This is a genomic window from Zestomonas carbonaria (assembly GCF_904061905.1).
Taxonomy (GTDB): Bacteria; Pseudomonadota; Gammaproteobacteria; order Pseudomonadales; family Pseudomonadaceae; genus Aquipseudomonas; species Aquipseudomonas carbonaria.
This window is the reverse complement of record NZ_CAJFCI010000071.1, coordinates 115,823-170,617: the sequence shown is the minus strand read 5'-3', so window position 1 is coordinate 170,617 and position 54,795 is coordinate 115,823. Positions and strand designations below refer to the sequence as shown.

At 66.7% G+C, this 54,795-nt stretch carries 54 protein-coding genes (2 of these 54 only partly in view); 19 read left to right on the top strand and 35 right to left on the bottom strand.

Annotated elements, in window-relative coordinates; all coding sequences use genetic code 11:
* The 9 genes from PSEWESI4_RS17615 to PSEWESI4_RS17575 all read left to right on the top strand — a co-directional run.
* Window positions 1–27: the 3' end of a CcdB family protein gene (locus PSEWESI4_RS17615; RefSeq protein ID WP_187672519.1), read on the top strand. 285 nt of this gene lie to the left of the window's left edge; 27 of the gene's 312 nt are visible here — the last part of the coding sequence; its start codon lies beyond the left edge, outside the window; the stop codon is at window positions 25–27.
* A 43-nt stretch (window positions 28–70) separates the two neighbouring features.
* Window positions 71–655: an electron transport complex subunit RsxA gene (gene rsxA / locus PSEWESI4_RS17610; protein ID WP_187672518.1), complete on the top strand. Its 585-nt coding sequence runs from the start codon at window positions 71–73 to the stop codon at window positions 653–655.
* On the top strand, window positions 652–1,218 hold the full coding sequence (rsxB, locus tag PSEWESI4_RS17605) for an electron transport complex subunit RsxB (protein ID WP_187672517.1): 567 nt from the start codon (window positions 652–654) through the stop codon (window positions 1,216–1,218). Before rsxA ends, rsxB begins: the two co-directional genes overlap by 4 nt.
* Complete coding sequence (gene rsxC, locus PSEWESI4_RS17600; RefSeq protein ID WP_187672516.1) at window positions 1,215–3,467, top strand: electron transport complex subunit RsxC; 2,253 nt, start codon at window positions 1,215–1,217, stop codon at window positions 3,465–3,467. The genes rsxB and rsxC overlap by 4 nt, the downstream gene beginning before the upstream one ends.
* 397 nt (window positions 3,468–3,864) lie before the next feature.
* Window positions 3,865–4,896 carry an RnfABCDGE type electron transport complex subunit D gene (locus tag PSEWESI4_RS17595; protein WP_187672515.1) on the top strand — a complete coding sequence of 344 codons (1,032 nt, stop codon included), beginning with the start codon at window positions 3,865–3,867 and terminating at the stop codon, window positions 4,894–4,896.
* Window positions 4,893–5,543 carry an electron transport complex subunit RsxG gene (rsxG, locus tag PSEWESI4_RS17590; RefSeq protein WP_187672514.1) on the top strand — a complete coding sequence of 217 codons (651 nt, stop codon included), beginning with the start codon at window positions 4,893–4,895 and terminating at the stop codon, window positions 5,541–5,543. The genes PSEWESI4_RS17595 and rsxG overlap by 4 nt, the downstream gene beginning before the upstream one ends.
* Complete coding sequence (locus tag PSEWESI4_RS17585) at window positions 5,536–6,246, top strand: electron transport complex subunit E (protein WP_187672513.1); 711 nt, start codon at window positions 5,536–5,538, stop codon at window positions 6,244–6,246. The genes rsxG and PSEWESI4_RS17585 overlap by 8 nt, the downstream gene beginning before the upstream one ends.
* Window positions 6,247–6,336: 90 nt before the next feature.
* Complete coding sequence (gene nth / locus PSEWESI4_RS17580; RefSeq protein WP_187672512.1) at window positions 6,337–6,975, top strand: endonuclease III; 639 nt, start codon at window positions 6,337–6,339, stop codon at window positions 6,973–6,975.
* A 111-nt stretch (window positions 6,976–7,086) separates the two neighbouring features.
* Window positions 7,087–7,269 carry a PA3496 family putative envelope integrity protein gene (locus PSEWESI4_RS17575; RefSeq protein ID WP_187672511.1) on the top strand — a complete coding sequence of 61 codons (183 nt, stop codon included), beginning with the start codon at window positions 7,087–7,089 and terminating at the stop codon, window positions 7,267–7,269.
* A gap of 224 nt (window positions 7,270–7,493) precedes the next feature.
* On the opposite strand, the gene PSEWESI4_RS17570 is transcribed toward PSEWESI4_RS17575, so the two are convergent.
* The 21 genes from PSEWESI4_RS17570 to PSEWESI4_RS17470 form a co-directional block, all read right to left on the bottom strand.
* Window positions 7,494–8,486, bottom strand: coding sequence for an MBL fold metallo-hydrolase (locus PSEWESI4_RS17570; protein ID WP_187672510.1), 993 nt, complete (start codon window positions 8,484–8,486; stop codon window positions 7,494–7,496).
* 34 nt (window positions 8,487–8,520) lie between these two features.
* Window positions 8,521–9,450: a SphA family protein gene (locus PSEWESI4_RS17565; RefSeq protein WP_187672509.1), complete on the bottom strand. Its 930-nt coding sequence runs from the start codon at window positions 9,448–9,450 to the stop codon at window positions 8,521–8,523.
* A 137-nt stretch (window positions 9,451–9,587) separates the two neighbouring features.
* On the bottom strand, window positions 9,588–10,709 hold the full coding sequence (locus PSEWESI4_RS17560) for an FAD-dependent monooxygenase (RefSeq protein WP_187672508.1): 1,122 nt from the start codon (window positions 10,707–10,709) through the stop codon (window positions 9,588–9,590).
* Between the two features lie 66 nt (window positions 10,710–10,775).
* Window positions 10,776–11,999, bottom strand: a complete 1,224-nt coding sequence (locus tag PSEWESI4_RS17555; protein ID WP_187672507.1) for a hypothetical protein — start codon at window positions 11,997–11,999, stop codon at window positions 10,776–10,778.
* A gap of 726 nt (window positions 12,000–12,725) precedes the next feature.
* Window positions 12,726–13,682: a PDR/VanB family oxidoreductase gene (locus PSEWESI4_RS17550; RefSeq protein WP_187672506.1), complete on the bottom strand. Its 957-nt coding sequence runs from the start codon at window positions 13,680–13,682 to the stop codon at window positions 12,726–12,728.
* Window positions 13,683–13,739: 57 nt separating this feature from the next.
* Window positions 13,740–14,174 (bottom strand): RidA family protein, encoded by a 435-nt coding sequence (locus PSEWESI4_RS17545; protein WP_187672505.1) that lies wholly within the window; start codon window positions 14,172–14,174, stop codon window positions 13,740–13,742.
* The gene (locus PSEWESI4_RS17540) at window positions 14,171–15,190 is read right to left on the bottom strand and encodes an aromatic ring-hydroxylating oxygenase subunit alpha (RefSeq protein WP_187672504.1); all 1,020 of its coding nucleotides are present in this window, start codon (window positions 15,188–15,190) and stop codon (window positions 14,171–14,173) included. The genes PSEWESI4_RS17545 and PSEWESI4_RS17540 overlap by 4 nt, the downstream gene beginning before the upstream one ends.
* A 22-nt stretch (window positions 15,191–15,212) precedes the next feature.
* Window positions 15,213–15,431: a recombinase-like helix-turn-helix domain-containing protein gene (locus PSEWESI4_RS17535; protein ID WP_187672575.1), complete on the bottom strand. Its 219-nt coding sequence runs from the start codon at window positions 15,429–15,431 to the stop codon at window positions 15,213–15,215.
* A 2-nt stretch (window positions 15,432–15,433) separates the two neighbouring features.
* Window positions 15,434–15,751, bottom strand: coding sequence for a hypothetical protein (locus PSEWESI4_RS17530; protein ID WP_187672503.1), 318 nt, complete (start codon window positions 15,749–15,751; stop codon window positions 15,434–15,436).
* A gap of 7 nt (window positions 15,752–15,758) precedes the next feature.
* A complete protein-coding gene (locus tag PSEWESI4_RS17525; protein WP_187672502.1) occupies window positions 15,759–16,724 on the bottom strand; it encodes a VOC family protein in 966 nt (321 codons plus the stop codon).
* A 13-nt stretch (window positions 16,725–16,737) separates the two neighbouring features.
* The gene (locus PSEWESI4_RS17520; protein ID WP_187672501.1) at window positions 16,738–18,222 is read right to left on the bottom strand and encodes an aldehyde dehydrogenase; all 1,485 of its coding nucleotides are present in this window, start codon (window positions 18,220–18,222) and stop codon (window positions 16,738–16,740) included.
* Window positions 18,223–18,233: 11 nt separating this feature from the next.
* Window positions 18,234–19,037 (bottom strand): aspartate dehydrogenase, encoded by an 804-nt coding sequence (locus PSEWESI4_RS17515; protein WP_187672500.1) that lies wholly within the window; start codon window positions 19,035–19,037, stop codon window positions 18,234–18,236.
* 11 nt (window positions 19,038–19,048) lie between these two features.
* The gene (locus PSEWESI4_RS17510) at window positions 19,049–20,731 is read right to left on the bottom strand and encodes a thiamine pyrophosphate-binding protein (RefSeq protein WP_187672499.1); all 1,683 of its coding nucleotides are present in this window, start codon (window positions 20,729–20,731) and stop codon (window positions 19,049–19,051) included.
* Entirely contained in the window at window positions 20,724–21,521 is a 798-nt protein-coding gene (locus PSEWESI4_RS17505; protein WP_187672498.1) for an SDR family oxidoreductase, read from the bottom strand. Before PSEWESI4_RS17505 ends, PSEWESI4_RS17510 begins: the two co-directional genes overlap by 8 nt.
* Window positions 21,508–22,350 carry an IclR family transcriptional regulator gene (locus PSEWESI4_RS17500; RefSeq protein WP_187672497.1) on the bottom strand — a complete coding sequence of 281 codons (843 nt, stop codon included), beginning with the start codon at window positions 22,348–22,350 and terminating at the stop codon, window positions 21,508–21,510. The genes PSEWESI4_RS17505 and PSEWESI4_RS17500 overlap by 14 nt, the downstream gene beginning before the upstream one ends.
* Complete coding sequence (locus PSEWESI4_RS17495; RefSeq protein ID WP_408004319.1) at window positions 22,343–23,230, bottom strand: alpha/beta fold hydrolase; 888 nt, start codon at window positions 23,228–23,230, stop codon at window positions 22,343–22,345. Before PSEWESI4_RS17495 ends, PSEWESI4_RS17500 begins: the two co-directional genes overlap by 8 nt.
* A gap of 8 nt (window positions 23,231–23,238) precedes the next feature.
* The gene (locus PSEWESI4_RS17490; RefSeq protein WP_187672496.1) at window positions 23,239–23,775 is read right to left on the bottom strand and encodes a cupin domain-containing protein; all 537 of its coding nucleotides are present in this window, start codon (window positions 23,773–23,775) and stop codon (window positions 23,239–23,241) included.
* A 14-nt stretch (window positions 23,776–23,789) separates the two neighbouring features.
* Entirely contained in the window at window positions 23,790–24,551 is a 762-nt protein-coding gene (locus PSEWESI4_RS17485; RefSeq protein ID WP_187672495.1) for an SDR family oxidoreductase, read from the bottom strand.
* Window positions 24,552–24,555: 4 nt separating this feature from the next.
* A complete protein-coding gene (locus PSEWESI4_RS17480) occupies window positions 24,556–25,332 on the bottom strand; it encodes an ABC transporter permease (protein WP_187672494.1) in 777 nt (258 codons plus the stop codon).
* A gap of 9 nt (window positions 25,333–25,341) precedes the next feature.
* Window positions 25,342–26,337: an ABC transporter substrate-binding protein gene (locus tag PSEWESI4_RS17475; protein ID WP_187672493.1), complete on the bottom strand. Its 996-nt coding sequence runs from the start codon at window positions 26,335–26,337 to the stop codon at window positions 25,342–25,344.
* Between the two features lie 44 nt (window positions 26,338–26,381).
* Complete coding sequence (locus tag PSEWESI4_RS17470; protein WP_187672492.1) at window positions 26,382–27,233, bottom strand: ABC transporter ATP-binding protein; 852 nt, start codon at window positions 27,231–27,233, stop codon at window positions 26,382–26,384.
* A 522-nt stretch (window positions 27,234–27,755) separates the two neighbouring features.
* Here PSEWESI4_RS17470 and PSEWESI4_RS17465 point away from each other — a divergent pair.
* Together PSEWESI4_RS17465 and PSEWESI4_RS17460 are read left to right on the top strand one after the other, a co-directional pair.
* Window positions 27,756–29,525, top strand: coding sequence for a PAAR domain-containing protein (locus PSEWESI4_RS17465; RefSeq protein ID WP_187672491.1), 1,770 nt, complete (start codon window positions 27,756–27,758; stop codon window positions 29,523–29,525).
* Window positions 29,518–30,180: a DUF2931 family protein gene (locus PSEWESI4_RS17460; RefSeq protein ID WP_187672490.1), complete on the top strand. Its 663-nt coding sequence runs from the start codon at window positions 29,518–29,520 to the stop codon at window positions 30,178–30,180. The genes PSEWESI4_RS17465 and PSEWESI4_RS17460 overlap by 8 nt, the downstream gene beginning before the upstream one ends.
* Before the next feature lie 166 nt (window positions 30,181–30,346).
* Here PSEWESI4_RS17460 and gloA read toward each other — a convergent pair whose 3' ends face one another.
* The 3 genes from gloA to PSEWESI4_RS17445 form a co-directional block, all read right to left on the bottom strand.
* A complete protein-coding gene (gloA, locus tag PSEWESI4_RS17455; protein WP_187672489.1) occupies window positions 30,347–30,739 on the bottom strand; it encodes a lactoylglutathione lyase in 393 nt (130 codons plus the stop codon).
* Window positions 30,740–30,833: 94 nt separating this feature from the next.
* The gene (locus tag PSEWESI4_RS17450) at window positions 30,834–32,051 is read right to left on the bottom strand and encodes an argininosuccinate synthase (protein WP_187672488.1); all 1,218 of its coding nucleotides are present in this window, start codon (window positions 32,049–32,051) and stop codon (window positions 30,834–30,836) included.
* A 126-nt stretch (window positions 32,052–32,177) separates the two neighbouring features.
* The gene (locus PSEWESI4_RS17445; RefSeq protein WP_187672487.1) at window positions 32,178–33,107 is read right to left on the bottom strand and encodes a flagellar protein MotY; all 930 of its coding nucleotides are present in this window, start codon (window positions 33,105–33,107) and stop codon (window positions 32,178–32,180) included.
* Between the two features lie 673 nt (window positions 33,108–33,780).
* Between PSEWESI4_RS17445 and pyrC the strand changes: the two genes are divergently transcribed.
* The 4 genes from pyrC (at window position 33,781) to bfr (ending at window position 36,536) form a co-directional block, all read left to right on the top strand.
* Entirely contained in the window at window positions 33,781–34,827 is a 1,047-nt protein-coding gene (pyrC, locus tag PSEWESI4_RS17440) for a dihydroorotase (protein WP_187672486.1), read from the top strand.
* Complete coding sequence (gene rnt / locus PSEWESI4_RS17435; RefSeq protein WP_187672485.1) at window positions 34,824–35,498, top strand: ribonuclease T; 675 nt, start codon at window positions 34,824–34,826, stop codon at window positions 35,496–35,498. The genes pyrC and rnt overlap by 4 nt, the downstream gene beginning before the upstream one ends.
* Window positions 35,499–35,640: 142 nt before the next feature.
* Entirely contained in the window at window positions 35,641–35,859 is a 219-nt protein-coding gene (locus PSEWESI4_RS17430) for a bacterioferritin-associated ferredoxin (protein WP_187672484.1), read from the top strand.
* Window positions 35,860–36,065: 206 nt separating this feature from the next.
* The gene (gene bfr / locus PSEWESI4_RS17425; protein ID WP_187672483.1) at window positions 36,066–36,536 is read left to right on the top strand and encodes a bacterioferritin; all 471 of its coding nucleotides are present in this window, start codon (window positions 36,066–36,068) and stop codon (window positions 36,534–36,536) included.
* A gap of 101 nt (window positions 36,537–36,637) precedes the next feature.
* Here the strand turns inward: bfr and grxD are convergent, their stop codons facing one another.
* The 3 genes from grxD to PSEWESI4_RS17410 all read right to left on the bottom strand — a co-directional run bounded on the left by grxD (window position 36,638) and on the right by PSEWESI4_RS17410 (window position 39,798).
* Window positions 36,638–36,964, bottom strand: a complete 327-nt coding sequence (grxD, locus tag PSEWESI4_RS17420; RefSeq protein WP_187672482.1) for a Grx4 family monothiol glutaredoxin — start codon at window positions 36,962–36,964, stop codon at window positions 36,638–36,640.
* Window positions 36,965–37,075: 111 nt separating this feature from the next.
* Window positions 37,076–39,184 carry a molybdopterin oxidoreductase family protein gene (locus tag PSEWESI4_RS17415; RefSeq protein ID WP_187672481.1) on the bottom strand — a complete coding sequence of 703 codons (2,109 nt, stop codon included), beginning with the start codon at window positions 39,182–39,184 and terminating at the stop codon, window positions 37,076–37,078.
* Between the two features lie 179 nt (window positions 39,185–39,363).
* Window positions 39,364–39,798 (bottom strand): hypothetical protein, encoded by a 435-nt coding sequence (locus tag PSEWESI4_RS17410; RefSeq protein WP_187672480.1) that lies wholly within the window; start codon window positions 39,796–39,798, stop codon window positions 39,364–39,366.
* A 297-nt stretch (window positions 39,799–40,095) separates the two neighbouring features.
* Between PSEWESI4_RS17410 and argF the strand changes: the two genes are divergently transcribed.
* On the top strand, window positions 40,096–41,016 hold the full coding sequence (argF, locus tag PSEWESI4_RS17405; protein WP_187672479.1) for an ornithine carbamoyltransferase: 921 nt from the start codon (window positions 40,096–40,098) through the stop codon (window positions 41,014–41,016).
* Window positions 41,013–42,125 (top strand): ABC transporter ATP-binding protein, encoded by a 1,113-nt coding sequence (locus PSEWESI4_RS17400; RefSeq protein WP_187672478.1) that lies wholly within the window; start codon window positions 41,013–41,015, stop codon window positions 42,123–42,125. Before argF ends, PSEWESI4_RS17400 begins: the two co-directional genes overlap by 4 nt.
* A 56-nt stretch (window positions 42,126–42,181) precedes the next feature.
* On the opposite strand, the gene PSEWESI4_RS17395 is transcribed toward PSEWESI4_RS17400, so the two are convergent.
* The 5 genes from PSEWESI4_RS17395 to ybaK form a co-directional block, all read right to left on the bottom strand.
* Window positions 42,182–43,255: a GGDEF domain-containing protein gene (locus PSEWESI4_RS17395; protein ID WP_187672477.1), complete on the bottom strand. Its 1,074-nt coding sequence runs from the start codon at window positions 43,253–43,255 to the stop codon at window positions 42,182–42,184.
* Between the two features lie 276 nt (window positions 43,256–43,531).
* Window positions 43,532–44,314 carry a PhzF family phenazine biosynthesis protein gene (locus PSEWESI4_RS17390; protein ID WP_187672476.1) on the bottom strand — a complete coding sequence of 261 codons (783 nt, stop codon included), beginning with the start codon at window positions 44,312–44,314 and terminating at the stop codon, window positions 43,532–43,534.
* A 92-nt stretch (window positions 44,315–44,406) separates the two neighbouring features.
* On the bottom strand, window positions 44,407–45,177 hold the full coding sequence (locus tag PSEWESI4_RS17385; protein ID WP_187672475.1) for a substrate-binding periplasmic protein: 771 nt from the start codon (window positions 45,175–45,177) through the stop codon (window positions 44,407–44,409).
* Between the two features lie 35 nt (window positions 45,178–45,212).
* The gene (glpK, locus tag PSEWESI4_RS17380) at window positions 45,213–46,700 is read right to left on the bottom strand and encodes a glycerol kinase GlpK (RefSeq protein ID WP_187672474.1); all 1,488 of its coding nucleotides are present in this window, start codon (window positions 46,698–46,700) and stop codon (window positions 45,213–45,215) included.
* Window positions 46,701–46,802: 102 nt separating this feature from the next.
* Complete coding sequence (gene ybaK, locus PSEWESI4_RS17375; RefSeq protein WP_187672473.1) at window positions 46,803–47,273, bottom strand: Cys-tRNA(Pro) deacylase; 471 nt, start codon at window positions 47,271–47,273, stop codon at window positions 46,803–46,805.
* A 97-nt stretch (window positions 47,274–47,370) separates the two neighbouring features.
* Here ybaK and PSEWESI4_RS17370 point away from each other — a divergent pair, with 97 nt between their 5' ends.
* Both PSEWESI4_RS17370 and glpD read left to right on the top strand, forming a co-directional pair.
* Complete coding sequence (locus tag PSEWESI4_RS17370; protein WP_187672472.1) at window positions 47,371–48,129, top strand: DeoR/GlpR family DNA-binding transcription regulator; 759 nt, start codon at window positions 47,371–47,373, stop codon at window positions 48,127–48,129.
* Window positions 48,130–48,314: 185 nt separating this feature from the next.
* A complete protein-coding gene (glpD, locus tag PSEWESI4_RS17365; RefSeq protein ID WP_187672471.1) occupies window positions 48,315–49,856 on the top strand; it encodes a glycerol-3-phosphate dehydrogenase in 1,542 nt (513 codons plus the stop codon).
* A gap of 96 nt (window positions 49,857–49,952) precedes the next feature.
* Here the strand turns inward: glpD and PSEWESI4_RS17360 are convergent, their stop codons facing one another.
* The 3 genes from PSEWESI4_RS17360 to PSEWESI4_RS17350 form a co-directional block, all read right to left on the bottom strand.
* A complete protein-coding gene (locus PSEWESI4_RS17360) occupies window positions 49,953–52,355 on the bottom strand; it encodes a phosphoketolase family protein (RefSeq protein WP_187672470.1) in 2,403 nt (800 codons plus the stop codon).
* 124 nt (window positions 52,356–52,479) lie between these two features.
* Complete coding sequence (locus PSEWESI4_RS17355; protein WP_187672469.1) at window positions 52,480–53,469, bottom strand: alpha/beta fold hydrolase; 990 nt, start codon at window positions 53,467–53,469, stop codon at window positions 52,480–52,482.
* Between the two features lie 114 nt (window positions 53,470–53,583).
* A protein-coding gene (locus PSEWESI4_RS17350; RefSeq protein WP_210768858.1) for an MFS transporter crosses the window boundary here: on the bottom strand, window positions 53,584–54,795 show its 3' portion. It continues 30 nt past the right edge of the window; only the last 1,212 of its 1,242 coding nucleotides appear in the window; the start codon falls outside the window, past its right edge; it ends in the stop codon at window positions 53,584–53,586.

Genomic DNA, 54,795 nt, shown 5'->3' with positions numbered 1-54,795 from the left:
ATCGATCTATTGATCACCGGTATCTGAACATGCTGTTCCCAGCAGCCCTCCAGACGGGGACTTGCCCGCCATGACCGAACTCGCCCTGATCCTGGTCAGCTCGATCCTGGTCAACAACTTCGTGCTGGTGCAGTTCCTCGGCCTGTGCCCGTTCATGGGCGTGTCCAAGCGGATCGAGACGGCCATCGGCCTGTCGCTGGCCACCACCTTCGTGCTCACCCTGGCGGCGATATGCAGCTACCTGTTGCAACGCTACGTGCTCGAACCACTGGACCTGGAGTTCCTGCGCACCATCAGCTTCATCCTGGTGATCGCCGTGGTCGTGCAGTTCACCGAGATGGTGGTCAACAAGACCAGCCCCCTGCTCTACCGCGTGCTCGGTATCTTCCTGCCGCTGATCACCACCAACTGCATCGTCCTCGGCGTCGCCCTGCTCAACGCCAACAAGGCGGAACTCGGCTTCCTCGCCGCCAGCTTCCAGGGCTTCGCCGCCGGGCTCGGCTTCTCCCTGGTGCTGGTGCTGTTCGCCGCGATGCGCGAACGCATCGCCATCGCCGACGTGCCCAAGCCCTTCCAGGGGGCGGCCATCGGCATGATCACCGCCGGCCTGATGTCGCTGGCGTTCATGGGCTTCGCGGGGTTGATCAAGCCATGAGCCTGGTACTCAGCGCGGTCCTCGCCCTGCTGGTGCTGTGCCTGCTGTGCGGGGCGCTGCTCGGCTACGCGGCGGTACGCTTCCGCGTCGAGGGCAACCCGATCGCCGAGCAGGTCAACGCCCTGCTGCCGCAGACCCAGTGCGGACAATGCGGCTATCCCGGCTGCAAGCCGTACTCCGAGGCGATCGCCGCCGGCGACCGGATCAACAAGTGCCCGCCCGGTGGCGAGGCGACCATCCAGGCCCTGGCCGAACTGCTCGACCTGGAGCCGGAGCCGCTGGACGCCGAAGGCGGCGAGAAGCCACCGATGGTCGCCTACATCCGCGAGGCCGAGTGCATCGGCTGCACCAAGTGCATCCAGGCCTGCCCGGTGGACGCCATCGTCGGCGCCGCGCGGCTGATGCACACGGTGATCGCCAGCGAGTGCACCGGCTGCGACCTGTGCGTCGAACCCTGCCCGGTGGACTGCATCGAGATGCGGGTGATCGGCGCCGAGCCGCGTACCTGGAAATGGCAACGGCCCGCGCGGCTGATCGCCAGCGACCGGGAGCAGGCGGCATGACGGCCATGCAGTTGTGGGACTTCCCTGGCGGCATCCATCCGCCGGACAACAAGCGCCAGTCCACCACCCTGCCGATCCAGCGCCCGCCGCTGCCGAAGCGGCTGGTGCTGTCGCTCGAACAGCATATCGGCATGCCGGCCGAACCCCTGGTGCGGGTCGGCGAACGGGTCCTCAAGGGCCAACCGATCGCCGCCGCCACGGGCTTCATCAGCGTGCCGCTGCATGCGCCGACCTCCGGCACGGTCGGCTTCATCGACCCGCGGCCCTACCCCCACGTCTCCGGCCTGCCAGTGCCGGCCATCGTCATCGACAGCGATGGCCGGGACGAGTGGTGCGACCTGCAACCCTGCCCGGACTTCCGCAGCCTGGAGCCGGCCGATCTGCTGGCGCGCATCCGCGCGGCGGGCATCGCCGGACTCGGCGGCGCCGGCTTTCCCACCGAGGTCAAGCTCAGCGCACGGGCGACGGACAAGATCCACACCCTGCTGATCAACGGCGCCGAGTGCGAGCCCTACATCAGCGCCGACGACATGCTGATGCGCGAACAGGCGGCCGAACTGGTCGGCGGCATCGACATCCTCGTCCACCTGCTGCAACCCGAGCAGGTGTTGATCGGCATCGAGGACAACAAGCCCGAAGCCATCGCCGCCGTGCGCGCCGCCCTCGGCGAGCGGCCCTGGCAGTTGCGCGAGTTCCCCACCAAGTACCCGTCCGGTGGCGAGAAGCAGTTGATCCAGATCCTCACCGGCAGCGAAGTACCGAGCGGCGGGCTACCGGCCGACATCGGCATCGTCTGCCAGAACGTCGGCACCGTCGTGGCCGTGTACCGCGCGGTGGTGCTCGGCCAGCCGCTGGTCTCGCGCATCGTCACCCTCACCGGCGCGGCGCTGGAACGGCCGATGAACGTCGAGGCGCTGCTCGGTACGCCGGTCGGCGAACTGCTGGATTTCGCCGGCCTGCACGCGGAACGGCTCGACCGGCTGATCCTCGGCGGGCCGATGATGGGCTTCACCCTGCCCTCCACCGAAGTGCCGCTGATCAAGACCAGCAACTGCCTGCTCGCCGCCACCGCCGAGGAACTGCCGCCACCGCCGCCGGCCATGGCCTGCATCCGCTGTGGCGAGTGCGCCGAGGTCTGCCCGGCCAGCCTGCTGCCGCAGCAGTTGCACTTCTTCGCCCTCGGCCAGGAGCACGAACAGCTCAGGGTCCACCACCTGTTCGACTGCATCGAGTGCGGCGCCTGCGCCTACGTCTGTCCGTCGAGCATCCCGCTGGTGCAGTACTACCGTGCGGCCAAGGCGGAAATCCGCGAGCTGGAGCAGAAGCACCAGAAGGCCGAGCAGGCACGCCTGCGCTTCGAGCAGCGCCAGGAACGCCTGCGCCGTGAAGAGGAACGCCGCGAGGCCGAGCGCAAGGCTCGCCAGGAAAAGGCCGAGCGCGCCCGCGCCCGGAGCGAGGCGGCCCCCGTCGATGCGCTGGCGCGCGTGCAGGCGCAGAAGCCCGGCCTCAGCGACGAGCAGAAGCGCCTGAAGATCGCCGCCAGCATGGCCCAGGTGGCGCTGAAGAAAGCCGAGAAACAACTGGCCCTGCACGCCACGCCGGAATTGCAGACGCAAGTGGACGAGCTGCGCACAGCGGCCGAGGAAGCCCAGCGGGCCTTCGAAGCGGCCCAGGCAGCGGAACCGGCCGACGCGCCGGTGGCTGGCGAGGCGGAACGCAAGCAGGCGAAAATCCGCGCCGCCATGTTGCGCGTGCAATTGAAGAAGCTGGAGGGTGTCGCCGGGGAAACGCCGAGCACCGAACAGCAGGCCGAATTGCAGGCGATGCGCGCCGAGCTGGACGGCCTGCAACCGCTGCTCGACGCGCCCGCCGCACCGGCATCGCCCGACGGCGTGGCGGCGCTGAAACGCGCCAAGATCGACCTGGCGATGAAGCGCGCCGAGTTGAAGAAAGCCGAGCAGGCGGGTGCCGACGAAGCCGAACTGGAACGCCTGCGCAACGCCCTGGCCACCGCCGAACAGGCCCTGCACGCCGCCGAGGACGCCTCCGGCAAGCCCGTGCCGAACCTGGTGCGAATCGACAAACGTCCGGTGGACGAAACCACCCGGGCTCTGAAGACCGAACTAGCCTACGCCCGCGCCGACCTGCGCAAGCTGGAGCGCGACGAGCAGGCCAGCGCCGAGGCATTGCAAGCCGCCCGCGAGCGGCTGATGGAGGCCGAGCGGAAATTGGAGGAGAACAAGGGATAGTTGCAGGAGTGGGCCATGGCCCTGCGCCCGATGGATAGTCCGCCCCTCACCCCAACCCTCTCCCGGAGGGAGAGGGAGAGGGAGCTGGACTGTGCAGGGCGCAACTCCCGCGCCAGATTTCTCCCCTCTCCCTCTGGGAGAGGGGCCGGGGGTGAGGGACGGTGGTCGGACACAGTACAGAACCGACCTCTCCTCCTCGCCCATGAGAGAGTGACGTAGGGTGGGCTGGACGGCATTCCGCTTCAGCCCCCCATGGAAATAACCGGTGGGCTGAAGCCCACCCTACGATTAAGTAGCCCGGATGCAATCCGGGAACGGACACAAGAATCACCCCCGGATTGCATCCGGGCTACGGATGGCGTCCGCCATCCACCGAACGACGACAACCGGAGAGCCCATGGTCCTGCCCCGCCTCACCTCGCCCCACGCCACGGGGAGCAATCGCACCCAGCGCGTCATGCTGCAGGTGCTGCTCGCCACCCTGCCGGGGGTGCTGGCGTTGACCTGGCTGTATGGCTTCGGCACGCTGATCAACCTGTTGTGGGCCGGCGCCGTGGCCCTGGGCTGCGAAGCGGCGGTCCTCGCCGCTCGCCGTCGTCCGGTGCAGTTCTTCCTCAGGGACGGCAGCGCGCTGGTCACCGCCGTGCTGCTGGCCCTGGCCCTGCCGCCCTACGCGCCCTGGTGGCTGACGCTGATTGCCACCGCCTTCGCCATCCTGTTCGGCAAGCACCTCTACGGTGGTCTCGGGCAGAACCCATTCAACCCGGCGATGATCGGCTACGTGGTGGTGCTGGTGTCCTTCCCCGGCGCCATGACCACCTGGCCGCAGCCGAACTTCGTCGGCCCCTGGGACGCCCTGCAACAGATCCTCGGCCTCGCCGTGCTGCCCGATGGCTGGAGCCACGCCACTGCCCTGGACGTCCTGCAGCACAACCACAGCCTGACCTTCGACGAACTGCGCGCCAGTAGCCCGGCCTTCGGCAGCTTCGGCGGCAACGGCCAGGAATGGATCAACCTGGCGTTCCTCGCCGGCGGCTGCTACCTGCTCCAGCAGCGCCTGTTCACCTGGCACGCGCCGGTCGGCATGCTCGCCGCGCTGACCCTGATGAGCCTGGTGTTCTGGGGCGGCAGCGGTTCGGACTCCAACGGCTCGCCGCTGTTCCACCTGCTGACCGGCGCAACCATGCTCGGCGCCTTCTTCATCGTCACCGACCCGGTCAGCGGCGCCACCAGCAACCTCGGCCGGCTGGTCTTCGGCGCCGGGGTCGGCATCCTCGTCTACATCATCCGCGCCTGGGGCGGCTATCCGGACGGCGTGGCCTTCGCCGTGCTGCTGATGAACCTCGCCGCGCCGACCATCGACTACTACACCCGTCCGCGCACCTACGGCCACCGCAAGGCCGAACGCGGCTTCAAGATCGGGGAATGACCGTGCCGACCAACGAGATCACCCGCTCGATGCTGAGGAACGGCCTGCTGCTCGGACTGTTCGCCGTGGTCACCGTCGGCCTGGTCGCCGTGGTCCACCAGGCCACCGCCGAGCGCATCGAGCAGGCCGGGCGCGATGCCCAGTCGCGCACGCTGGGAGAAATCCTCCCGGCCGGCAGCTACGACAACCAGTTGCTCGACAGCACGGTGCAGGCCTTCGACCCGGAACTGCTCGGCAAGCCAACGCCGCAGCCGGCCTACCTCGCCACCCTCGCCGGCCAGCCCAGCGCGGTGATCCTCCAGGCCAGCGCGCCGGACGGCTACAGCGGCGCCATCCACCTGCTGGTCGCCGTCCAGGCCGATGGCCGGCTGGCCGGCGTGCGGGTGGTCAAGCACAATGAGACGCCCGGCCTGGGCGACAAGATCGAACTGGCCAAAAGCGACTGGATACGCACCTTCGAAGGCCGCGCGCTGGGCAACCCGGACGACGCCGGCTGGACGGTGCGCAAGGACGGCGGCCACTTCGACCAGTTCGCCGGCGCCACCATCACGCCGCGCGCGGTGACCAGGGCAGTGCACCGCGCCTTGCAGTATTTCGACAAGCACCGGGACGAGCTGCTGGCAACGAGGAAAGACACCAATGGCTAGTTTCCGCGAGATCGCCGTCAACGGCCTGTGGAAGAACAACCCCGGCCTGGTGCAACTGCTCGGCCTGTGCCCGCTGCTCGGCACCAGCAACTCGATGGTCAACGCCCTCGGCCTGGGCCTCGCCACCATCCTCGTGCTGACCTGCTCCAACGCCGCGGTGGCGCTGATCCGCAACGCCGCGCCGGACAGCGTGCGCCTGCCGATCTTCGTGATGATCATCGCCGCGCTGACCACCTGCATCGAGCTGCTGATGCACGCCTGGACCTACGAGCTGTACCAGATCCTCGGTATCTTCATCCCGCTGATCACCACCAACTGCATCATCCTCGGCCGCGCCGAGGCCTTCGCCGCCAGGAACGGAGTGGTCCGCGCCGGCTTCGACGGGCTGATGATGGGCGCCGGCTTCGCCCTGGTGCTGCTGGCCCTCGGCACCCTGCGCGAACTGCTCGGCACCGGCGCGCTGCTCGGCAACATGCACCTGCTGTTCGGTCCGGTCGCGGCCGGCTGGCAGATCACCGTATTCCCGCACTACCAGGGCTTCCTGCTGGCCATCCTGCCGCCCGGGGCCTTCCTGGTGCTGGGCCTGCTGATCGCCCTGAAGAACCATATCGACGGCATCGTCGCCGCCCGCGCCGAGACCCGGCCGGTCGACGCCACGCCGGTGGCCGACCGCCGCGTGCGGGTAACCGGGGTGATCGAATAGAAAGACCTTGCACCGCACCGCCCTTTGCCACGAACCTTCGCAACCATACCTATTAGCCTGAAGCTCGCCGTCGAGAACCGTAGCTCCCCCATGAACGCCGCCAAACGCCTGGAAATCTTTCGCCGTCTGCACGAGGACAACCCCGAACCGACCACCGAACTGGCCTACGAAACGCCCTTCGAGTTGCTGATCTCGGTGATCCTCTCCGCGCAGGCCACCGACGTCGGCGTCAACAAGGCCACCGCCAAGCTGTACCCGGTGGCCAACACCCCGGAGGCCATCTACGCGCTGGGCGTCGAGGGATTGAGCGAATACATCAAGACCATCGGCCTGTACAACAGCAAGGCGAAGAACGTCATCGAGACCTGCCGCATTCTCATCGAGAAGCACGGCGGCCAGGTGCCGGACAACCGCGAGGATCTCGAGGCGCTGCCAGGGGTCGGCCGCAAGACCGCCAACGTGGTGCTCAACACCGCCTTCCGCCAGCCGACCATGGCGGTGGACACGCACATCTTCCGGGTCAGCAACCGCACTGGCATCGCCCCCGGCAAGAACGTGCTGGAGGTGGAGAAGAAGCTGCTGAAATTCGTACCAAAAGAATTCCTGCTGGACGCCCACCACTGGCTGATCCTGCACGGGCGCTACGTCTGCCAGGCCCGCAAACCGCGCTGCGGTAGCTGTCGGATCGAGGATCTCTGCGAATACAAACAGAAGACCTCCGACGATTGAAAGCTTTTAGGTTTTGTTAAAAACCTGATTGAAAAAATCTTTTTTACCGACTCCGGAATTGCCTATATAAGGTGCGCAAATGGCCCTGGTAGCCTGCCTGGAGTACGAACCATGAGTGGTAAAGACGATATCGAGCTCGAAGACGACTTCACCGCCGAAGACGCCGAAGATACCGCTGAAGCGCCGGTCGTGGAGGTCGCCAAGACCAACCTGACCAAGCGTCGGTTGATCGACAACCTGCTGGAAGAACGCCGCCTCAACAAGCAACTGGCCGAATACGACTTCGACCTGTAAGGCCGCGTATCCAACCGAACGAAAAGCCCCGCGATCGCGGGGCTTTTCGTTGGCGCCTTGCTCAGGTACGGAAGCAGCCGACCATCGATTGCAGGTCGCCGCCCAGGCGCGCCAGTTCCCTGCTGGAAGTCGCGGTCTCCTGGCTGGCCGCCCTGTTGCAGCTTGCCTATCAGTTCGCTGTCCTCGAGCAGCACGCCCAACGCCGGGGCAGAGGCCGGGAACCGCTACTGCAGCACCAGGTTGTCCTCGGCCAGGATGAAATTTCCGCCGTACCTTTCGTTCATGCGAGCCACCATCGCGTCGCGGGGAGTGCCATGGGGCAATACATGGGTTCCGACCAGCAGCCGTGGCTTCACTTCGTCCATCAAGGCGGCGAGCTGGTCCTCGGTCGTATGGGCATCCAGCATATAGTCACGCCAGATCCGTGGAAGTTTCCCGACACCCTCCTCGCTCATGATCTCGCTGATGACGATGTCGCTGCCGGCCAGGCTCTCCCTGAGCGTTGGCGTCAGCCTGTAGGAGTAATCGCCCGTTATGGATATGACCAGGTCAGGTGTCTCGACGCGGTATCCCCAGGTCTTGCCGGCCTCCCAACTGCCGTGCACGACCGGAAAGCTGCTCACCCGCACGTTCTCGTCGGCGAACAGCAGCCCGGGCGCCGAGAACTCGCTGATACGAACCGATATTCCCTCCTGGTTCTTCGTCCTCGGCGCCGCCAGGCGATAGTCGATCCATGTCCTGTTGCCCTGCAGCACCCCCTGCACCAGCGCAGCGGTCCCCTCCGGGCCGTGGACCTGGGCTGGCCTGGCGCGGCCATATATCCAGAAGCGCAGCAGGAACTCCGGCACATCAAGGACATGATCGCTGTCCAGATGGGTCAGGAACAGCTTGTCCATGTATGGCGTCCCCATATAGCCAGCGGGGGTACGGGCCGGGGGGAACACCTTGCCATCGTCATAGTTCGACAGGTTGTTCAAGGCCCCATGGCCCGCATCGAACAGATACACCTCGCCACGCACGATGATGGCGATGGATTGTCCTGCGGTATTGCGTTCGAGTATCGGGGTACCGGTCCCGAGGAAGACGATTTTCGTTTCAGGGCTCTTCCTGTCTCCCAGCAACGCCCTCAGGTCGAGAGTCTTGTAAGGTGGGGCCGGCAGTTCTCCGGAGGATCCCGCCAGCGGTAATCCAAGCCCCAGCATGAGCATCAGCACCATAGCTGCTCTGAACACGTCGCAACCTCCGCATGCCTTAGAAATTCTTGTGGATATTGGCTATCACCCGGGTACCTTGCGCCTTGTTGCGCGCATCGAACTCTTCGTACCAGGCAACGCCAAAACCGAATCGAGCCTGACGATCGAAATAGGAAATGGCAGGGCCGATGGCGGATACCTGTTCCTTCGAACCACTGACTCGCCGTCCGTCGATCCGGTCGCCGGTCGTCTGCTCCAGCCTGTATCCGGCCACCCCGAGGCGGACGCGCTCCGTCACCAGGTAGCCGCTCGAAAGGCTCAGGTTGATGGCCTCGCCGGGCTGGGTCGACCTGGCTCCAGGCAGGGTCGGGCGCTCGTTCCGGTCGCTCCAGACATAGCCGAGGTTGAAGCTGTGGCTCCAGCGGCCGGCAAAATAGGTGCCGGCGAACATGGGGTTCACATAGAGGTGATTCGATCCGAGGTTGACCGGGCTGTCCCTGTCGTACTCACCCGTGGGCAGGGTTACGGCCAGGATCGATTGCAGGGTAAGCCGGCCCGAGTAAAGCGGAATATCGCGCCAGGTCAGCTTGACCGGCCGGATAGTGACGTCGCCCAGCCCCGATCTTCGTCCCTTCCCACGCCCTTCGATGTCTATGTCGGACTGCACCAGCGGCACCCTGATCGTCATCCCGTACTCGCCCCCGAGGAATTCATGGGGCGTATTCAAGGCGTACTGGAATATGGTGGTGTTTATGCTTCCATCCTTTTCCCCTGGGGTTTCCTTGCCGTTTCCATACTTGATGTTTTCGAAGTGATAGTTGTTGTTCTGAATCATGAGGTGCTGCCCGGGAGTCGCAAGCCCCTCCGAGAAGAAGCCACCGCCCAGATTCACCGGCGGTAGTTTGACGGGATCGACGTTTGCCGACAGGGCTTGCTGGGAAAACCCCAGGCACAGGTTGCAGGCAAGCCACGTAAATTCCTTTTTCATCGTTGTTCTCCTTGAGTCTGGCGCTGGCTTCCCCTTGTCCGGGCGTCCCATGAGGGAGGGGCGAACGCTCAAGAGCGTCATCGAAGCCACTGCCGCAACTACGGCCGCCAGCGAGCACCGCTCACTGGCGGTCGCCTTCAGACGCTCCAGGCGTCATAGCCATAGAGCCAGTCGGCACTGCCGCCATCCTTGAGCCATTGGTTGCCGCGCGAGCCGATCTGGATCTCGCTGGTGCGCGCCAGGCGCGCATCCTGGTAATCCAGCAGGGCCTGCGCCATGCTCGAGCGGGTGGCGCCCTCCAGGTGGCGCGCCAGTACGACCGCATCCTCGATGGCCTGGCCGGCGCCCTGGGCCATGAAGGGCATCATCGGATGGCAGGCGTCGCCCAGCAGGGTGATACCGCCCTCGGACCAGAACGGCAGCGGGTCGCGCTCGTAGAGCGCGGTCTTCAGCACCTCGTCGCAGGCGTCCAGCAGGGCACGGGCATCGGGGTGGAAGTCGGTGTAGTGGCTGCGCAGTTCCTCCACGTCGCCAGCGCCGGTCCAGGACTCCTCGTGCCAACTGTCCTGGGCGGTGGTGGCGAAGATGAAGATGTCGCGCCCCTGGTTGAGCGGGAAGGTGACGATCTGGCTAGCGGGATCGGGGCCCCACCATTTGGTGAAGGCCTGGATGTCGGGCACATGGGCCACCCGCTCGACCGGCACCACGGCGCGGAAGGCCACCACTCCGGTGAAGCGCGGGTGCTCGTCGCCGTGCAGCGCGCGGCGTACCACCGAATGGATGCCATCGGCCCCCACCAGCAGGTCGACCTGTTCCCCGCCACCGTCCTTGAACAGGATCTCCACACCATCGCCCCGTTGCCGGACCGACTCGGTGCGGGCAGCGAAGCGCACCTGCTCCGCCGGCAGCGCCCCCACCAGCACCGACAGCAGGTCGGCTCGGTGGATGGTCAATTGCGGGGCGCCGTATTTCCGCTCGGCGGTATCGGCCATCTCCAGGCGCGAGGTTTCCTCGCCGGTGTCCCACATGCGGCTGATACGGTGAGTCGGACGCGCGGCGAACCCGCGTATCTCCGCTCCGACGCCCAGCCCATCCAGGGCTCGAACTGCGTTGGGGGTCAAGTTGATATCTGCGCCAACCCGCATGAGCGCCTTGGCCTGCTCGTAGACCACTACCTGGTGGCCGGCACGATGCAGAGCAATTGCAGTGCAGAGCCCGCCAATCCCGGCGCCAACCACACCAATTTTCAATCCGGACATGAAACCTCCTCGGCTCCTTGCTTGCGATGAACGACCCGCCCCGGCGCGCTCCGGCGCCGGAACGGGTCAGAAGTAGTAACCGATGTTCAGGTTGGTGCGGAAAATCCACTCGTTGCTGCGCGACGAGGTGGCGCTGGTGAAGCCGGTGCCGCTCTCCGCGCCGCCGTAGGGGTTGGCGTTCTTGCCCCAGGTGAAGTCCAGCCAGCCCATGATCGGCATGGCGATGAACTGCACGCCGGCGGTGTACATCTGCGAGTCGTCCCAGCCGCTCTTGTCCTTGAACATGCGGCTGTAGTCGTTGTAGAAGCGCAGCTTCTTGAGCATGCCCATGTTCGGCGTGGCCACGTCGTAGCCGACGTTGAAGGAGGCGACGCTGGCCTTGGCGGCGATCAGGTAGGCCGGGGTCAGGCCGTTGGCGCCCATGAGGATGCTGTCGTCGCTGACGCCGTCCGGGTTTTCCGGGTCGAATTCGTAGCGGATGCCCTGGGTGGTGATCGTCCAGTTGCCGCTGTTGATCACCGCGTGCAGGCCACCGGCCCAGTAGTCGCCGTCGTCCCTGGTGGTGGCGTTGTACAGCTTGGACGCGGCCAGCGAGGCGCCCACCTCGGTCTTCCAGCCGTCGCCGGCGAAGTTGCGCGCCACGCGCAGGTTGACCTGGTCGCGCTTCTCGTTGTCCTGGGCGCCGTGGATGAACGGGATGGCGTTGTCGTCGAGGTCGGCGAAACGGCCGACTTCCGGCGAGTAGCGGATGTCGCTGGGCAGCATGCGCGGGAAATAGCCGGCCTGGATGTGCCAGTCCTGGTCCTTGTAGATGTACTTGGCCCCCGCCCCGGCGCTGACCCCGTAACCGAGGAAGAAAGGAATGTGATAGCTCCAGCCGAACTGCGGATAGGGTTCCAGGCCGAAGGGCTTGAAGGGGGCGCCCAGTTGCAGGCTGGAGGTTTCGTTGAACCTGTAGCCGACGAAGCCACGGTCGATGGAGCGCTTGCCGTCGTCCTGGAACCAGTAGCCGACGTCGGAGAAGAGGTTCTCGTGGGTGGCCTGCACATCCAGGCGGAAGGTGTCGAAGAGGAAGCGGCCGTTGTTCTCGGTGGTTTCCCAGTCCTCGTCACGGTAGTTCATGCGCAGGGCGCCGCCGATATCCAGGGTGCTCTGGCCGTCGTCGCTGCGCAGGCTGATGTGCGGGAAGGGCTTCTTCGGCGCGGCGGCCGGCGCGCTGGAGGCGTTCGCCGCCGTGAAGCCGGCGCAGATAGTCGTCGCAAGGCCGACGAACAGCACGTACTTTTTCATTATCACCTCATCTGCAAGTTAGCGTTTGGCAGAGTTGTATGGACAAGACTTCCCTGTCACCGATATCTCGGCGGGCAACTTTCCACCGGCCTATAACTGTCCTTTCTTCTTGTTTCGGCGATCACCGAAGTTCAGACAAGCAAACTTTCCGTGACGGCTTTCCATTCCGGACAAGGGCGTCCATTCCGCATTTCACGCCACGCCAGGAGCACTCCCCGTGCCAGTCATGGCGTTTCATATACGGCACAGTGTTTTGTGCATGAACCATGCCGCAATAGAAGACCCGGAAGTGAATCCATATAACCCATTAAAAACAATGGTTTATATATGGATCATGGCATTTTGTATCACCCTGGAAACAGGGAGTTCCGGCGGTAACGAAAGTGCACATTGCGTGTGCGTAAAATTCTCACCGTGATACTTCATGGGTCACTTCGGCGTTTTATATATGAAAAGGCAATACGACTCCCCTGTCACACGGTACGCCTTGCAGGTTTTATCCATAAAACATCCAGGGAAGATTCAGCCGCTCACGATTCATATATCCGGGCCGGGCCAATAACTATTGGTCGTCATTTCCGGATGCGCTGGATACAGGCGAAAAAAAGCCGGTGAGGCACCGGCGAGTGTGGTGAGGGGATCAGCGTAGGGTTCGCCATGCGCACCGAAAGATGGGCGGTGCCGGCGTTCCGGTGCGCACAGCGCACCCTACGGGAAAGCTGGTGTTCAGAGGTCCAGCACCAGGCGCGAGCCCTTGCAGCCGGAAACGCAGACCATCATGGTCTTGTTGGCGGCCTTCTCGGCCTTGGTCAGCACACCGTCGCGATGCTCCGGCTCGCCTTCCAGCACGCGGGTCTCGCAGGCGCCGCAGACGCCTTCGCGGCAACTGCAATCCACTTCGATGCCGGACTCCAGCAGGGCGTCGAGCAGCGACTTGCCGCTCGGCACTTCGATGCTCTGGCCACTGCGCGCCAGTTGCACTTCGTAGCTGCCCTGCGGGGCGGCCGGCGCCTGGGGCGCGGCGGCGAAGCGCTCGATGTGCACGTTGGCGTGGCCGAGGCTTTCGCAGTGGTTCTCGAAGGCATCGATCATCGGCGTCGGTCCGCAGCAGTAGAAGTGCGCGCTGGACGGCCGCTCGGCGAGGAAGGCCTTGAGGTCGATGGGACCGCCCTGCTCATCGTCGAAGTGCAGGCGGACGTTGGCGTCGCTGGCGGCCAGTTCCTCGACGAAGGCCGCTTCCTTGCGCGAACGCGCGCAGTACAGCAGCTCCACCGACTTGCCCAGTTCGCGCAGGCGGTTGAGCATGCAGAAGATCGGCGTGATGCCGATGCCGCCGGCCACCAGCACCGTGTGCCCGGCGCTTTCGTCGAGCTGGAACAGGTTGCGCGGCGGGGAGATCGGCAACTGCATGCCGACCCGCAGGTTCTGGTGCACGTAGGCCGAGCCGCCACGGCTGTTGCGGTCGCGCAGGATGCCCACCAGGTAGCGGCCGGAATCCGCCGGCGAGTTGAGCAGCGAATAGCTGCGCACCAGGCCGTTGGGCAGGTGCAGGTCGATGTGCGCGCCCGGGGTGAAGGGGGCGAAGACAGCGTCGCCATGGGGACGCAGTTCCACGCTGATGATGCCTTCCGCCTCGAAGCGCAGGGTGTGGACGAATGCCGTTACCGTGTTGTTGTGGGTCATGCTGTAAACCTCTTCATACCACCGGCCGGCCGCCGCATCCGGCGCGCCGGCATCGCTTCAGGCTTCGTTGCAGGCCGCCAGGTCGATGTCCAGGCGCGCCCAGGCGTCGATTTCCACCACCAGTTCGGGGAACACCAGGCCACTCACCTCGACCAGGGTCGAGGCGGGAAAGGTGCCCTGCCCGGCGAAGAAATCGCGCCGCGCGCGCCCGACTTCATCCTTGTCGGCGATGCGGGTGACGTAGACGTTGAGCTTGTAGATGTTGCCGATATGGCCGCCCGCCGCTTCCAGCAATGCCTTGACCTTGCCCAGCACCACCAGGGTCTGGGCGTAGGCGTCCAGCGGCTCGCCACGCTCGGCGGCCTGGCGTGTGGCCGGGTGCCCGGTCATGCCGGACATCACCAGTTCCTCGCCGACCAGCAGGGCGTTGGACCAGGTGGCCGTCGGCAGGTCGGGCGCGCCGGCGGCGCGGATGCGGCGCACGGCGGTCATAGTTGCCTGGCCTCGATCAGCTCCAGTTGCTCCTTGGCCAGGTTCTTCATGTGCCGGCGCAGGCGCACCAGGCCCAGGTCGTGCTGGTAGAGGTTCTCGCGCTGGTTGGCGTCCGGGTCCATGAATTCGAGGATCTCGCGGTCCTGTTCGAGCACCGCCCAGTGGCGTTCCTCCAGCCGGTTCTTGTACAGGAAGCGCCAGGTGTCGCGCTGCCAGCCGGCGAGCGGGCGGCAGCGCCAGTGGAACACCGCGCAGAGATCGCGGGCGATGGGCGTGTAGCTGCCGACGATGTGGAAGTTGCCGCCCGGGCCGCCGGTCTTCGGATAGGGAATCTCCAGGCGCATCCAGTGCACGCCGGTGTCGGCCCATTCGGTCCAGTCGAAATTGACGCCGCGCTGGCCTTCCTTCTCGAAGATGAAGCCGGTGTCGGTGTCGCGGGTGACGAACCTGGCGTGGCTCTCGCCCTCGGACATGGAGTGCGACTGCTTGTGCAGGTAGGTGCCGTGCATCGGGTCCATGACGTTGTCCAGCACGTAGCGGTAGTCGCCGCGCCACTCGGTGTAGCAGAGGAAGTAGGAGAACTCGTCCGAGGTCAGTTGCTCGGGCAGCTCCAGCGGCGGCGCCTGCTCGACGTTGCTCGCGGAGTTGTACAGCCACACCGCGTCGGCGGCCTCGGTGACGTGGAAGTAGCGGGTCGCCTGGCTGCCTTCCAGCTTGCAACCGGGGCTGCCGGGCACGCGGGTGGTGACGCCGTCGCAGCGCACTTCGACACCGTGGTAGGGGCACTGCAGGCGGTCGCCCAGGTTGACCCCGCGCGACAGCGGCGCGCCACGGTGCGGGCAGTGGTCTTCCAGCGCGTGCAGGGTGCCGTCGGTATCGCGCCACAGCGCCAGCTTGTAGCCCAGGCGGCGCAGGGATACCGGCTTGTCGCTGATGAAGCTGGACGGGCAGATGGGATACCAGAGGTTCTTCAGGCCATTGGCCAGGAGTTGCTCAACAGGATCGACGGTGCTCATTGCGGTTTCCTCTACGGGGAATTCATTCGCCCAGGCGGGCCATCAGGGTCTTGTAGGCGTCCTCGGTCCAGGGCTGGCCGCCCGGGCAGGTCGGGCCGGCCTGGTTGAGATAGCCGAGCAGGCCCGGCAGGTCATGGATGCCGGCGGCGTAGGCGCGCTCGATGGAGTCGCCGAGCAGGTCTTCGAAGGAGTTGGGCTCGCGGGTGCGGGCCTGATGGGGTTCCAGGTAACGGTCTTGCATGGTCATTGGCCTCCATTGCGGACCCGTTCGCGAATGGCCTCGCGAACCGGGACGAAGTCGTAGGTCGGGTAGCATTCGGTGCGGAACACGCCCCAGGCGGAGCGCTCCAGTTCCACGTTGATCTTCGGCAGCAGCGACGGCGGCAGGCGCAGGGTGACGATCTGGCCGAGGCCCATGGCCACGGTCCAGGAAACGATCTCCACGCCTTCGCCGGGAAAGCGCTCCCACCAGTCCATCTGTTTCATATGGCGCTGGATGTCCTCCAGGTTCTTCGACTGGTCGTGCCTGAGCAGCACGGTCAGCAGCATCGTCTCGCTCATGGTCGCCTCAGCGCTTGGGCTTGTCGGTGAGGAACTTGCCTTGCGGCGCCTCGGCGTTCTTCTGCCGCCGGGTGTTGCCGTCCAGGCCGCCGGCGATGGCCCACTCGGCGAACACCGTGGGGCCGGGCTCGAACTCGCGGGCCTGCCATTCGCCGGTCAACTGGTCTTCGTCGGCGTAGTACTCGACCAGCGCGCCGGCCGGGTTGCGGAAGTACCAGAAGTAGGCCGAGGACACCGGGTGGCGGCCCGGGCCGATCTCGGTGTCCCAGCCGCAGCGGGAGATGTGCATGCCGCCGCCGAACACTTCGTGGATGTCGCGCACGGTGAAGGCCACGTGGTTGAGGCCGGCGCGCGGCTGCGGCAGTTGCAGCAGGAACAGGTCGTGGTGGCCGCCCTCCTCCGCGCAACGCAGGAAGGCGCCGCGATCCGGGTAGCGGTCCGAGCAGACGAAGCCGAAGTGTTCGCTGTAGAAGCGCTCGCAGGCGTTGACGTCCTTGACGAAGAACACCACGTGGCCCACTTCGATGGGCTGGGCGCGTTCGTAGATCGGGCTGGCCTGGTTGACCCGGCCCTTGAACTGCCAGGTGTTGGACTGCCCGCATTCGACCTTGATGTCGCGCTTGCGGGTGACCTGCAGGCGCACCGCCAGGCCGTTGGGATCAAGGCAGCCGATGCGTCCGTCGCCCTCGACGAAGCCGGGCTCGTCGGCGATGCGCTCGGCGTAGCGCTTGAGGTCCGCCGCGCTCTCCACGCCCCAGACCACTTCGCGCAGGGTCGAGCCGGGCTCGATGGCCGGCGGCAGGCCGGGCTTGTCCAGCGCGGCGACTATGACCCGGCAGCCGTTGAGGCTTTCGAAGACGATCCGGTCGTCCGCCGCCTCGACCTGCTTCAGGCCCCAGTCGGCGAAGAAGCGCGCGCTGGTCGCCAGGTCTTCCACGCCGTAGGTGATTTCGTCGATACCCAATACGCTCATCGCGTCTTCCTCATCAGTGGCCGCCGGCCCAGGCCAGCGGCTGTTGGTTCAGGCCCCAGTAGAGGCTCTTCTGCTCCATGTACTGGAGAATCCCCAGGCGGCCCTTCTCGCGGCCCAGGCCGCTGTCACGCCAGCCGCCGAAAGGGGTGGAGATGGAGAACTGCTTGTAGGTGTTGATCCACACGGTGCCGGCCTGCACCGCGCGGCCGAGCTTCCAGGCGCGCTGGAAGTCGCGGGTCCAGATGCCGGCGGCGAGCGCGTAGCAACTGTCGTTGGCCTGCTCGACCAGCTCGGCTTCATCCGTGAAGGGCATGGCCACCAGCACCGGGCCGAAGACTTCCTCCTGGCACAGGCGGGCGTCGTTGGAGAGCCCTTCGATGATGGTCGGCGTGTAGAAGTAGCCGCGCTCGAACGCCTCGCCATGGGGACGGATGCCGCCGGTGCGCAGGCGCCCGCCTTCGGCCACGCCCATCGCCACGTAGCGCTCCACCGATTCGCGGTGCGCGGCGCTGATCAGCGGGCCCATCTGGGTGCGCTCGTCGGCCGGGTCGCCGACGCGCAGGGCGCTGGCGCCGGCGGCCAGGCGGTCGAGGAATTCCTCGTAGTGCTGGTGGGCGACGAACAGCCGCGAGCCGGCGATGCAGGATTCGCCGCTGGAGCTGAAGATGCCGTAGAGCACCCCGGCCACCGCGTGGTCGAGGTCGGCGTCGGCCAGCACCATGGTCGGCGACTTGCCGCCCAGCTCCATGGACACCGGCATCATCTTGTCGGCGGCGATGCGCGCGATGTGCTTGCCGGTGCGGGTGCCGCCGGTGAAGGACACGCGCTTGACCAGCGGATGCCGGGTCAGCGCATCGCCGATCAGCGAGCCCTTGCCCGGCAGCACGCTGACCAGCCCGCGCGGCAGTCCGGCTTCCTCGCAGATGCGCGCCAGGGCCAGGGCCGCCAGCGGGGTGATCTCGGCCGGCTTGACCACCACCGCGTTGCCGGCGGCCAGGGCCGGGGCGAGTTTCTGCGCCTCGCTGGCGATCGGCGAGTTCCACGGGGTGATGGCGGCCACCACGCCCATGGGCTCGTAGACGCTCATGCTGACGAAGTCGCCGCGCGACGGGGTGATGGTTTCCTCCAGGGTTTCGCAGGCGGCGGCGAAGAACTGGAAGGTGGCGGCGGCACTGGCCACCAGGTTGCGGGTTTCCGTGATCGGCTTGCCGTTGTCCAGGCGCTGCAATTGCGCCAGCTCCTCACTGCGGGCACGGATCAGCTCGGCGATGCGCTGGAGCACGGCGGCGCGCTCGTGGGGCTTGCGCTGCGCCCAGCCGCTGGAAAGGAAGGCGCGCTGGGCGCCGGCGATGGCTTCCTCGACATCGTCCAGGCTGGCCGCGTGCAACCGGGCGATGGCCTCGCCGCTGGCCGGGTAGAGGCTGGCGTAGAGGTCGCCGCCGCCGAGGCGCCACTCGCCGGCGATGCAGATGGGTTGAATGTGGGTCAGGTCTATCACGGTTCTCGCCTCTAGATCGAAATGGCGTGGGCGTGGTTGCCCAGCGCGCGGACCACGCTGTACACGGTCAGCGCCGAGGTCTTGGGATTGGCCGCCAGCGGCTTGCCGCGCAGGGTCAGCTCGAAGCCGCCGAAGGCGCCGCTGGCTTCCACCTGATGCACGTTCTCGTGGCTGTGCGGGTCGGCGATCAGGCGCACCAGGGTGCGGTCCAGGCCGAGGCCGGCCAGCGACAGGGTGGCGGCGACGTTGGCGTTCTTCGGGTACAGCCGCGCCGCCTCGCGGGCGCTGCCCTCGAAGATCACCGTGGCCTCGCCGAGGTGCTCCAGGTCGCAGACCTGCTCGCCGGGCGTGCCGAGCCAGGCCCGCGCCGGCTTGCGGCCGGTGTAGAGCACCGACTCCAGGCCGCCGACCTTGGCCGCCGACAGCGCGTCGATGCCACCGATGGCGCCGGGCAGCAGCTCGATGCGCGTCCCGCCGAGCTCGGCGGCCGCCTCCAGGCGCTCCACCAGGCCCGGTTCGGACAGCGCGCCCACCGACACCACCAGGCACGGGATGCCGCGCGCCAGCGCCGGCAGCACGTGCTGTTCGATGGCCCGGTGGCCGGCGCATTCCACCAGCAGGTCCGGGCGCGCCTCGGCCGGCAGCGCGGTGAGCACCGCCGGCGCCTTGCGGAAACCGGCCAGGCGCTGGCGCACCAGCTCCTGGGAGGCCTCCGGCACGATCACCGCGTCGACGCAGAGTTGCGGGTCGTTTTCCAGCAGTTCCAGCACGCCGACGCCGATGGCGCCGCTGCCGATCATGGTGATATGCAACATGGCGATCTGCCTCAGACGGTGGCCTTGACGGGTTTGGCGTCGTTTACCGGCGGGCCGGCGAAGATGGTCTTGAAGCTGCCGATGGAGAGCATGTCCACTTCCAGCAGGAAGGGCCCGGACTCGCCCAGCGCGCCATCCAGCACGGCGCTGAAGTCCTTCAGGTCGCTGACCTTGGCGTGGCGCAGGCCGAGAGACTGCGACAGTTGCGCGTAGTCCGGGGTGTGCAGGTCGACGTAGCAGCGGCGGCCACCGTAGGCGGCGTCCTGGATGTTCTTGATCACCCCGTAGCCCTGGTCGTTCATCAGGATGATGACCATGTCGGCCTGCTCCTGGACGGCGGTGGCCAGTTCGCCCAGGTTGAGGATGAAGCCGCCGTCGCCGGCCAGGGTGAAGGTCTTGCGGCCACGCGCGGTTTCCGCCGCGCCCACCGCCGCGCCGATGCCCATGGCCAGGCCCTGGCCGATGCCGCCGCCGAGGGCGTGCACGCCGGCGCGCGGGCTGAAGATCTGCAGGTGGCGGTTGCCCCAGGTGCTGTTGGACACGGTGACGTCGCGCACCCAGTTGAAGTCCTTGCCGGCCAGCGCCTGCAACTGCTCCACCAGGGAGGAGTAGGGGCCGAGGCCGTCGACCAGTTGCGCGCGGGCCTGGTTGCGCGCGGCAGCCAGGTCGGCGGCGAACGCCGGATCGACCTGCATGCGCCCTTCCAGGCGGTCGGCCAGGCCCTTGAGGACCAGTTCGGAATCGCCACAGACGAAGTAGTCGCTGGGGTAGCAGCGGCCTTCCGCCGTGGCATCGGCGTCTGCCCGGTAAAGCGGACGCGGGAGCTTGAGCTCGTACTTGAGGGTTTCGTTGCCGCGCAGGCGCGAGCCAACGACGAGCATGGCGTCACAGCTCTGGTAGAACTGCTCGACAGGCTTGTTCAGGTTGAAGGCGCCGAGCGAGCGCTCGTCGTCTTCCGGAACGATGCCGCGCCCCTGGGTGCTGGTGACCACGCCGATGCCCATGGCCAGCAGGCGCCGCACCTGCTCGCCGGCATGGCGGGCGCCGCCGCCGAGCCAGAGCATCGGCCGCCTGGCCTTGGCGAAGCGCTCGGCCAGTTCGTCCAGGGCCTGCGCCGACGGCTTGGCCACCGGCACCGGCAGCGGCGACAGGTCGGCCGGCATGTTGATCAGCGCCGACTGGATGTCGATCGGGATTTCCACGCTCACCGGCCCGGTGGGCGCGGTCAGCGCGGTCTGCACGGCCAGCTTGATGGTGCTGATGGCGGTGTCCACGCTGCGCACGCGGAAGGCCGCCTTGGAGATGGCCTTGAGCATGGTCAACTGGTCCGGCGCCTCGTGGATGTAGGCCAGGCTCTGGTCCAGGTAGGGGGTTTCGATCTGCCCGGTGAGGTGCAGCAGCGGCGTGCCGGCGGTCAGCGCCTCGACCATGGCGCCGGCGGCGTTGCCGGCGGCGGTGCCGGTGCTGGTCAGGCATACGCCGAGGCCGCCGGTGGTGCGCGCATAGGCGTCGGCCATGTTGGCCGCGCCGGCCTCGCCACGGGCCATCACGAAGCGGATGTTGCCGCGGATCGCGAAGGCATCGAGGATCGGCATGTTGTGGATGGAGATCACCCCGAACGCGGCCTTGACGTCGCACTGCTCGAGGAAGGCGGCGATGGCGGCGCCGACGGTGACTTGGTTTTCGTTACGCATGACGGGACAAACCTCCGGAAACATCGATGTGACTACCCGTCGTGTAGGCAGACAGGGGCGAAGCGAGGAAGAAGATGGCGCGGGCGGCCTCGACCGGCTTGCCCAGGCGCCCCAGGGGAATCTGTTTGCGTTGCGCGAGTTGGCCGGTCCATTGCGCCCAGTCCAGCTCGCGCTCTTCGCGGGCCTCGAAGCGCCGGCGCCATTGCCCCGACTCCACCAGGCCGATGAGGATGCCGTTGACCCGGACGCCCTTCGGCGCGAATTCGAAGGCCATCGAGCGCACCAGGTTCTTGACCCCGGCGCGGGCCGCGCTGGTGGCCACCATGTGCGGCTCCGGCTGGCTGGCCAGCAGCGAGTTGACGCAGACGATGGCGGCGTCGGCCTGGCCTTCCAGTTGCGCCAGGAAGGCACGCACCGGGTGGATGATGGAGAAGAACTTCAGGTTGAGTTCCTCGCTCCAGGCCTCAATGCTGGTGTCGGCGAAGGTGGAGACGCGGCCCTGGCCGGCGTTGTTGACCAGGATGCCGGCGCGGCCCAGTTGCCGTTCGCAGGCGGCGGCGAAGTCGCGCACCTGGGCGGCATCGAGCACGTCGCAGGCCCGGGCCAGCAGCCGCGCATCCGGGAAGCGCTCGCGCAGGCCGGCCTCGGCGGCGTGCAGGCGTTCCTCGTTGCGCCCGCAGAAGGCCACGGATGCGCCCGCCTCGAGCAGCAGTTCCACGGTCGCCAGGCCGATGCCCGAGGAGCCTCCGGTGACCACGGCCACCGTTCCGGACAGATCACACATGCTCATGGTGCTTGCTCCGGAAGATGGAGGTCACGTTGTCGTGGCCTTCCGGGGTGTAGTTGAGCAGGTGCGACAGTTCGTCGGCGCTGTTGCGCACGTTGCGCACCAGGAAGTCGATGCGGGCCGGATCTATGTGCGCCGAGGGGATGGTCGCGCCCATCGCCGCGACCACCTTGCCGCTGTGATCGCGCACCGGCGCGGCGACGGTGGAAATGCTCGCCTCGAAGAACCCCTCGCCCTGGACGAAGCCGCGCTGGCGGTCGCTCTGCACCAGGTCGAAGAGTTCCAGCGCGGTCTTCGGGGTGTTCGGCGAGAAGATTTCCAGGTGCTCTTCCGGGTACAGCTCGCGCAGTTCGCCGAGCGACAGGTCCTGCAGCAGGATGCGGCCGAGCACGGTGGCGTGGGCCGGCAAGCGGGTGCCGACGTTGACCGAGCTGGTCAGCGGCGTGGACGGCGACACCTTGGCCACGTAGACGATCGAGCGGCCGTCGCGCACCACCAGGTTGCAGGGGTAGCGGATCTCGTCGCACAGGCGGTTGAGCAGCGGCTGGCCCAGTTCGGTCAGCTCCAGCGAGGCCAGGTACTCGAAGCCCAGGCGCAGCACCGCCATGCCCAGCCGGTACTCGTTGCCGTTGCGGTTCACGAAGCCCATGGTTTCCAGGGTGGTGAGCAGGCGGAAGATGGTCGAGCGCGGCAGTTTCAGGCGCCGCGCCAGCTCCGGCGCCGACAGCGTGCGGTTCTTCCGGCTGAACTCGCAGAGCAGCAGCAGGCCGCGCTCCAGACCGGGCACGATGTACTTGTCCTGCGCGTCTTTGAAATCGTCTGGCTTATCCATTGGCTGATCCTTTGAGAGATTGACGTTGCGCGTGGTCGATGCGTCCTGCGACCACTGCCGGCTGCTCGATGGGACTGGCATGGCCGGCGCCGGGAATCAGGGAGAAAGGCGCGCCCAGGCGCCGGGCGACGAGTGCGCAGACGTCCGGCGTGGTAATGCCGTCCGCCTCGCCGCAATGCACTTCGCAGGGCATGGACAGCGGGCCGTAGCCGAGCAGGTCGTCGCCGCAGAGCAGTTCCACCGCCTGGCGGTAGCCGCTGGGGTTGAGCCGCGCCATGTTCCAGCGCACCCAGGCCAGGGCCTCCTCGCTCGGGTTCGGCCCCAGCAGCCGCGCGGTGCGCTCGCTGGCCAGGCCCTCGATGCCGAGGCGGTCGAGGTTGTCCAGGCGCTGTTGGCGGATGCGCGCCCCGCTGTCGGCCAGCTCGGCGGCGCCGTAACCGCGCGCCGGGCTGATCAGCAGCAGTTGGGCGACCCGCCGGGCGCCGGGGCCGGCGGCATAGGCCGTGGCCATCAGCGCGCCGAGGGAATGCCCGACCAGCACACAGCGCTCCACCTCCAGGACCTGTAGCAGCAGCTCCAGGCGCGCGGCGTAGTCGACGGCCCGAGGCCGCGCCTGCGGCAGCGGGGTCGAGCGACCGTAGCCGGGCGCGTCCCAGGCGATCACCCGGCAGCTTTCGGCCAGCCAGCGGGCGCAGTGCAGCCAGGAAGCGGAGCCCGAGCCGATGCCGTGCAGCAGCACCACCACGGGACCGCTGCCGCATTCGCGGATGGCCAGCCGGGTGCCGTCGGCGAGCGGCACCAGGCGCTCGGGGAAGCGATGCTGGAGGTGCGGCTCGACCTGCGTGGCCAGGCCTGGAACGAGGTTGTGCGCCATGTTCATGAGCGGCCTCAGCGCTTGATGCTGGCCAGAGGATGCTCCGGCGGATAGGTCGGGGTGATCGGCTTCTGCGCACCGAGCATCACGCACATCAGCGCGTCCTCGTCACCGATGTTGATCTCTTCGCGGTACACGCCCGGCGGCACGGAGATCACGTCGCGGTCGGTGAGGATGGCCTCGAAGCGCTCGCCGTCCTTCTCGAGGATCACCTTGAGCTTGCCGCGCAGCACGAAGAACACCTCCTCGACGTCGACGTGCAGGTGCGGCGGGCCTTCGTGGCCGGCCGGGATGACCATGGTGGAGAAGGTGAAGTGCTCCGACGGGATGGTGTTCATGTCGCTGGCCACGCCGGTGCCGCCGGTGCCGATGTAGCGCATCTGCGCACGGCGGAACTTGGGGTCGTAGTCGGCCTGGAACTTCAGCGCGTTCCAGTCGTACTTGCGCGTCGAGTAACGGGCGATGCGGCTGTTGCACCACTCCTCGAAGCTGGCGCCTTGCGGGCGGTCCCAGGATTTCGGGGCGTTCTGGGTTTGGTTCAGGTCGCTCATTGGATTCCTCCAGATCAGGGCATGACGAACCCGCCGTTGACCGGCAGGGTTTGTCCAGTGATGAAACGGGAAAGGTCGGACAGGGCGAACAGCACGGCGCCGCACACGTCCGCCGGGACCTGGGCGCGCTTGAGGGCGCGCTGGTCGAGATAGAGCTGGTGGCGCGCGGCGGGCACGTACTGCGTGGCCTCCACTTCCACCAGACCGGGGGCGATGGCGTTCACGGTGATGCCATCGCCACCCAGTTCGCGGGCCAGGCTGCGGGTCATGGCGATCACCGCGCCCTTGCTGGCGGTGTAGGCCAGCAGGTTCGGCGCGCCCCACAGCGGGGTGTCCGACGCCAGGTTGACCACGGCGCCGAGCCCGGATTGACGCAGCGCCGGCAGGCAGGCGCGGGTCATCAGCCAGGTGCCGCGCACGTTGACCTGCAGCACGCGGTCGAACATCTCGATCTCCAGCTCCTCGCAGCTCTTGCCGCCGGAGTGGGTGATCGAGGCGTTGTTGACCAGGCCATCGAGCCCGCCGAGCCGGTCGGCGGTCGCGGCCACGCAGCGCTCGATGGAGGCCGGGTCGGCCAGGTCCAGCGCCAGGCCGCTGACGTCCAGGCCCTGTTCGGCCAGTTCGCGGGCGGACTGTTGCACGCGATCGATGAGGATGTCGGCGATCACCACCCGGGCGCCGGCGCGGGCCGCCGTTTCGGCGAAGGCCAGGCCGAGGCCGCGGGCACCACCGGTGATCAGCACGCGGCGATCTTGCAGGAGCGAAGTCATGGTCATGGCCTCACACCGTGCTCAGGTTGGCTTTGGGCAGGTAGTGCAGCACCCGCTTCTCGGCCCAGACCACCGCGCCGTAGGCCAGCACGCCGATCAGGGTGAGCATGACGATGGCGACGAACACGCCGGCGGTGTTGCCCTGCCCTTCCGAGTTGACCAGCAGGAAGCCGAGGCCCTTGTTGCCGCCGACCAGTTCGCCGACGGTGACGCCGATCACCGCCAGGGTCGAGGCGATGCGCAGGCCGGAGAACAGCGCGGCCATGGCCGAGGGGAACTCCACCAGGCGGAAGATCTGCCAGCGGTTGGCACTCATGGCGCGCACCAGGTTGATCATGTCCGGGTCGACGGTGCGGATCGCCGACAGCACGTTGATCATCACCGGGAAGAACACGATCAGGATGGCGATCAGGATCTTCGGGTAGATGGTGTAGCCGAGCCACATCACGAACAGCGGGGCGAAGGCCACCTTGGGCGCGATCTGCAGGGCCAGGATGTAGGGCGAGAGCATCGCCTCGGTGGTCGGCGACAGGCCCAGGGCGACGCCGATCAGCACGCCGAGCAGGGCGCCGAGGGCGAAGCCGACGATGATCTCCAGGGTGGTGATCGCGGTGTGTTCGAGCAGGTCGGCGCTCTGCCACATGATCACGCCCTCCTCGATCACCCGGGTCAGCTTGGGCAGGACGAACTCGGGCATGCCCAGCAGCCCCGGCCCCCACTGCCAACTGGCGAGGAACACGAAGAGCAGGACGACGCTGCCGCACATGGGATTGTTGAAAGATTTCATGGAAGCCTCTTATTGCTTGGCGGCCACGGCGCCGGTGTCGACGAAGCGGTTGGTGTAGAGCTCGTCGAGCGGAGTCTCGCGGCTGACAATGCCTTCGCTGACGTAGAACTTGCGCACGCTGTCCAGGCGCTGCGGGTCGATCTGGCCGAGCGGCTGCTGGCCTGCGTAGACGTGCTCGACGTAGAGCTTGAAGATCTTCTCCAAGGTGGCTTCCTTGCCCTTGTAGCTGGGCACCGCCTCGGCGAAGGTGACGGCCGCCGCGCGCGGGTCGGCGATGATGTCGCGCATGCCCTGCAGGGTGGCCTCGACCACGCCGGCGACCACCTCCGGCTGCTTCTCGATGGCCTCGTCGGAAGCCAGGATGGCCTGGGCCATGCTCTCGAACAGCTCGCCGCGCGGCAGCAGGCTGACGTTCATGCCGGCCTCCTCGGCGTTCACCACCCAGTCCGGCACCCCGGCCATGGCCTGCGCCTTGCCGGCGGAGAACAGTTGCCAGACGCCCGCCGGGCCGGCGGCCTGGACTTCCACGTCGGTCTTGCCCAGGCCGGCCTTGCGCAGCGAGGCCAGCAGCGCGTAGTAGGTGGTGTCCGAGTAGGACATCACGGTCATGGTCTTGCCCTTGAGGTCCTTGACCGAGGCGATGCCGGCCTTGGCGTCGGTGGCGATCATGGTGATCCCGCTGGCGCCGAGCACCGCCACCGCCTTCACCGGCACGCCGTTGGCGCGGACGATGATCGGCGTGTCGCCGATGGCGCCGCCGACCAGGGCGTTGCCGGCGCCGATCTGCTTGGCCACGTCGACCCCGCCCTTGGCGGCGATGAACTTCACGACGAGGTCCTGGGCGGCGTAGTAGCCCTTCTGCTGGGCGATGACCCAGGGCGCGAAGGCCGGCGAGTTCGGCGGCGCCGGCAACAGGTAGGTGACTTCCTTCGGCGCGGCCTGGACGGTCATCGCGCAGCCGAGGACGGCGGCGAGGGAAAGGACTTTGGCGAATCGCTTGGACATGTTCGTCTCCTGCGTAAATCCGGGGCGTGGTTGGCGAGGTTGGGTCAGTGCAGTTCGGTGTCTTCGCCGACCTTCAGCAGCTCCATCAGGCGACCGGCCAGGGGGCCGATCTCGGGCAGCTTGCGGCGCTCCAGGGGGTTGTTGCGCAGCGGCAGGTCGACCTTGATTTCTTCGATGATGGTGCCGGGGCGCGCGCTCATGACCAGCAGGCGGTCGGACATGGCGATCGCCTCGATCAGGTCGTGGGTGATGAACAGCGCGGTCTTCTTCTGCTCGAAGAGCATCTGCGCCAGGTCCTGCTGGAGGATCATCTTGGTCTGCGCGTCGAGGGCGGAGAACGGCTCGTCGAGGAACAGCACCTGCGGATCGGTGGCCAGGGTGCGGGCCAGGGCGGCGCGCTGGCGCATGCCGCCGGAGAGCTGGAACGGATAGTGGTCGCCGAAGCCGGCCAGGTGGCACTTGCCGAGCATCTCGTCGGCGATGGTGCGCCGCTCGCCGGCCGGACGGCCTTCGATCTCCAGGCCCAGCTCGATGTTGCGGCGGATGCTGCGCCAGGGCATCAGCAGGTCCTTCTGGAGCATGAAGGCCACCTTGCGCACCGGCCCGGTGACCCGCTCGCCGCCCACGTAGACCTCGCCCTCGGAGGGGCTGTAGAGGCCCGAACCCATGTTCAGCAAGGTACTCTTGCCGCAGCCGGAAGGCCCGATGATCGACACGACCTCGCCGCTGCGGATGGTCAGGTCCAGGTTCCGCACCGCGATGGTGGGCTCGCCGCCGCCCTTGACCGGGAAGCGCTTGGTCACGCCGCGGAACTCGATCTCGGTACGCGCATCAGTTACCGGGGACAGAACCTGAAGCTCTTCGGACGGATAGATACTCAAGGAGGTGGCTCTCATCTGTTTTTGGCCTCACGCTTGTTTCATATATGAAACGGTGTTTTAATTATAAAACGTGCATGAGCCATGCCAGGTCCAGGCCAACCTCCACGAAGCCGGACGTTTCGAGTATTAAACCTTAGGAATCAGAAACTTAGGTCATAAATCCGGGTTCACACGCAGACCGAAGGCGAAGAACCGGACCACGACCGCCCTCCCCCACGCCGCCCCCTCGCGGTGCATCTGAGTGCCCAGTGCACAAAACCACGACACCGACGCTTCGTTCGGTAACACGCTCGTGGCTTGAGGTATCAACGGAAGAAGGGTCGGCGGATTGTCCGATGCCTTGTCAGTGGCTTTGGCCCACCTACGCTAGAAGCCCAGCCAAAACCAGATCAGTCTGATAGCAACTTGTCGATCAGCGCTGGTGCCATGCAGTTCTCTTAACCAACTTGTAAGGGAACTACGGATGAACGATTCACTCGCCGCCTCACTCCCCCTCAACAATCACTCAACAGCGACGGTCCTCCAGAGGGGCCAGGCATGAGGCGCTATCACATCACGGTGGGCGCACAGACCACCGCTGGCGGCACCGTCATCACTGGTGTGGGCTTCATCAAGATCGAAGGCCAGCCCATCGCCGCCGAAGGCGACTCCGTGGCCTGCCCGGCCTGCAACAGCGTCGGCGTCATCGCCCTGGCGGGGCCGCATCACAAGGAAATCCTGAATGGTCGGAACGCCGCCCTGGAAGGCGACCTCTGCCTCTGCAAGTGCAGCCCGCCGCCCCTGCTGATCGCCAACCAGAGTCTCAGGTTCCAGGAGTTTTCCAGTAGCGAGGTCGCGGCCCTAGCGACGTCCGCTCCGCGCCAGACGAAACCAGCAGCAAGACCCATTGCTCCCGGTAGCCAGCCTTTGGCCCCAGAAGGCGCCGAGGCGCTGGAGGAAGAGGAGGAAGAAGAAGAACTGGAAGGCATCGTCCTGCGCCTGGGCCTGTTCTTCGACGGCACCAGCAACAACCAGGCCAACAGCGACGCCGCGAGCGGCTGTTACGCCATCAACCTGGGCATCCAGCCGGAAGTGGCCGAGGGCTTCCGCCAGCATTGCTCCGCCTATGGCTACGATGGCGACGGCAATACGCCGGACAACAGCTATGGCAACGATGTCAGCAATGTCGCCCGGCTTTATCGGCTCTACCCGGGCCAGGCGGACTCCCTCTACAGCCAAGGCTCCGGGCGGGGCGATACCGGTATCGTGGCGCGGGTCGAACAAGCGCCCGCCTTGATCCTGGAGCAGTTACAGCTACTACTGGACAACAACCCTTCCCTGAAAATCCGCCGAATCGAATTCGACCTGTTCGGCTTCAGCCGCGGAGCGGCCGCCGCGCGGCATTGCGCCAACGACCTTCTCAAGGGGCCGGACAGCCTGTTGGCTCGCGCGCTGCCTGCCGGCTCATCGCTACTCGCCAATAGCTTTGCCTGGCGTCACAAGACGGACTACGCCCTGAACTTCATCGGCCTGTTCGATACCGTGGCCGGTGTCGTCGCCCCATCGAAGGGGGACTTCAGCGCACACAATGCCCGGAACCCCGGCATCGATCTCGGGCTGCCTCCTGGCATCGCCCGCCGAGTGGTTCACCTGGTGGCCGCCAACGAGTATCGCCACAACTTCTCCCTGACCCGCACCGACCACGACATCCGGCTGCCCGGCGCCCACTCGGACATCGGCGGCGGCTACCTGCCCCTGGCCACGGAAAGAATATTCCTGACCCGCCCGGACAGCAGCCGGGTCAGCCAGGGCACCCGCAACGAGAACACCGAAGCCTATGTGCGCACCCGGCGGCGACTGGAGCGGGGGCTGCCCAATTGGCGACCCTACGCGCAGCGCCTGGGCATTGCCCTCTGGGATATGGAACTGCCCCGCGAGCGCCGGGGCCACTCCTTCCCGGAAAAGCGCGTGTACGCCGCCGTCGGCAGCGAGCGGCAGGTGCGCGGCGAGCTGTCGCTGGTCTACCTGCGTATCATGCGCGAACTGGCGGTGCGTGCCGGCGTGGCATTCAACCGGATCGATGATCGCGACCCCGCCCTGGCGCTTCCCGATGAGTTGCAACCCGTCGCCGCCAAGCTGCAAGCCTATGCCTTGAACGAGCCACTCCCAGGCCTGAGCGAAGAGGAACGGGCGATGCTATGCCGCCACTACATCCATCTGTCCGCCCACTGGAACGCTGCCTGGAACAAGTACAACAGCGCGCTGGAGGTGGTGTTCATCAACCGCCCCACCGCCAACGGCAAACGCATGGAGCACCCCAATGAATAAGCTGAAACGCCTGTTGGCCCTGGGGCTGGCAACCCTGCTGGCGGGCTGCGCCAGTGGCGCCGGCAAAGCCCAGGGCTTGCCCTACGATGCCTGGTGGCTGGGGCTTCTCGCCCCCAACTACATGGAGGTGTGGATCGAAACCGCCGACGCCGTGGACGTGAACGACCGGGTCTTCCGCCAGGCCATGGCCGGCGTCGCGGCGATCCAGACACCAAAGAGCCTCAAGGGCGACCCCACCGGCTGGCCCGAGCACCCTGGCTGGGGAAAAGGCAGGTACGTCACCGGCGCCGCCCTGCCACGGTTGATCTATGTACGCTGGCAATCGCTGGCCGAGCCACAGACCTACGCGGCCTATATCGTAATCCCCGAAGCCATCCAGCAGGCCATGGTCAAGGGCGAGAAAGCATATTGCTCGCTTGATGGCAAATGGACTACTGGCTATCGGAAGGGGCTGACCGTTGGCCTGGCCCCCGGTGGCATTGCCAAAACCTGGATCATGGGGCCCTGCCTGGCGCCCATCGAGGTAACGAGGGTCCAGGGCGAGGTGGTCAAGGCGGGGCCATACGGCGGGAAGTCGGATGGGCACCACTATCCCCTGAGCGATATTTCCAAAGCCTATATCGAGAAATACGGAATTCCGTATGGCTCATGGTGAGGTCACGCCAGGCGGCAAATCCCAGTGGATAGCCTGAAGTTCGTGCCGGGCCCGGGAGGGCTGTCGGGGTGAAGGCCGGCGTCTCCAGAATGCGCAGGCTGGCGAAAGGCGGGAACCACGGGAAGAAAACACGCCCCGGAGCGTTTCTCCGGGGCGCGAACAGGCATCAGTCGCCGCGCTGCGGCGAGAGCAGTTCTATCTTGTAGCCGTCCGGGTCCTCGACGAAGGCGAGGATGCTGGAGCCGTGCTTCATCGGCCCCGGCTCGCGGGTGATCTTGCCGCCACGGGCGCGGATGTCCTCGCAGGCCTTGTAGACGTCCGCTACTTCCAGGGCTATGTGGCCGTAGCCGGTGCCCAGCTCGTAGCTGTCGACGCCCCAGTTGTAGGTCAGCTCGATCACGCTGTTGTGCGCTTCGTCGCCGTAGCCGACGAACGCCAGGGTGAACTGGCCGTCCGGGTAGTCCTTGCGGCGCAGCAGGGTCATGCCCAGCACTTCGGTGTAGAAGGCGATGGATTTGTCCAGGTCGCCGACCCGCAGCATGGTATGCAGCAGTCTCATCGGTAATTCCTCATCGATTCGCCCTTTTCCGGGCTTATGAAAGCAAACCCCGGCTCGTGGCCGGGGTCTGTCTGGCACGGGGTGTACAAGCTTATCAGAACAACTTGCGGCCCTTGCCGGCGGCGATGCGCATGCGCAGCGCGTTGAGCTTGATGAAGCCGGCCGCGTCGGCCTGGTTGTAGGCGCCGCCGTCTTCCTCGAAGGTCGCGATGTTGGCGTCGAACAGCGAATCGTCGGACTTGCGGCCGACCACGATGACGTTGCCTTTATATAGCTTCAGGCGCACCACGCCGTTCACGTTGGCCTGCGAGGCGTCGATCATCTGTTGCAGCATCAGACGCTCCGGGCTCCACCAGTAACCGGTGTAGATCAGGCTGGCGTACTTCGGCATCAGCTCGTCTTTCAGGTGCGCGACTTCGCGGTCGAGGGTGATCGACTCGATGGCGCGGTGGGCCTTGAGCATGATCGTGCCGCCGGGGGTCTCGTAGCAGCCGCGCGACTTCATGCCGACGTAGCGGTTCTCGACGATGTCGAGGCGGCCGATGCCGTTGGCGCCGCCAATGCGGTTCAGCTCGGTGAGCACCTGCGCCGGGGTCATTTCCTTGTCGTCGATGGCGACGATATCGCCCTTGCGGTAGGTCAGCTCGATGTAGGTCGGGGTGTCGGGGGCCTTCTCCGGGGAGACGCTCCACTTCCACATATCTTCTTCGTGCTCGGTCCAGGTGTCTTCCAGCACGCCGCCTTCATAGGAGATGTGCAACAGGTTGGCGTCCATGGAGTACGGCGACTTCTTCTTGCCGTGGCGCTCGATAGGAATACCGTGCTTCTCGGCGTAGTCCATCAGCTTCTCGCGGGACAGCAGGTCCCACTCGCGCCAGGGGGCGATCACCTTGACGCCCGGCTTCAGCGCGTAGGCGCCCAGCTCGAAGCGTACCTGGTCGTTGCCCTTGCCGGTGGCGCCGTGGGAAATGGCGTCGGCGCCGGTCTCGTTGGCGATCTCGATCAGGCGCTTGGCGATCAGCGGACGGGCGATCGAAGTGCCGAGCAGGTATTCGCCTTCGTAGATGGTGTTGGCGCGGAACATCGGGTAGACGAAATCGCGGACGAATTCTTCGCGCAGGTCATCGATGTAGATTTCCTTGACGCCCAGGGCCTGGGCCTTGGCGCGGGCCGGCTCGACCTCCTCGCCTTGACCGAGGTCCGCGGTGAAAGTCACCACTTCGCAGTTATAGGTGTCTTGCAGCCACTTCAGAATCACCGAGGTGTCCAGGCCACCGGAATACGCCAGGACAACCTTCTTCACGTCCGCCATGCCATCAACTCCAGGGGGGTGTTACGGAAAACGGCTGATTCTACCGGGGCGGTCGGATTATTTACAGGGGCGCGACAGCTTGTGACGACGAGGCGACACATTCTTGCGTCGCCGCGACGTCCTGACTCAGGAGGACGCCGGCCCAGCCGCCGCGGGAGCGGATGCCGGCTCGGCGGTCGACTCCGCCCCGGCCGGTTCGGGCTCCGGCACCCGCGACAGACGAACGGTCACCCGCCGGTTCTTCGCCCGGTTGGCCGCGTTGCTGTTGGTCACCAGCGGATACTGCTCGCCATGGAAACGCACGACGATACGCTCCGCCGGCACCCCGCTGGCCTCGAAGTACCCCTGCACCGCCAGCGCGCGGCGGCGCGACAGGTCGCGGTTGGTCAGGCGGCTGCCGCTGTTGTCGGAATGGCCGTCGAGCTCGATGCGGTTCACGCTCGGATCGGCGCGCATGTACTGGAGGATGATCTCCAGCCTGGCGCGGGCCCGGTCGTCCAGGTCGGTACCGCCGCTGGGGAAGCCGAGCTGGACCTGCCGGACCTGGTCGAAGTTGACCGGCAACAGCTTGGCGGTACATCCCATGTAGTCGTTGTAGGCCTTGGCGAACCTGACCGGCAGCAGGCGCACTTCCAGCGTCTCGCCGCCTTGCAGGGTGCGATGGCGGACCAGCGGACTGCGGCCGTCGAGCAACCCGGCCAGCAAGCGCCCGGCCTGCAACTGGGTGCTGTTGAACGGCACCTCCCCCGCCGCGACGTTGACCATCCCCAGGTTGATATCGCCACGCCCCGGCTGCCACGGCGCGGCGGCGGCCAGCAACGTCGCCGAACCGGCCCCCAGCCAGCGCTCACGCGCCTGCAAGCGAAAGATCGCCTGCTCGCCGGCACGCCGCACGAACTCGCCGACACCGAAATCGGTGATCGCCTGCGACAGACGGCACTCGAACTGATCGCCCTCGACCTTCCACTCCGCCTGCTCCAGGCGCGTCTGGAAAGTGATGGCCTGCGCCGGCACGCAGGCCAGCAGGCTGAACAGAAGGAGATAACGCTGGCGCACGGCGGGCTCCACGGCAATACGGCATTCCCTTCGGGTATCGGTCGAGGGTGGGAAAACTTGAAGGGAGGCTGGAGGCTGGAGGCTGGAGGCTGGAGGCTGGAGGCTGGAGGCTGGAGGCTGGAGGCTGGAGGCTGGAGGCTGGACAGGATTCTAGCCATGCACCTTCTGCGTCAAGCTTTTTCGCGGCCATGGGCCGCTCCTACGACGGAGTCCTATTGTAGGAGCGCGCCATGCGCGCGATCACCGGCAACGCAAAAGCATCGCCAGCAAGCTGGCTCCTACAAAAGCAGACGAGTAGCCCGGATGCAATCCGGGCTACGTGGCTGTTTATTGGGCCCCCGCGTTAGCGGGAATGACGGTCTGGCGTTGGGGTTTCATCCCCGTCATTCCCGCGAACGCGGGACGGTGCTTGCACCGAACGCCCTTCAGGGCGGCCCGAAGGGTGAGCAAAGCGAGTAATCCAATGAACACCGCTTCAATATATATAAGAGCAAGCTCTGCCCACGAAGCTTTTGCGTTGCCAATGTTCGCGAGCCGAGAACCAGGCATCCCCCTCGCTCCCACAAAAGCACCACGCACTACTTTTTCGTCCAGCCTCCAGCGCTCTTAATCGGCTTTAACCGCCTTTTCAGGTACCATTCCGGCCACGTTTCGCCCGCCTGGAATTCCCCCCATGTCCAACCGCCTGACCCTGCTGCGTCCCGACGACTGGCACATCCACCTGCGCGATGGAGCCGCGTTGACGCAGACCGTCGCCGATGTCGCGCGTACCTTCGGCCGCGCCATCATCATGCCCAACCTCGTGCCACCGGTACGCGACGCCGAAGAGGCCGACGCCTACCGCCAGCGCATCCTCGCCGCCCGTCCGGCGGGCAGTCACTTCGAGCCGCTGATGGTGCTCTACCTCACCGACAACACCAGCAGCGACGACATCCGCGCCGCCAAGGCCAGCGGCTTCGTGCACGCCGCCAAGCTCTACCCGGCCGGCGCCACCACCAACTCGGACTCCGGCGTCACCAGCATCGACAAGATCTTCCCGGTGCTGGAAACCATGGCCGAGGTCGGCCTGCCGCTGCTGGTGCACGGCGAGGTCACCCGTGGCGAGATCGACGTGTTCGACCGCGAGAAGGTTTTCATCGACGAACACATGAGCCGCGTGGTCGCGCGCTTCCCGACGCTGAAAGTGGTGTTCGAGCACATCACCACCGGCGATGCCGCGCAGTTCGTCATGGAGGCGCCGGCCAACGTCGGCGCCACCATCACCGCCCACCACCTGCTGTACAACCGCAACCACATGCTGGTCGGCGGCATTCGCCCGCACTTCTATTGCCTGCCGATCCTCAAGCGCAACGTCCACCAGGAAGCCCTGCTCGACGCGGCCACCAGCGGTAGCCCGAAGTTCTTCCTCGGCACCGACTCGGCGCCCCACGCCCGTCACGCCAAGGAAGCCGCCTGCGGTTGCGCCGGCTGCTACACCGCCTACGCCGCCATCGAGCTGTACGCCGAGGCCTTCGAGCAGCGCAACGCCCTGGACAAGCTGGAAGCCTTCGCCAGCTTCCACGGCCCGGACTTCTACGGCCTGCCGCGCAACCAGGAAACCATCACCCTGGTCCGCGAGGAATGGGAAGCCCCGGCCAGCCTGTCGTTCGGCGAACACAGCGTGATCCCCCTGCGCGCCGGCGAAAAGCTGCGCTGGCGCCTGCTGGAGACCGCCCGGTGAGCGAAGAGCATTTCGACGACGAACTCGACGGCAGCCTGCCATCCGGCCCGCGCCACCCGATGGCGGCGCGCTTCCGCGGCTACCTGCCGGTAGTGGTGGATGTCGAGACTGGCGGCTTCAACTGCGCCACCGACGCCCTGCTGGAAATCGCCGCGACCACCGTCGCCATGGATGAAAGCGGCTTCCTCTACCCGGACCACACCCACTTCTTCCGCATCGAGCCCTTCGAGGGCGCCAATATCGAAGCGGCGGCGCTGGAGTTCACCGGCATCAAGCTCGACCACCCGCTGCGCATGGCGGTCAGCGAGGAGCACGCGCTGGCGGAGATCTTCCGGGGCCTGCGCAAGTCGATCAAGTCCAACGGTTGCAAGCGCGCCATCCTGGTCGGCCACAACAGCAGCTTCGACCTCGGCTTTCTCAACGCCGCGGTCGCGCGCTGCGGCATCAAGCGCAACCCGTTCCACCCGTTCTCCAGCTTCGACACCGCCACCCTGGCGGGCCTGGCCTACGGCCAGACAGTGCTGGCAAAGGCCTGCCAGGCCGCCGGCATCGACTTCGACGGCAAGGAAGCGCACTCCGCGCGCTACGACACCGAGAAGACCGCCGAGCTGTTCTGCGGCATCGTCAACCGCTGGAAAGAGATGGGCGGTTGGATCGACGACTACGACTGAGCCCCCTGCCCCACCTGCCCGCCCGCTCTAGGGCGGGCCTTTCAGGTGCAAATGAGAAAGCGTTCAGCGCATCTTTGACAAGCATTCTCATTAAGATTAATATCCTGCCCATAAAGCCAACCCAACGCTGTGGGCCTCATTCATGTACGTCTGCCTCTGCCAAGGTGTCACCGACGGTCAAATCCGCGAAGCGATCTACGAAGGTTGCTGCAGCTACCGTGATGTCCGCGAGAATCTCGGCGTCGGAACCCAATGCGGCAAATGCGCCTGCCTGGCCAAGCAAGTGGTCCGCGAGACCCTCGGCGAAGTGCAGAGCAGCCAGGCCTCCCTCGCCTACCCGGCCGGATTCGCAGTCGCCTGATCCATCGTTTCCCGTCTCACCGAAAACCGGACTTGATGTCCGGTTTTTTTATGCCTTAATTTCAAGCATTTAACGCCAAAACGCAGAACTTAAACATTCGTATTCAGATTAATTTTTACTTATATTTCAATAACTTATGTTTGACAGAGAATTTCTCCGGGACCACAATTTGAAAATCCCATTTCCTTGCGTGGCAGGAGGCGAATATGAAAGGCGACAAGAAAGTCATCCAACATCTCAATAAAGTTCTCGGCAACGAACTGGTCGCGATCAACCAGTACTTCCTGCATGCCCGCATGTACGAAGACTGGGGCCTGAACAAGCTGGGCGAGCACGAGTACCACGAGTCCATCGACGAGATGAAGCACGCCGACAAGCTGACCAAGCGCATCCTGTTCCTGGAGGGCGTGCCGAACCTGCAGGACCTCGGCAAGCTGCACATCGGCGAGAACACCAAGGAAATGCTCACCAGCGACCTGAAGCTGGAAATGAGCGCGGTGCCCGACCTCAAGGCAGCCATCGCCTACTGCGAGAGCGTCGGCGACTACGGCAGCCGCGACCTGCTGGAAGAAATCCTCGAGTCCGAGGAAGAGCACATCGACTGGCTGGAAACCCAACTGGGCCTGATCGACAAAGTGGGTCTGGAAAACTACCTGCAGTCGCAGATGGACGAATAACGCCGCCCGGCACGATGTGTCGTTGCCGCAAGCTCTTCTGTTCGATGAGCCAATGAAAAAGCCCCGCGATGCGGGGCTTTTTCGTATATCCGGCGGAAGTATCAGGCGTTGGCCTTGGCTGCCGCTTCCTTGATCAGGGGCTGCAATTCGCCCTTCTCGAACATCTCGATCATGATGTCGCTGCCGCCGACCAACTCGCCGTTGACCCACAGTTGCGGGAAGGTCGGCCAGTTGGCGTACTTCGGCAGGTTGGCGCGGATTTCCGGGTTCTGCAGGATGTCGACATAGGCGAACTTCTCGCCGCAGGCCATCACGACTTGTGCCGCCTTGGCGGAGAAACCGCACTGCGGAGCATTCGGCGAGCCTTTCATGTACAGCAGGATGGCGTTGTTGGCGATCTGCTCTTTGATGGTTTCGATGATATCCATTGGGCACCTCGGCACTGAACTTCCCGACTCACCGGTCGGCACGATGGCGGGATTGTACAGGAAAGCCGAGCGTGGCGCTCGGCCTTCACCCGGGGCCATCCACGAACCCGCTCAGGCGGCTTCCACCTCCACCGGCACGCCATTCAGAGCCGCATTGCCGGACACCGCGTCGAGCCGGCGTTCGTCGGTCAGGTCGTTGACGCTGGCGCCCGGCTGGGCGCTGGCGATGGTCATGCGCACGCCGGGACGGCCATGTCCCCAGCCGTGCGGCATGCTGACCACGCCGGGCATCATCTCGTCGCTGGCCGCCACCTCCACCTCGATCTCGCCGACCCGGGAACGCACCCGGACCCGCTGGCCATCGACTAGGCCGCGCCGGGTCAGGTCCTCAGGATTCATCAGCAACTGGTGACGCGGCTTGCCCTTCACCAGGCGGTGATAGTTGTGCATCCAGGAGTTGTTGCTGCGCACATGGCGGCGACCGATCAGCAGCAACTCACCGGCTTCGGGCTCGGGTTGTGCCGCGAGCCGTTGCAGGTCGGCGAGCAACAGGGCCGGCGCGGCCTGGACGGCCTGTTCGGGGTTCTTCAGCCGGCCGGCAAGGTTCGGCCGCAGCGGGCCCAGGTCGAGGCCATGGGGATGCTCGCGCAGCGCAGCCAGGGACAACTTGTGTTCGCTCCGCTCGCCATAGGGCCCGAAACGCAGCCCCAGGTCGATCATCTGCTCCGGCGGCATGGTCGGTTTCAGCTCCGCACCGGTACGCGCGGCAAAGGCTTGGGCCAGGGCGACGAAGATTTCCCAGTCGTGCAGCACGCCGTCCGGCTTGTCCAGCACCGCCTCGTTGAAGCGGGTGACGTTGCGTACGGCGAACAGGTTGAACGAGGTGTCGTAGTGATCATGCTCCAGGGGAGCGGTCGGCGGCAGGATCAGGTCGGCATGGCGGGTGGTCTCGTTGATGTAGAGGTCGATGCTGAGCATGAATTCCAGCCCCTCCAGCGCCTGCTCCAGTTGCCGGCCGTTGGGCGTCGACAGCACCGGGTTGCCGGCCACCGTGACCAGCGCGCGCACCTGCCCTTCTCCCGGCACCAGCATTTCCTCGGCGAGCGCCGCCACCGGCAACTCGCCGGCGTATTCGGGCAGGCCGGAAACGCGGCTCCGCCAGCGCTCGAAGTGGCCGCCCGAGGTGCTGGAAACCAGGTCCACCGCCGGCTGGGTGCACAGCGCCCCGCCCTCGCGGTCAAGATTGCCGGTCACCAGGTTGATCAACTGCACCAGCCACTGGCAGAGGGTGCCGAACGCCTGGGTGGAAACGCCCATGCGCCCGTAGCACACCGCCCGTTCGGCGGCGGCGAAGTCGCGGGCCAGTTGGCGGATGTCCTCGGCCGGCACGCCGCAGCGTCGGCTCATGGACTCGGCATTGAAATCCGCGATGGCGGCGCGTACCTCGTCGAGACCGGAAACCGGCAGGTGCGTCGCTCGGGCCAGGCCTTCGGCGAACAGCGTATTGAGCACGCCCAGCAGTAGCGCCGCATCCTGCCCCGGCCGCACGAACAGATGCTGGTCGGCGATGGCCGCCGTCTCGCTGCGCCGAGGGTCGACCACCACCAGCTTGCCGCCTCTCGCCTTGAGCGCCTTGAGGCGCTTCTCCACGTCCGGCACGGTCATGATGCTGCCGTTGGAAGCCAGCGGGTTGCCGCCGAGAATCAGCATGAAGTCGGTATGGTCGATATCCGGGATCGGGATCAGCAGGCCATGACCATACATCAGGTGGCTGACCAGATGGTGCGGCAACTGGTCCACCGAGGTCGCCGAATAGCGATTGCGGGTCCTGAGCAGGCCGAGGAAGTAGTTGCTGTGGGTCATCAGCCCGTAGTTGTGCACGCTGGGATTGCCCTGGTACACGGCCACGGCGTTCTTCCCGTGGCGGGCCTGGATATCGGCCAGACGCTCGGCGACCAGCTCGAAAGCCTCGTCCCAGGCGATCGGCTGCCAGGTGTCGCCGATACGGCGCATCGGCTGGCGCAGGCGGTCGGGATCGTTCTGGATGTCCTGCAGGGCCACGGCCTTGGGACAGATGTGGCCACGGCTGAAGCTATCTTCGGCGTCGCCCTTGATCGACAGGATGCGCTGGGAACCATCGTCCAGGCGCTCGGTTTCGATGGTCAGGCCGCAGATGGCCTCGCACAGGTGGCACGCACGGTGATGGAGGGTCCTGGTCATTGCCTTGCCTCTCGTTATTGTTCCGCCGGCGGCTCGACAGGCTGCCGGTCGTGTCGTCGCACTATGGAACGAGAGGCGGGTGGGCGCCACCAGCTTATGTCGGGTGAATCGCGCCCCATCAGGGAGAAGGATTGTAGGAGAGTGGGCCGGCAGGGATCGCCTGGCCGGCCCGGCGAGCATCAACGGATGCTGCTGATGCTGCCCTTGTTGCCGGTTACCTTTACTTCAACCTGCTTGAAGACGAAGTAGTCGTTGACGGTCACTTCGTAACGCGGCGCGACGATCAGGTCGGCGCCGGAGCTCTTCACCGCCTTGAACGCGGCAGCGGCCTTGGCGCTGGATACCGGGTCGAAGACAGCCAGTGCGGAACCGCTGTCGCCACCATAGGTCACGCCATCGGCGAACTGGCTGTCGCCGCCCAGCTTGAGGAAGCCGAACAGGATGTTGACGTTGGACTGGCCGCTGATCGCTTCACCCACCTTCACATCGGCAGTCAGGTCTGCCTTCACCTCGCCGGCTACCGGAGCCGTCGGCTGGTTGATGTTGTAGCTGGTGCAACCACTGGCAGTAGCGACAACCGCTGCCAGTGCGGCAGCCCCCCAAAACTTCTTCATGGACATACTCCTGTATGGATTTGATAGCCGCTCCTCCGAGCGGCAGCGAGAAGCTACAGGCATCCTCCAGCGAGTTCCCTAAGACAAACCTGAAAAGTCCCCACGAACATTTCCTGACGAAATGTCCCCTCCGGCATTCCAGGCAGAATTTGCTCCAATGCGATACTTCCTTATAAGATCGCGCCTTTCCCGAATTTCCGCTCCATGCGGTCCCGCCGCAGGTTCAGTCCGTTTTTTCTCGCGAAAGCCGGCCAGTACCTCGGCCCGATACTGAAAATAAGTCGTAGGTACTGAACCATGAGCGCAAGACACTTCCTCTCGCTAATGGACTGCACGCCCCAGGAGCTGAATGGCCTGATCCGGCGCGGCGTCGAGCTGAAGGACCTGCGCAACCGAGGGGTGCTCTACGAGCCGCTGAAGAACCGCGTGCTGGGGATGATCTTCGAGAAGGCCTCGACCCGCACCCGGTTGTCCTTCGAGGCCGGCATGATCCAGCTCGGCGGCCAGGCCATCTTCCTGTCGCCGCGCGACACCCAGCTCGGCCGCGGCGAGCCGATCGGCGACTGCGCCATCGTCATGTCGCGCATGCTCGACGCGGTGATGATCCGCACCTTCGCCCACAGCACCCTCACCGAGTTCGCCGCGCATTCGCAGGTGCCGGTGATCAACGGCCTGTCGGACGACCTGCATCCCTGCCAGTTGCTCGCCGACATGCAGACCTACCTCGAACAGCGCGGCAGCATCCAGGGCAAGACCGCCGCCTGGATCGGCGACGGCAACAACATGTGCAACAGCTACATAGAAGCCGCCATCCAGTTCGACTTCCACCTGCGCGTCGCCTGCCCGGAGGGCTACGAGCCCAGCGCCGAACTGCTCGCCCAGGCCGGCGACCGTGTGACCCTGCTGCGCGACCCGCGCGAAGCCGTGCAGGGCGCCCACCTGGTGAGCACCGACGTGTGGGCCTCCATGGGCCAGGAAGACGAGGCCGCCGAACGTCTCGCGCTGTTCCGTCCCTACCAGGTGAACCGCGCCCTGCTCGACCAGGCCGCCGAGGACGTGATCTTCCTGCATTGCCTGCCCGCCCACCGTGGCGAGGAAATCAGCGAGGACCTGCTCGACGACCCGCGCTCGCGGGCCTGGGACCAGGCGGAGAACCGCCTGCACGCACAGAAGGCGCTGCTCGAAATGCTCGTCGAACCGGCCTACCACCACGCATGAGCGAACTCCTGCTGAGCCTGCGCGACCTGGCCTGCGGCTACGGTCGGCACCAGATCGTCCAGCAGCTCAACCTGCATCTCAACGCTGGCGACATCGGCTGCCTGCTCGGCCCGTCCGGCTGCGGCAAGACCACCACCCTGCGCGCCATCGCCGGTTTCGAGCCGGTGCACGAAGGCGAGATCCAACTGGGCGACGAAGTGATCTCCCGCGCCGGCTTCACCCTGGCGCCGGAGAAGCGGCGGATCGGCATGGTGTTCCAGGACTATGCGCTGTTCCCGCACCTGACGGTGGCCGACAACATCGCCTTCGGCATCCGCCAGCACCCGGAGCGCAAGCGCATCACTGGCGAACTGCTGGAGCTGGTCAAGCTCGGCACACTGGCCCGCCGCTACCCCCACGAGCTGTCCGGCGGCCAGCAGCAGCGCGTCGCGCTGGCCCGCGCGCTGGCACCGCAGCCGCAACTGCTGCTGCTCGACGAACCCTTCTCCAACCTCGATGGCGAGCTGCGCCGGCGTCTCAGCCATGAGGTTCGCGACATTCTCAAGATGCGCGGCACCAGCGCCATCCTGGTCACCCACGACCAGGAGGAAGCCTTCGCCGTCAGCGACCATGTCGGGGTGTTCAAGGATGGTCACCTGGAGCAGTGGGACACACCCTACAACCTCTACCACGAGCCGCTGACGCCCTTCGTCGCCAGCTTCATCGGCCAGGGCTACTTCATCCGTGGCCAGTTGCTCAGTCCCGAGGCGGTACAGACAGAGCTTGGGCCGATTCGCGGCAACCGCGCCTACACCTGGCCGACCGGCAGCGCCGTGGATGTGCTGCTGCGCCCGGACGACATCGTGCATGCCCCGGACAGCGCCCTGCAGGCCCTGATCGTCGGCAAGACCTTCCTCGGCGCGGCGACGCTCTATCGCCTGCAATTGCCGACCGGCACCCAGTTGGAATCGATCTTCCCCAGCCACGTCGACTACCCGACGGGTGCCCACGTCGGCATCCGCATCGCCGCCGACCACCTGGTGGTGTTCCCCGCCCAGGGCAGCATCGCCGCGCAGCTCAAGCTTGGCGAATCCGGCGTCCGCCGCTACCAGGACGCTTCCGCCAGCTAATCCGCCGGGAACGAGCCCCCAGGGCCGGCCGCTCCCGCGCGAAACGCACCTCCCGCCTATTGCATCTCCACCCGATCGCGCCCCTTGGCCTTGGCCTGGTACAGCGCGGCATCGGCGCGTTGCAGGGTTTCCTCCCAGGGTTCCTCGACACGATAGGCGCTGATGCCCACCGACAGGGTCAGGCGCAGGTCCGGAAAGCCTTCCCAGGCCGTTTCACGCAGGGTCTGGCGCAGGCGTTCGACCATCAGTTCGGCACCGGCGCTGTCGGTGCGCGAGAGCAACAGCAGGAACTCTTCTCCGCCAAGCCGGGCGACGAAGTCCACATCGCGCACCACCTGCCGGAACAACTGGGCGACCTGCCGCAGCACTTCGTCGCCGCCGGCGTGGCCGAAGCGGTCGTTGACCGCCTTGAAGAGGTCCAGGTTGACCAGGCAGACCACGAAGTCGTACTGGCCGCGATCGGCCAACGCCTTCTGCTGGGCCAGCAGCTCCTTGGCGAAACGACGGTTGTACAGCCCGGTCAGTTCGTCGGTGATCGCCAGGTGCTGGACACGCTCGACCGCCTGGTGCAGGTCGCGGTTGCGCTGCTGCAAGGTGGTGCGCAGGTTGCTCATCTCCAGGCCGAGCATCGACACCCCGACGATGAGGGTGAAGAACACCAGGGCCTGGATCAGCTCGACCCGTGGCTCGATGGGGGCGCCGCGCCGGTACAGGGCGAACATCAGCAGCGCGTAGCACAACACCACGAACAGGCCGATGCGGAGATAGCCGCTGAAGCGCAGGTGGAAGGCGCCGAACATCAGCACCACCAGCGCCATCATCAGGAACAGCGGACGCAGGGTATCGACGAAATAGGCGCTGACGAACACCACGGCGATCGCCCAGCACATCTGCGCCTGGGTCATGCTCGGGTCGTGGAAGCGCAGGTTGAGGTTGAGCCAGATGGCCAGCATGAACAGCACGCCGAGGACCATCACCACGAAGGTCAGCACCGCCATGCCGCCCAGGCTGATGGACATGAAGCCGGCCCAGAAGGCCAGCCAGCAGAGCACGAGATGCAGAAGCGAAGCGGTATAGGCCAGCAGCGTACGACGCAGGCGCAGCAGTTGGTCGCGGGTGGGGGCCGTCATCGGTAACCCTTGTATAGCTGTCGGAGCGAACTGCGGGGCAGTATAGCCAGCCTCGTCCGGCTTCAGGGCGAGTCGATGTCCATGCGGGGCTTCCTGGGGCACGCCTGGCGGAAAGGGGCCGGTGTCGTTGTCTGGCTCCGCCCCTCTCCCCAACCCTCTCCCATGAATGGGAGAGGGGGCTGTCCGTGCCGGCTTCGAGGTCCGTGCTTCACGCAGACAGGCAGTCGGCAATGTTCCACTGGCTCCCCGGATTTCATCCCGGCTACGGCGCTCGGTCTAGAGCCAGAGCGTCCCGCTGGCAATCCTCCGGGCATGGCCGGCAATCTTCACCCGCTCGCCTTCCAGCCGGCAATGCAGCTCCCCGCCGCGCGCCGAACACTGGTAGGCGCTCAGTTCAGCCTTGTCGAGCCGCGCGGCCCAATAGGGGATCAGGCTGCAATGGGTGGAGCCGGTCACCGGGTCCTCGTCGATGCCGATGCCCGGCGCGAAATAGCGCGACACGAAGTCATGGCGCTCACCCGGCGCGGTGACGATCATCCCCAGCCAGGGCAGCCGCGCCACGCTGGGAAGGTCCGGCTGGCAAGCGCGCACGCGCTGCTCGTCGGCCAGCACCACCATCAGTTCCTTGCCGGTATCCAGCACTTCCAGGGGCGTCTCGCCGAGCGCCTGGATGAGCGCCTCGCTGGCGGCGATGGGGCGTGGCGGCAGGCTGGGGAAGTCGAGCACCAGCCGGCCGTCCGCGCGGGTCACGCTCAAGGCGCCGGACTGGCAGGTGAAGTCGAGTCGTTCGCCCGGCTCGGCGTACTGTTCGAACAACACATGGGCACTGGCCAGGGTGGCATGGCCGCAGAGCGGCACCTCGCTGGTCGGGGTGAACCAGCGGATGTGCCAGGCGGCGCCCTCCCTCACCAGGAAGGCGGTTTCCGCCAGGTTGTGCTCGGCGGCGATACGCTGCATCAGCGCTTCGTCCAGCCAGGCGTCTAGGCGATAGACCATCGCCGGGTTGCCGCTGAACGACTGCTGGGTGAAGGCGTCGATCTGATGGAATTCGAGTGGCATGGCGCGGCTCGCTACGGGGGAGGAAGACAGCGAGTATGCCGGGGCGGAACCGGAGGCGCCCGCTACAGTTGCCCTGCAACAGTTGGCCGGACCTACGGTTCCTCGCTGACTCCATAGCTGGCCAGCAGCGCCTTGAGCCGGCCGTCCTGGCGATAGCGCCGCAGTCCCGCCTCGAACAGCGCCAGGTAGCGCGGGCTGCTCTCCAGCGCCGGCGAGAAGGCCAGGTAGATCGGCACGTCGGGCACCCGGCAGCCGACCTGCTGGAGCTCCATGTCCGGCGCCTGGCCGATCAGTTGGTTGGCCATCACCCAACTGTTCTCCAGGGTGGCATCGACGCGCCCGTGGAGGACCTTGGCGATGTTGATCGCCAGCGCCTGGTCGCCGGAAGCGATCTGCACCCGCGAGGCGTCGTGCTCGTGGCGCTGGATGTAGTCGTTCAGCGCCTCGCCGTAGCTGTAGCCGTTGATCACACCGAGGCTGACCTCGTCCAGCGAGGCCAGGCCCCGGTAACGCCAGCCGTTGTCCGGGTGGACATAGAAACACATGCGCGAGATGCCCGGCGCGCTGGCGCTGAACAGGAAGTCCGGGGCATCGTCCCGGCCAGCGCCGATCACCGCGTTGGCGCGGCCCTGGCGCACCGCGTGGATCGCGCGTGCCCAGTTCACCGTCTGGTATTCGACCTGGATGCCGGACTCGGCGAAGATCTGCCGCGCCAGCTCGACGAAGATGCCCGGCCTGGTCGCGTCGGTCGCGCAGTTGATCGGGCACCAGACATCGCCGGTGATCACCAGGGTTTCGCTCCGGGCCGGCAGTGTCAGCGCTCCCAGCAGACACAGTAACGCCAGTCGCTGACCAAGTCGCACCGCTCCCTGTCCTTTGGTCAATTCCGATCTCCCGTTCAAGCGCCGCTGCGTACCCTTTGCACCGCGTCCAACCAACCAGCGTAGAGCTTCTCGCGATGTTCCTCGGCCATCTTCGGGATGAAACGCTGCTGGCGGTGCCAGTGGCTGGCGATCTGCGCCAGGTCGGCGTACAGCCCGAGTCGCAGGCCGGCCAGGTAGGCGACGCCGAGCGCGGTGGTCTCGGTGACTTCCGGGCGCTCCACCGGCACGCCGAGGATGTCGGCCAGGAACTGCATCACCCAGTTGTTCTCCACCATGCCGCCGTCGACGCGCAATGCGCTGGGCGCGGCGGCGCCGTCCTGGCGCATCGCTTCGAGCAGGTCGCGGGTCTGGTAGCAGACCGATTGCAGGCCGGCGGTGACGATTTCCTTGATGCCGGTGTCGCGGGTCAGGCCGAAGATCGCCCCGCGCGCCCTGGGGTCCCAGTACGGCGCGCCCAGGCCGGTGAACGCCGGCACCAGGTAGACACCGCAGGCATCGCCGGTCTGCACGGCCAGCGCCTCGCTGTCGCGCGCGTGGCTGATCAGCTTGACGCCGTCGCGCAGCCACTGCACCGCCGCCCCGGCGACGAAGATGCTGCCTTCCACAGCGTAGGTGACTTCGCCGCCCAACCGGTAGCCGACCGTGGTCAGCAGGCGATTCTTCGAGGCCACCGGCTGGCTGCCGGTGTTCTGGATCATGAAGCAGCCGGTGCCGTAGGTGCTCTTGACCATGCCCGGCTGGAAGCAGGCCTGGCCGATCAGCGCGGCCTGCTGGTCGCCGGCCATGCCCAGCACCGGGATGGCGGCGCCGAGCAGGTCGGGCCGGGTGACGCCGAAATCGGCGGCGCAGTCGAGCACCTCGGGCAGCAGGCTGCGCGGGATGTCGAACAGCGCCAGCAGGTCGTCGTCCCATTGCTGGGTGTGGATGTTGAACAGCAGGGTTCGCGAGGCGTTGGTGGCGTCGGTGCGATGCGCCTGGCCGCCGGTCAGGCGCCAGAGCAGGAAGCTGTCCACCGTGCCGAAACGCAGCTCGCCGCGCTCGGCGCGCTCCCGGGCGCCGGGCACGTTGTGGAGAATCCAGCGCAGCTTGGTGGCGGAAAAGTAGGGATCGATCAGCAGGCCGGTCCTGGCCGCGACGTCCGCCTCATGGCCGGCGGCCTTGAGTTCGGCGCAGTAGTCGGCGGTGCGGCGGTCCTGCCAGACGATGGCCGGATGGATCGGCGCGCCGGTGCGCGCATCCCACACCAGGGTGGTCTCGCGCTGGTTGGTGATGCCGATGGCGGCGATCTCGGCGGCCTCCAGGCCACTCTGCTCGATGGCCTCGCGGCAGACCTTGAGGGTGGTCAGCCAGATTTCCTCGCCGTCGTGCTCGACCCAGCCATCCCTGGGGAAATACTGCTTGAACTCCTGCTGGGCGCGCGCCACCGGCAGGCCCTGGGCGCTGAACACGATGGCACGGGAACTGGTGGTGCCCTGGTCGATGGCAAGCAGGTATAGGCTCATACGATGTCCTTGTTCTCATGGCCCTGTCCCGCCGCGACCGGTGGGTCAGGTTTGCAAGACGACAGCCGGAAGCATTTTCTTAAACGAACGATCGGAATCCGCTCAAGCCCGGCCGATAGGCGCGAAGCTGGCCTGGGTATGCCTGGCCAGGGTGTCCGCGCTCAACTCCACCTCCAGCCCGCGCCGGCCGGCGCTGACATGGATGGTCGGGTGCTGCCGCGCCGACTCGTCGATGAAGGTGCGCAGGCGCTTCTTCTGCCCCAGCGGGCTGATGCCGCCGACCAGGTAGCCGGTGGAGCGCTGGGCGGCCTGCGGATCGGCCATGTCGGCCTTCTTCACCCCGGCGGCGTGGGCCAGGGCCTTGAGGTCGAGGCTGCCGGCCACCGGCACGACGGCGACCAGCAACTCGCCCTTCTCGCTGGCGGCCAGCAGCGTCTTGAATACCCGCGCCGGCTCCAGGCCGAGCTTTTCCGCTGCCTCCAGGCCATAGGAGGGCGTCTTGGGATCGTGGCTGTAGCTGTGTACCGCGTAGTCAGCCTTGGCTTTCTTCAACAGGTCGATGGCGGGTGTCATGTTCGATTGTGAAAACAATGGCGGCAGGATTGAACTACCTTAGCCGTAAATCCATAGCGACGACAGCCTATAATCCCGGCCAAAACAGGACCTCCGCATGACCCTGGCGCCCCGGCAGCAACGCATCCTCGAACTCGCCCGCGAACGCGGCTACGTCAGCATCGACGAGTTGGCCCAGGCCTTCGCCGTCACCCCGCAGACCATCCGCCGCGACATCAACCAACTGGCCGAACGCGACCTGCTGCGCCGTACCCACGGCGGCGCGGCATGCGAGGCATCGAGTATCCACAACACCGCCTACGCCATGCGCGCCGGGCAGATGCGCGAGGAAAAGCAGCGCATCGCCGAAGCCATCGCCGCGCAGATTCCCGACCACGCCTCGCTGTTCATCAGCATCGGCACCACCACCGAGGCCATCGCCCGCGCGCTGCTGGGCCACCGGGGGCTGAAGGTGATCACCAACAACCTGCACGTCGCCGCGCAGCTCAGCGCCAAGGCCGATTTCGAGGTGCTGGTGGCCGGCGGAACGGTGCGCGACGACGGCGGCGTGGTCGGCCAGGCGGCGGTGGACTTCATCCAGCAGTTCAAGGTCGATTTCGCGCTGATCGGCATCAGCGGCATCGACGAGGACGGCAGCCTGCTGGACTTCGACTACCAGGAAGTGCGGGTTTCCCAGGCGATCATCCACAACGCCCGGCAGGTGCTGCTGGCCGCCGACTCCAGCAAGTTCGGCCGCAACGCCGTGGTGCGCCTGGGCGCCATCGACCTGGTCGACCAGTTGTTCACCGACAGCCCGCCGCCCGCCCCTCTCGTCCGTTTGCTGAGCGAGTGGAAGGTGCAGGTGCATCTGGTCTGACACACGAACCTGGCCCGCAGGGTGGGCCGGGCGGCGATCCGTTTCAGCCCACCAGACAAGGTCAGCTCCGCTTGGTGGGCTGAAGCCCACCGGTGGAGTTGATCGGGCTGGTCAATACGGTTTTGCTGGCCTAGTATTTTCGGAAACGAAAATCGAAAATTCACTTTCGCCAGTCGAGGTTCGTGATGCCGAACGCTCATTCCCCCAGCGCACCGCTTGCCGAGGTCTACGACCTGGCGGTGATCGGCGGCGGCATCAACGGCGTGGGGATCGCCGCCGATGCGGCCGGACGCGGGCTGTCGGTGTTCCTTTGCGAACAGGACGACCTCGCCCGGCACACCTCCTCGGCGAGCAGCAAGCTGGTCCACGGCGGCCTGCGCTACCTCGAACACCACGAATTCCGCCTGGTGCGCGAGTCGCTGGCCGAGCGCGAGGTGCTGCTGGCCAAGGCGCCACACATCGTCCGCCCGCTGCGCTTCGTGCTGCCCCATCGTCCGCACCTGCGTCCGGCCTGGATGATCCGCGCCGGCCTGTTCCTCTACGATCACCTCGGCAAGCGCGAGAAGCTGCCCGCCTCGCGCGCGCTGCGCTTCGGCGCCGGCAGCCCGCTCAAGGCGGAGATCGAGCGCGGTTTCGAATATTCCGACTGCGCGGTGGACGACGCCCGCCTGGTGGTGCTCAACGCCATGGCCGCCCGCGAGCACGGCGCGCACATCCATCCCCGCACCCGCTGCGTCAGCGCGCGGCGCCGCAAGGGGCTCTGGCACATCCACCTGGAACGCGCCGACGGCAGCCTCTACTCGATCCGCTCGCGGGTGCTGGTCAACGCCGCCGGACCCTGGGTCGCGCGGCTGCTCGAGGATGGCCTGAAACAACCCTCGCCCTACGCCATCCGCCTGATCCAGGGCAGCCACATCGTGGTGCCGCGCCTGCACGACGGCGACCAGGCCTACATCCTGCAGAACGAGGACCGGCGCATCGTCTTCGTCATTCCCTACCAGGGGCGCTTCAGCCTGATCGGCACCACCGACCGCGAATACCACGGGGATCCGGCCCAGGTGCGGATCAGCGACGAAGAGATCGACTACCTGCTGCGGGTGGTCAACGCGCACTTCAAGCGGCCCGTCGAGCGCGCCGACATCCTCTACAGCTTCGCCGGGGTGCGCCCGCTGTGCGACGACGAGTCGGCCGATCCCTCGGCGGTGACCCGCGACTACACCCTGGCGCTGGCCGGCGCGCCCGGCGAAGCGCCGCTGCTGTCGGTGTTCGGCGGCAAGCTGACCACCTACCGCAAGCTGGCCGAAGCGGCGCTGGCGCAACTGGCACCCAACTTCCCGAAAATGCGCCCGGCCTGGACCGCGACCGCGCCGCTGCCCGGCGGCGAACAGCTCGTCGATCCCGCCAGCCTGGCGGACAGCCTCTGCCAGCGCCACGGCTGGCTGGAGCACGGCCTGGCCCTGCGCTGGGCGCATGCCTACGGCAGCCGCTGCTGGCGCCTGCTGGACGGCGTGCGCGGGCAGGAAGACCTCGGCGAACACCTGGGCGGCAGCCTGTACGCACGCGAGGTGGATTACCTGTGCCGCGAGGAATGGGCGCAGGAGGCCGAGGACATCCTCTGGCGGCGCAGCAAGCTGGGACTGTTCCTCGGCCCCAACCAGCAGGCGCGGCTACGCCATTACCTGGCCAGCGACGCCCGGCCGAAGCTGCATGGGATGGATGCGGCGTAGGGTGGGAACATCCCGTTCATCCATCCAAAGCCGGTGGATGTAAGAAGCGACATCCACCCTACGACGAGCCGCGTAGGGTGGGCTTCAGCCCACCACTCAGCGCAGCACCAGCGGATCGCCCTTCCCGGCCACGGCAGCGGATTCGTCCTCGGTGAGCAGGCTGTCGAGCGGTACTTCCAGCAGTTGCGCGCAGGCGGCCAGGACGTGGGCCCAGGTGGCCGCGTTGGCGAACAGCATTCCGGCCTCATCGAACGTCCCACCCCGGTTGCGGTAGCCGAGCACCGCGCTGCGGCGGGCGTCGGGGAGGATCGGCCAGAGGTGGCCACGGGCGACTTCCGGGCGCATGTGGGTCAGCAGCACACGCCGCGCGTCGACCGGGAACAGCGCCTCGCGCAGCGCCGCGTCGGCGGTGGCTTCCGCTTCCCAGCGGTCGCGCGGCTCGCGGAAGCGGCCCGGCTCCTGCAAGTAGACCAATCGGTAGGCGTACCCTGCCACGGCCAGGCGTTCGGCGGCGCGGCGCATCTCCTGCAACTGGTAGCTGCCGTTGGCGATCAGCAGCAGCGGATCGGCGCCCTCGACCTCCTCGACCAGAATCGCACCGTCGCGCGCCAGGCTTTCGGCCCGCTCCCGGTCGAACACCGCCGGGCGCTCGCGCTTGGGCGCCACCACGCAGGACAGTTGGCCGCGCGCCCGGTAGATCGCCGGCAGCAACGCCAGCAGGCTGTTGTGGTCGGCGGGGAACAGCACGCGAACCACGTCGTTCGCCTCGCCGAGCAGCGCTTCGCAGAAAGTGGTGTCCTGATGCGATTGCTGGTTCTTGCCGTTCTCCCAGGTGTGCGAGGTGGCCACCAGCGGCCAGCCGAGCCAGCCGGCCGGGCGCCCGACCTCCTTCTGCTGGCGGGCGAAGATCAGCGTCTGGCGCATCGCGCCGAGCATCTTCACGCAGAACGCCTCGTAGCTGGCCACCAGGTTCAGCCCCGCCTGGTTGGCCAGGCAGGCGGACACCACCGCTTCCTCGTTGAGCGCGGTGATCACCCGTCCATCCACCGCCTCCAGATCGCTTTCCGGCTCGCTGACCCGGTGCCTGAGCGCCTTGAGCACGCCGCCCAGGCGGTTGCTGGCCAGTTCGTCGGGGTTGCCGACCCGCGCGCGCAGGCCGGGGTTGGCAGCCACCAGGTCGACGAAGAAACGGTCCAGCGCGGCCATCGGCGAACAAGCCTCATCACGCCAGTGCAGCTCCGGCAGGAGCGGTTCGACGGGATGCCGGTTGGCCAGCGGATTGTCGCGCTCGGGGAGCAGGTCGGCGCGTTGGCGGGCGAACAGGCCGAGCGCGGCGTCCAGCTCGTCCGGGGCCACCCAGAGCTGTGCGGCGGACTGGTTGAAGTGCCCCCGCGCCGTCTCGTCGTCGTATGGGCTGCCCGGCAGCGGCAGGTTGTGCGCGGCGTTGCTGCCGGCGCCATGGAAGCCATACCCCTTGACCGTCTCGGCGATGCCGTAGGGGATCGGCAACGGATAGGCGAGGATGCCGCTGTCCTTCTCGTGCACCCGGCGCGCCAGGCGCTGCTCCATTTCCCACAAGGTGCAGACGAAGGCGGCAGGGTCGCGGCCGTCGAAGCTGATCGGGTCGAAGCCGCAGCGACGCAGGTGCTGCTTGAAGCCTTCCAGCCCCTCCAGGGTGCCCAGTTCGGTGCGCTGCTCGATGCGCCGGCCGTTGGCGATCATCACCGGCAACGCCGTGCCGCAGTCCTCGGCGCGCCACCAGCGCGGTATCCAGTCGCTGCCGCGCTGCTCCTCGGCGGCGCCGTCGGACAGGAAGGCCACCAGCGTCTCGCCCGGCAGCGGCAGGTGGGCGTACTGCAATTCGGCGAAGCCCAGGTAGCCGCCTTCGGCGATGCCGCCGGCGGTGTGCGGGTTGACGTGGCTGCCCAGCGGCACGCCGGGACGGCCGTCGGCGGCCTGGGCGTAGCTGTAGAAATCGCCGCACAGGCGGCTCAGCCCCGCCTCGTCGAGGCTGTAGCGCTCCGCCTGTTCCGGCTGCAGGTTGCCGACCAGCAGGTTGAGCGCCTCGATCGCCGCCACGCAATGCCCCTGCCCCATCAGCCAGCCGCGGGTCTGTCCGGTCAGGGAGTTCAGCGCCAGGTAGCCGGCATAGGCCGGCACCATGTTCAGCGCGCCGCCGGTATGCCCCTCGGGCACCGGCTTGAAGTCCTCGCGCTCCAGCGGCGCGCCGTCCAGGCGAACGCGGCGGGCATAGGTCATGTGCGCCACCAGCCACAGGCCGGTGGCGGTCAGGTGGTCGAGGGCATGGAACAGTTCATAGACGCTGCGCAGGTCCGGCTGCAAGCCGGCCTGGACCAGTTGATGGGCGATGCGGAACACGCCAGCCTGGGTTTCGGCGCTGTGCTGGAGTGGTCCGTGGCCGCTACGCCAGGCGGCGAAGGCCGGCTCGCTCCGGGCGTGATCGTCGAGTTCGGCGAGGCTGGGCAGGATCTGGTGCATGGCGGGCTCCCTCTAATGGTGCCAACCAGTCTAGGCGGCAGGTCTGCCCAGGTACTGACTTGTATCAAGTCCTGCCGCCTGCCGGTGGGGATGGAGCAGCGGGTGCGATGGGTTGCCACCCATCCTACAATTGCGCCACGCCCACCGTTTGCCGGTGCGCCGCCAGGTATGGCAGCACCACCGCCAGCAGCGGCTCCTTGAAGGCTTCCTGGAAGCGGTGCGCCAGGCCGGGGATCAGCCGCAGTTCGCTGCCCCGGATATGTGCGGCGACGTGTACGCCGTGCATCACCGGCAGCAGCGGATCGGCGGTGCCGTGCACCACCAGGGTCGGCACGCGCAGGCGGTTGAGCAGTTCGACGCGGCTAGGCTCGGCGAGGATGGCGAGCAACTGGCGCTGCACGCCTTCCGGGTTGAAGGCGCGGTCGTAGGAGAGTCGCGCCTGCTCCAGCAGTTGACCACGGTCATCGCTCACGGCCGGGCTCCCCAGCGCGGCGAGCAGGTCGGCCTGTTGCTCGATGGCCTGTTCGCGGCTATCCGCCTCGCGCCGCGCCAGCAGTTGCAGCAGCGCCGGGCTGGGCGCCGGCAGGCCCTGGGCGCCGGAGCTGGTCATGATCAGGGTCAGGCTGAGCACCCGCTCGGGCGACAGGTCGGCGAGATGCTGGGCGATCATCCCGCCCATGCTGGCGCCGAGCACGTGGAAGCGCTGGATGCCGAGGTCGTCCATCAGGCCCAGGGCGTCGCTGGCCATGTCGCGCAGGCGATAGGGCGCCGTCACGCCGATACCGAGCCGGTAGCGGAGCACTTCGTAGGTCAGGTTGGGCGCCGCCGGCCGGTGCGCCCAGGTGGACAGGCCGACGTCGCGGTTGTCGAAGCGGATCACCCGGAAGCCCTGCCGGCACAGGCGCTCGACCACTTCGTCGGGCCAGTGGATCAGTTGCCCGCCCAGGCCCATGACCAGCAGCAAGGCCGGATCACGTGCGCGGCCGACACTCTGGTAGGCCAGGCGCACGTCGCCGAGGTCGGCGGTTTCGATGGGCGCCGCCACATCGCAGCGCCCGGCAGCAAAGGAAGACAGGCCGCAAAGCATCGCGGCGAGAAAGACGAAAACGCGCATCGCAAGAATCCAGAACGCAAATCCCCAGTGGATCAGGAGTTTGCGGACATTCGTTCGAGGGCGCTGCCACAGTTCGATGACAATTTGATGAAGGTCGCCGAACGGTCGTTCGACTCAACGCTGCCGGCCAACCCCCAGCGCAGTCAGCGTCGCGGCGACCTGCAACAGCGCCACGCCCAGCAGCACCAGGGCGAAGCGCCCGGCGTCCATGAACAGGCCGAACAGCAGCGGCGACAGCGCCATGCCGGCATCCAGGCCGGAGTAGACCAGACCGTAGATGCGCCCGAACGCCCGGTGTCCGAAGCGCCCCACCGCCGCGCGGCGCACCAGCAGGTCGCGCGAGGGGTTGGCCAGGCCGTTGCAGAAACCGATCAGCGCCATCAGCAGCGGTGCCAGGGCCGGCGGCAGCACGGCGCTGGCCAGCAGCACCGCCAGCAGCGCGGCCGCCAACAGGATGCAGGCGACCTGGCGCTCGTGGGCGCCGCCACGGGCCGCCAGGAAGCCGCCGGCGACCACTCCGACCGCGCCGCTGAACAGGAACAGCGATACCGCGCTGGCCGCCGAGGCCAGGGACATGCCGTAGACCTCGCGCAGCACCGGCCCGCCGAAGTTCTGGAAGGCACCGAAGGCCGTCGCGGTGCAGAAGAAGAAGGCGAAGCACAGCCACACCGCCGGCACGCCGAGGAAGGCGAAGGTGGTCGGCGCCGGGTCGTCCGCCGAGTGCTCCGTCGTCGGCACCGCCAGCAGCCGGCGCTGCCAGACCAGCAGCAGGAGGATCGCCAGGGCCAGCGCCGAGGCCACCAGCGCCGCCAGCCGCCAGTTCGCCCAGGCCGCCACGCCGGTCAGCAGGGCCGGCGCCAGCGCCCAGCCCAGGTTGCCGGCCAGGCCGTGCATGGCGAAACCATGCCCCAGCCGCGCCTCGGACAACCGCCGGTTGAGGACGGTGAAGCCGGCCGGGTGGTAGACCGCGTTGCCGGTGCCGGCCAGCGCCGCGGCGAGGAACAGCCCGGCATAGCCCGGCGCAGCCGCCAGCGCCAGTCCGGACAGCACCAGGCAGGATTCGCCGAACATCAGCACCCGGCCCGGGCCGAAGCGGTCCACGGCGAACCCGGCGACCGCCTGGCCGGCGCCGGAGATCACGAAGAACAGCGTCATCGCCAGGCCGACCTGGGTGAAGCCCAGGTCGAACTCCGCCATCAGCCAGGGGAACAGCGGCGCCAGCAGCAACTGGAAGAAGTGCGACGAACCGTGGGCGACGCTCACCAGGCCGATGGTGGCGAACTCGCGCCGACGCCGCTCCCGGTCGCCTTCCGGGACGACCGGTTC

Excerpts from the sequence above, each read along its gene's own strand:
- ybaK (WP_187672473.1), bottom strand. The coding sequence starts at position 47,273 with ATGACACCCGCCATCGACCTGTTGAAGAAAGCCAAGGCTGACTACGCG.
- PSEWESI4_RS17370 (WP_187672472.1), top strand. The coding sequence starts at position 47,371 with ATGACCCTGGCGCCCCGGCAGCAACGCATCCTCGAACTCGCCCGCGAA.
- PSEWESI4_RS17390 (WP_187672476.1), bottom strand. The coding sequence starts at position 44,314 with ATGCCACTCGAATTCCATCAGATCGACGCCTTCACCCAGCAGTCGTTC.
- PSEWESI4_RS17585 (WP_187672513.1), top strand. The coding sequence starts at position 5,536 with ATGGCTAGTTTCCGCGAGATCGCCGTCAACGGCCTGTGGAAGAACAAC.
- bfr (WP_187672483.1), top strand. The coding sequence starts at position 36,066 with ATGAAAGGCGACAAGAAAGTCATCCAACATCTCAATAAAGTTCTCGGC.
- PSEWESI4_RS17430 (WP_187672484.1), top strand. The coding sequence starts at position 35,641 with ATGTACGTCTGCCTCTGCCAAGGTGTCACCGACGGTCAAATCCGCGAA.
- PSEWESI4_RS17510 (WP_187672499.1), bottom strand. The coding sequence starts at position 20,731 with ATGCGTAACGAAAACCAAGTCACCGTCGGCGCCGCCATCGCCGCCTTC.
- glpD (WP_187672471.1), top strand. The coding sequence starts at position 48,315 with ATGCCGAACGCTCATTCCCCCAGCGCACCGCTTGCCGAGGTCTACGAC.
- PSEWESI4_RS17470 (WP_187672492.1), bottom strand. The coding sequence starts at position 27,233 with ATGAGAGCCACCTCCTTGAGTATCTATCCGTCCGAAGAGCTTCAGGTT.
- PSEWESI4_RS17555 (WP_187672507.1), bottom strand. The coding sequence starts at position 11,999 with ATGAAAAAGTACGTGCTGTTCGTCGGCCTTGCGACGACTATCTGCGCC.
- PSEWESI4_RS17490 (WP_187672496.1), bottom strand. The coding sequence starts at position 23,775 with ATGAGCGACCTGAACCAAACCCAGAACGCCCCGAAATCCTGGGACCGC.
- PSEWESI4_RS17495 (WP_408004319.1), bottom strand. The coding sequence starts at position 23,230 with ATGAACATGGCGCACAACCTCGTTCCAGGCCTGGCCACGCAGGTCGAG.
- PSEWESI4_RS17595 (WP_187672515.1), top strand. The coding sequence starts at position 3,865 with ATGGTCCTGCCCCGCCTCACCTCGCCCCACGCCACGGGGAGCAATCGC.
- PSEWESI4_RS17460 (WP_187672490.1), top strand. The coding sequence starts at position 29,518 with ATGAATAAGCTGAAACGCCTGTTGGCCCTGGGGCTGGCAACCCTGCTG.
- PSEWESI4_RS17505 (WP_187672498.1), bottom strand. The coding sequence starts at position 21,521 with ATGAGCATGTGTGATCTGTCCGGAACGGTGGCCGTGGTCACCGGAGGC.
- PSEWESI4_RS17525 (WP_187672502.1), bottom strand. The coding sequence starts at position 16,724 with ATGAGCGTATTGGGTATCGACGAAATCACCTACGGCGTGGAAGACCTG.
- PSEWESI4_RS17565 (WP_187672509.1), bottom strand. The coding sequence starts at position 9,450 with ATGAAAAAGGAATTTACGTGGCTTGCCTGCAACCTGTGCCTGGGGTTT.
- PSEWESI4_RS17540 (WP_187672504.1), bottom strand. The coding sequence starts at position 15,190 with ATGAGCACCGTCGATCCTGTTGAGCAACTCCTGGCCAATGGCCTGAAG.
- rsxA (WP_187672518.1), top strand. The coding sequence starts at position 71 with ATGACCGAACTCGCCCTGATCCTGGTCAGCTCGATCCTGGTCAACAAC.
- PSEWESI4_RS17530 (WP_187672503.1), bottom strand. The coding sequence starts at position 15,751 with ATGAGCGAGACGATGCTGCTGACCGTGCTGCTCAGGCACGACCAGTCG.
- PSEWESI4_RS17395 (WP_187672477.1), bottom strand. The coding sequence starts at position 43,255 with ATGACGGCCCCCACCCGCGACCAACTGCTGCGCCTGCGTCGTACGCTG.
- PSEWESI4_RS17480 (WP_187672494.1), bottom strand. The coding sequence starts at position 25,332 with ATGAAATCTTTCAACAATCCCATGTGCGGCAGCGTCGTCCTGCTCTTC.
- PSEWESI4_RS17450 (WP_187672488.1), bottom strand. The coding sequence starts at position 32,051 with ATGGCGGACGTGAAGAAGGTTGTCCTGGCGTATTCCGGTGGCCTGGAC.
- PSEWESI4_RS17360 (WP_187672470.1), bottom strand. The coding sequence starts at position 52,355 with ATGCACCAGATCCTGCCCAGCCTCGCCGAACTCGACGATCACGCCCGG.
- grxD (WP_187672482.1), bottom strand. The coding sequence starts at position 36,964 with ATGGATATCATCGAAACCATCAAAGAGCAGATCGCCAACAACGCCATC.
- PSEWESI4_RS17535 (WP_187672575.1), bottom strand. The coding sequence starts at position 15,431 with ATGCAAGACCGTTACCTGGAACCCCATCAGGCCCGCACCCGCGAGCCC.
- pyrC (WP_187672486.1), top strand. The coding sequence starts at position 33,781 with ATGTCCAACCGCCTGACCCTGCTGCGTCCCGACGACTGGCACATCCAC.
- PSEWESI4_RS17465 (WP_187672491.1), top strand. The coding sequence starts at position 27,756 with ATGAGGCGCTATCACATCACGGTGGGCGCACAGACCACCGCTGGCGGC.
- argF (WP_187672479.1), top strand. The coding sequence starts at position 40,096 with ATGAGCGCAAGACACTTCCTCTCGCTAATGGACTGCACGCCCCAGGAG.
- glpK (WP_187672474.1), bottom strand. The coding sequence starts at position 46,700 with ATGAGCCTATACCTGCTTGCCATCGACCAGGGCACCACCAGTTCCCGT.
- PSEWESI4_RS17570 (WP_187672510.1), bottom strand. The coding sequence starts at position 8,486 with ATGGTGCTGATGCTCATGCTGGGGCTTGGATTACCGCTGGCGGGATCC.
- PSEWESI4_RS17515 (WP_187672500.1), bottom strand. The coding sequence starts at position 19,037 with ATGTTGCATATCACCATGATCGGCAGCGGCGCCATCGGCGTCGGCGTG.
- nth (WP_187672512.1), top strand. The coding sequence starts at position 6,337 with ATGAACGCCGCCAAACGCCTGGAAATCTTTCGCCGTCTGCACGAGGAC.
- PSEWESI4_RS17560 (WP_187672508.1), bottom strand. The coding sequence starts at position 10,709 with ATGTCCGGATTGAAAATTGGTGTGGTTGGCGCCGGGATTGGCGGGCTC.
- PSEWESI4_RS17400 (WP_187672478.1), top strand. The coding sequence starts at position 41,013 with ATGAGCGAACTCCTGCTGAGCCTGCGCGACCTGGCCTGCGGCTACGGT.
- PSEWESI4_RS17545 (WP_187672505.1), bottom strand. The coding sequence starts at position 14,174 with ATGACCGCCGTGCGCCGCATCCGCGCCGCCGGCGCGCCCGACCTGCCG.
- rsxG (WP_187672514.1), top strand. The coding sequence starts at position 4,893 with ATGACCGTGCCGACCAACGAGATCACCCGCTCGATGCTGAGGAACGGC.
- PSEWESI4_RS17500 (WP_187672497.1), bottom strand. The coding sequence starts at position 22,350 with ATGGATAAGCCAGACGATTTCAAAGACGCGCAGGACAAGTACATCGTG.
- rsxB (WP_187672517.1), top strand. The coding sequence starts at position 652 with ATGAGCCTGGTACTCAGCGCGGTCCTCGCCCTGCTGGTGCTGTGCCTG.
- PSEWESI4_RS17475 (WP_187672493.1), bottom strand. The coding sequence starts at position 26,337 with ATGTCCAAGCGATTCGCCAAAGTCCTTTCCCTCGCCGCCGTCCTCGGC.
- PSEWESI4_RS17415 (WP_187672481.1), bottom strand. The coding sequence starts at position 39,184 with ATGACCAGGACCCTCCATCACCGTGCGTGCCACCTGTGCGAGGCCATC.
- PSEWESI4_RS17575 (WP_187672511.1), top strand. The coding sequence starts at position 7,087 with ATGAGTGGTAAAGACGATATCGAGCTCGAAGACGACTTCACCGCCGAA.
- PSEWESI4_RS17550 (WP_187672506.1), bottom strand. The coding sequence starts at position 13,682 with ATGACCCACAACAACACGGTAACGGCATTCGTCCACACCCTGCGCTTC.
- PSEWESI4_RS17485 (WP_187672495.1), bottom strand. The coding sequence starts at position 24,551 with ATGACCATGACTTCGCTCCTGCAAGATCGCCGCGTGCTGATCACCGGT.
- rsxC (WP_187672516.1), top strand. The coding sequence starts at position 1,215 with ATGACGGCCATGCAGTTGTGGGACTTCCCTGGCGGCATCCATCCGCCG.
- gloA (WP_187672489.1), bottom strand. The coding sequence starts at position 30,739 with ATGAGACTGCTGCATACCATGCTGCGGGTCGGCGACCTGGACAAATCC.
- PSEWESI4_RS17355 (WP_187672469.1), bottom strand. The coding sequence starts at position 53,469 with ATGCGCGTTTTCGTCTTTCTCGCCGCGATGCTTTGCGGCCTGTCTTCC.
- PSEWESI4_RS17410 (WP_187672480.1), bottom strand. The coding sequence starts at position 39,798 with ATGAAGAAGTTTTGGGGGGCTGCCGCACTGGCAGCGGTTGTCGCTACT.